This is a genomic window from Vibrio sp. HI00D65, assembly GCF_001635455.1.
GTDB lineage: Bacteria > Pseudomonadota > Gammaproteobacteria > Enterobacterales > Vibrionaceae > Vibrio.
The window spans coordinates 1-57,671 of sequence record NZ_LWEH01000235.1 but is presented as its reverse complement, the minus strand read 5'-3'; the positions used below and the strand labels follow the sequence as shown (position 1 = coordinate 57,671).

51 protein-coding genes and 3 pseudogenes (1 of these 54 running past the window's edge) are annotated in these 57,671 nt (G+C 42.5%); 23 read left to right on the top strand and 31 right to left on the bottom strand.

The window, feature by feature from the left end; genetic code table 11:
* Positions 1 to 249: the 3' portion of an AraC family transcriptional regulator gene (locus A3712_RS16755; protein ID WP_063524358.1), read on the top strand. 573 nt of this gene lie to the left of the window's left edge; 249 of the gene's 822 nt are visible here — the last part of the coding sequence; its start codon lies off the left edge, out of view; its stop codon occupies positions 247 to 249.
* 62 nt (positions 250 to 311) lie between these two features.
* Here the strand turns inward: A3712_RS16755 and A3712_RS16750 are convergent, their stop codons facing one another.
* The 4 genes from A3712_RS16750 to A3712_RS16735 all read right to left on the bottom strand — a co-directional run bounded on the left by A3712_RS16750 (position 312) and on the right by A3712_RS16735 (position 4,853).
* On the bottom strand, positions 312 to 1,832 hold the full coding sequence (locus A3712_RS16750) for an EAL domain-containing protein (RefSeq protein WP_063524357.1): 1,521 nt from the start codon (positions 1,830 to 1,832) through the stop codon (positions 312 to 314).
* Positions 1,833 to 2,145: 313 nt separating this feature from the next.
* Positions 2,146 to 2,640 carry a YcxB family protein gene (locus tag A3712_RS16745; RefSeq protein ID WP_063524356.1) on the bottom strand — a complete coding sequence of 165 codons (495 nt, stop codon included), beginning with the start codon at positions 2,638 to 2,640 and terminating at the stop codon, positions 2,146 to 2,148.
* A 289-nt stretch (positions 2,641 to 2,929) separates the two neighbouring features.
* Positions 2,930 to 4,027 carry a nickel/cobalt transporter gene (locus A3712_RS16740; protein ID WP_063524355.1) on the bottom strand — a complete coding sequence of 366 codons (1,098 nt, stop codon included), beginning with the start codon at positions 4,025 to 4,027 and terminating at the stop codon, positions 2,930 to 2,932.
* Between the two features lie 103 nt (positions 4,028 to 4,130).
* Positions 4,131 to 4,853, bottom strand: coding sequence for a DUF1007 family protein (locus A3712_RS16735; RefSeq protein ID WP_063524354.1), 723 nt, complete (start codon positions 4,851 to 4,853; stop codon positions 4,131 to 4,133).
* A gap of 554 nt (positions 4,854 to 5,407) precedes the next feature.
* Here A3712_RS16735 and A3712_RS16730 point away from each other — a divergent pair.
* Positions 5,408 to 6,388: a sphingomyelin phosphodiesterase gene (locus A3712_RS16730; protein WP_231891834.1), complete on the top strand. Its 981-nt coding sequence runs from the start codon at positions 5,408 to 5,410 to the stop codon at positions 6,386 to 6,388.
* Between the two features lie 249 nt (positions 6,389 to 6,637).
* Positions 6,638 to 7,729 carry a transporter substrate-binding domain-containing protein gene (locus tag A3712_RS16725; RefSeq protein ID WP_063524352.1) on the top strand — a complete coding sequence of 364 codons (1,092 nt, stop codon included), beginning with the start codon at positions 6,638 to 6,640 and terminating at the stop codon, positions 7,727 to 7,729.
* 28 nt (positions 7,730 to 7,757) lie between these two features.
* Here A3712_RS16725 and A3712_RS16720 read toward each other — a convergent pair whose 3' ends face one another.
* The 10 genes and pseudogenes from A3712_RS16720 to A3712_RS16685 form a co-directional block, all read right to left on the bottom strand.
* Positions 7,758 to 7,973, bottom strand: a complete 216-nt coding sequence (locus A3712_RS16720) for a hypothetical protein (protein ID WP_063524351.1) — start codon at positions 7,971 to 7,973, stop codon at positions 7,758 to 7,760.
* Positions 7,974 to 8,178: 205 nt separating this feature from the next.
* Entirely contained in the window at positions 8,179 to 9,525 is a 1,347-nt protein-coding gene (locus A3712_RS16715) for a hypothetical protein (RefSeq protein WP_063524350.1), read from the bottom strand.
* On the bottom strand, positions 9,522 to 10,241 hold the full coding sequence (locus tag A3712_RS16710) for a JmjC domain-containing protein (RefSeq protein WP_197465852.1): 720 nt from the start codon (positions 10,239 to 10,241) through the stop codon (positions 9,522 to 9,524). The genes A3712_RS16715 and A3712_RS16710 overlap by 4 nt, the downstream gene beginning before the upstream one ends.
* Positions 10,242 to 10,315: 74 nt before the next feature.
* The gene (locus A3712_RS16705) at positions 10,316 to 11,161 is read right to left on the bottom strand and encodes an aKG-HExxH-type peptide beta-hydroxylase (protein ID WP_063524348.1); all 846 of its coding nucleotides are present in this window, start codon (positions 11,159 to 11,161) and stop codon (positions 10,316 to 10,318) included.
* A gap of 52 nt (positions 11,162 to 11,213) precedes the next feature.
* Entirely contained in the window at positions 11,214 to 11,351 is a 138-nt protein-coding gene (locus tag A3712_RS27450) for a hypothetical protein (protein ID WP_157618795.1), read from the bottom strand.
* Between the two features lie 376 nt (positions 11,352 to 11,727).
* Positions 11,728 to 12,642: a VirK/YbjX family protein gene (locus A3712_RS16700; RefSeq protein WP_157618794.1), complete on the bottom strand. Its 915-nt coding sequence runs from the start codon at positions 12,640 to 12,642 to the stop codon at positions 11,728 to 11,730.
* Positions 12,643 to 12,914: 272 nt separating this feature from the next.
* Positions 12,915 to 13,055: a hypothetical protein gene (locus tag A3712_RS27880; protein WP_197465851.1), complete on the bottom strand. Its 141-nt coding sequence runs from the start codon at positions 13,053 to 13,055 to the stop codon at positions 12,915 to 12,917.
* Positions 13,056 to 13,094: 39 nt separating this feature from the next.
* Positions 13,095 to 13,370 carry an HU family DNA-binding protein gene (locus A3712_RS16695; RefSeq protein WP_063524347.1) on the bottom strand — a complete coding sequence of 92 codons (276 nt, stop codon included), beginning with the start codon at positions 13,368 to 13,370 and terminating at the stop codon, positions 13,095 to 13,097.
* A gap of 354 nt (positions 13,371 to 13,724) precedes the next feature.
* On the bottom strand, positions 13,725 to 14,423 hold the full coding sequence (locus tag A3712_RS16690) for a VC0807 family protein (RefSeq protein WP_063524346.1): 699 nt from the start codon (positions 14,421 to 14,423) through the stop codon (positions 13,725 to 13,727).
* 155 nt (positions 14,424 to 14,578) lie between these two features.
* A pseudogene (locus A3712_RS16685) lies at positions 14,579 to 15,439 on the bottom strand (oxidoreductase); the annotation flags it as partial.
* A 159-nt stretch (positions 15,440 to 15,598) separates the two neighbouring features.
* Here A3712_RS16685 and A3712_RS16680 point away from each other — a divergent pair.
* Positions 15,599 to 16,315: a DUF1826 domain-containing protein gene (locus A3712_RS16680; RefSeq protein ID WP_063524345.1), complete on the top strand. Its 717-nt coding sequence runs from the start codon at positions 15,599 to 15,601 to the stop codon at positions 16,313 to 16,315.
* Between the two features lie 70 nt (positions 16,316 to 16,385).
* Here A3712_RS16680 and A3712_RS16675 read toward each other — a convergent pair whose 3' ends face one another.
* On the bottom strand, positions 16,386 to 16,745 hold the full coding sequence (locus tag A3712_RS16675) for a VOC family protein (protein ID WP_063524344.1): 360 nt from the start codon (positions 16,743 to 16,745) through the stop codon (positions 16,386 to 16,388).
* A 78-nt stretch (positions 16,746 to 16,823) separates the two neighbouring features.
* A complete protein-coding gene (locus A3712_RS16670; protein ID WP_063524343.1) occupies positions 16,824 to 17,525 on the bottom strand; it encodes a helix-turn-helix transcriptional regulator in 702 nt (233 codons plus the stop codon).
* Between the two features lie 167 nt (positions 17,526 to 17,692).
* On the opposite strand from A3712_RS16670, the gene A3712_RS16665 reads away from it, so the two are divergent.
* From A3712_RS16665 to A3712_RS16650, 4 genes are all read left to right on the top strand, one after another.
* On the top strand, positions 17,693 to 18,127 hold the full coding sequence (locus A3712_RS16665) for a RidA family protein (protein WP_063524342.1): 435 nt from the start codon (positions 17,693 to 17,695) through the stop codon (positions 18,125 to 18,127).
* 66 nt (positions 18,128 to 18,193) lie between these two features.
* Positions 18,194 to 19,063 (top strand): DMT family transporter, encoded by an 870-nt coding sequence (locus A3712_RS16660; protein ID WP_063524341.1) that lies wholly within the window; start codon positions 18,194 to 18,196, stop codon positions 19,061 to 19,063.
* Positions 19,064 to 19,434: 371 nt separating this feature from the next.
* Positions 19,435 to 21,321, top strand: a complete 1,887-nt coding sequence (locus A3712_RS16655) for a methyl-accepting chemotaxis protein (RefSeq protein WP_063524340.1) — start codon at positions 19,435 to 19,437, stop codon at positions 21,319 to 21,321.
* A 270-nt stretch (positions 21,322 to 21,591) separates the two neighbouring features.
* A complete protein-coding gene (locus A3712_RS16650; protein WP_063524339.1) occupies positions 21,592 to 23,736 on the top strand; it encodes a TonB-dependent siderophore receptor in 2,145 nt (714 codons plus the stop codon).
* A gap of 481 nt (positions 23,737 to 24,217) precedes the next feature.
* On the opposite strand, the gene A3712_RS16645 is transcribed toward A3712_RS16650, so the two are convergent.
* Positions 24,218 to 25,069: an alpha/beta fold hydrolase gene (locus A3712_RS16645; RefSeq protein WP_063524338.1), complete on the bottom strand. Its 852-nt coding sequence runs from the start codon at positions 25,067 to 25,069 to the stop codon at positions 24,218 to 24,220.
* Positions 25,070 to 25,170: 101 nt separating this feature from the next.
* On the opposite strand from A3712_RS16645, the gene A3712_RS16640 reads away from it, so the two are divergent.
* Positions 25,171 to 26,064, top strand: a complete 894-nt coding sequence (locus A3712_RS16640; protein ID WP_063524337.1) for a LysR family transcriptional regulator — start codon at positions 25,171 to 25,173, stop codon at positions 26,062 to 26,064.
* Positions 26,065 to 26,091: 27 nt separating this feature from the next.
* On the opposite strand, the gene A3712_RS16635 is transcribed toward A3712_RS16640, so the two are convergent.
* Complete coding sequence (locus tag A3712_RS16635; protein ID WP_063524336.1) at positions 26,092 to 26,493, bottom strand: ACT domain-containing protein; 402 nt, start codon at positions 26,491 to 26,493, stop codon at positions 26,092 to 26,094.
* Between the two features lie 475 nt (positions 26,494 to 26,968).
* Between A3712_RS16635 and A3712_RS16630 the strand changes: the two genes are divergently transcribed.
* The 5 genes from A3712_RS16630 to A3712_RS16610 all read left to right on the top strand — a co-directional run bounded on the left by A3712_RS16630 (position 26,969) and on the right by A3712_RS16610 (position 35,281).
* Complete coding sequence (locus tag A3712_RS16630; protein WP_063524335.1) at positions 26,969 to 28,561, top strand: S8 family peptidase; 1,593 nt, start codon at positions 26,969 to 26,971, stop codon at positions 28,559 to 28,561.
* A 466-nt stretch (positions 28,562 to 29,027) separates the two neighbouring features.
* Positions 29,028 to 29,843 carry a TauD/TfdA dioxygenase family protein gene (locus A3712_RS16625; protein WP_063524334.1) on the top strand — a complete coding sequence of 272 codons (816 nt, stop codon included), beginning with the start codon at positions 29,028 to 29,030 and terminating at the stop codon, positions 29,841 to 29,843.
* A gap of 311 nt (positions 29,844 to 30,154) precedes the next feature.
* Entirely contained in the window at positions 30,155 to 31,933 is a 1,779-nt protein-coding gene (locus tag A3712_RS16620) for an ABC-F family ATP-binding cassette domain-containing protein (protein ID WP_063524333.1), read from the top strand.
* Positions 31,934 to 32,141: 208 nt separating this feature from the next.
* Positions 32,142 to 33,005, top strand: coding sequence for an AraC family transcriptional regulator (locus tag A3712_RS16615; protein ID WP_063524332.1), 864 nt, complete (start codon positions 32,142 to 32,144; stop codon positions 33,003 to 33,005).
* Between the two features lie 227 nt (positions 33,006 to 33,232).
* On the top strand, positions 33,233 to 35,281 hold the full coding sequence (locus A3712_RS16610; protein ID WP_063524331.1) for an ATP-binding response regulator: 2,049 nt from the start codon (positions 33,233 to 33,235) through the stop codon (positions 35,279 to 35,281).
* A 28-nt stretch (positions 35,282 to 35,309) separates the two neighbouring features.
* Here A3712_RS16610 and A3712_RS16605 read toward each other — a convergent pair.
* A pseudogene (locus A3712_RS16605) lies at positions 35,310 to 35,879 on the bottom strand (alpha-hydroxyketone-type quorum-sensing autoinducer synthase); the annotation flags it as partial.
* 244 nt (positions 35,880 to 36,123) lie between these two features.
* Positions 36,124 to 37,512 (bottom strand): aminotransferase-like domain-containing protein, encoded by a 1,389-nt coding sequence (locus tag A3712_RS16600; RefSeq protein ID WP_063524330.1) that lies wholly within the window; start codon positions 37,510 to 37,512, stop codon positions 36,124 to 36,126.
* Positions 37,513 to 37,616: 104 nt separating this feature from the next.
* Between A3712_RS16600 and A3712_RS16595 the strand changes: the two genes are divergently transcribed.
* Both A3712_RS16595 and A3712_RS16590 read left to right on the top strand, forming a co-directional pair.
* A complete protein-coding gene (locus tag A3712_RS16595; RefSeq protein ID WP_063524329.1) occupies positions 37,617 to 38,531 on the top strand; it encodes an EamA family transporter in 915 nt (304 codons plus the stop codon).
* A 273-nt stretch (positions 38,532 to 38,804) separates the two neighbouring features.
* Positions 38,805 to 39,677: an aspartoacylase gene (locus tag A3712_RS16590; RefSeq protein ID WP_063524328.1), complete on the top strand. Its 873-nt coding sequence runs from the start codon at positions 38,805 to 38,807 to the stop codon at positions 39,675 to 39,677.
* 86 nt (positions 39,678 to 39,763) lie between these two features.
* Here the strand turns inward: A3712_RS16590 and A3712_RS16585 are convergent, their stop codons facing one another.
* From A3712_RS16585 to A3712_RS16570, 4 genes are all read right to left on the bottom strand, one after another.
* Entirely contained in the window at positions 39,764 to 40,768 is a 1,005-nt protein-coding gene (locus A3712_RS16585; RefSeq protein ID WP_063524327.1) for a CobW family GTP-binding protein, read from the bottom strand.
* Positions 40,758 to 41,318 (bottom strand): carbonate dehydratase, encoded by a 561-nt coding sequence (locus tag A3712_RS16580; RefSeq protein WP_063524326.1) that lies wholly within the window; start codon positions 41,316 to 41,318, stop codon positions 40,758 to 40,760. The genes A3712_RS16585 and A3712_RS16580 overlap by 11 nt, the downstream gene beginning before the upstream one ends.
* A gap of 36 nt (positions 41,319 to 41,354) precedes the next feature.
* Positions 41,355 to 42,701, bottom strand: coding sequence for a dihydroorotase (locus A3712_RS16575; RefSeq protein WP_063524325.1), 1,347 nt, complete (start codon positions 42,699 to 42,701; stop codon positions 41,355 to 41,357).
* A 68-nt stretch (positions 42,702 to 42,769) separates the two neighbouring features.
* A complete protein-coding gene (locus A3712_RS16570) occupies positions 42,770 to 43,243 on the bottom strand; it encodes a Fur family transcriptional regulator (protein WP_063524324.1) in 474 nt (157 codons plus the stop codon).
* 583 nt (positions 43,244 to 43,826) lie between these two features.
* Between A3712_RS16570 and ihfA the strand changes: the two genes are divergently transcribed.
* A complete protein-coding gene (ihfA, locus tag A3712_RS16565) occupies positions 43,827 to 44,123 on the top strand; it encodes an integration host factor subunit alpha (protein ID WP_004734853.1) in 297 nt (98 codons plus the stop codon).
* Between the two features lie 205 nt (positions 44,124 to 44,328).
* A pseudogene (locus tag A3712_RS26875) lies at positions 44,329 to 44,708 on the top strand (c-type cytochrome).
* Between the two features lie 97 nt (positions 44,709 to 44,805).
* Here A3712_RS26875 and A3712_RS16560 read toward each other — a convergent pair.
* A complete protein-coding gene (locus A3712_RS16560; protein WP_063524323.1) occupies positions 44,806 to 45,585 on the bottom strand; it encodes a RelA/SpoT domain-containing protein in 780 nt (259 codons plus the stop codon).
* A 322-nt stretch (positions 45,586 to 45,907) separates the two neighbouring features.
* On the opposite strand from A3712_RS16560, the gene A3712_RS16555 reads away from it, so the two are divergent.
* The gene (locus A3712_RS16555; RefSeq protein ID WP_063524322.1) at positions 45,908 to 46,561 is read left to right on the top strand and encodes a thiopurine S-methyltransferase; all 654 of its coding nucleotides are present in this window, start codon (positions 45,908 to 45,910) and stop codon (positions 46,559 to 46,561) included.
* Between the two features lie 92 nt (positions 46,562 to 46,653).
* Here A3712_RS16555 and purT read toward each other — a convergent pair whose 3' ends face one another.
* The 5 genes from purT to sbcB form a co-directional block, all read right to left on the bottom strand.
* Entirely contained in the window at positions 46,654 to 47,829 is a 1,176-nt protein-coding gene (purT, locus tag A3712_RS16550) for a formate-dependent phosphoribosylglycinamide formyltransferase (RefSeq protein WP_063524321.1), read from the bottom strand.
* Positions 47,830 to 47,995: 166 nt separating this feature from the next.
* The gene (gene cdd, locus A3712_RS16545) at positions 47,996 to 48,883 is read right to left on the bottom strand and encodes a cytidine deaminase (RefSeq protein ID WP_063524320.1); all 888 of its coding nucleotides are present in this window, start codon (positions 48,881 to 48,883) and stop codon (positions 47,996 to 47,998) included.
* Between the two features lie 276 nt (positions 48,884 to 49,159).
* The gene (locus A3712_RS16540; protein WP_063524319.1) at positions 49,160 to 49,837 is read right to left on the bottom strand and encodes an LrgB family protein; all 678 of its coding nucleotides are present in this window, start codon (positions 49,835 to 49,837) and stop codon (positions 49,160 to 49,162) included.
* A gap of 2 nt (positions 49,838 to 49,839) precedes the next feature.
* Positions 49,840 to 50,211 (bottom strand): CidA/LrgA family protein, encoded by a 372-nt coding sequence (locus A3712_RS16535; protein WP_008217481.1) that lies wholly within the window; start codon positions 50,209 to 50,211, stop codon positions 49,840 to 49,842.
* Between the two features lie 23 nt (positions 50,212 to 50,234).
* Positions 50,235 to 51,659, bottom strand: coding sequence for an exodeoxyribonuclease I (gene sbcB / locus A3712_RS16530; protein ID WP_063524318.1), 1,425 nt, complete (start codon positions 51,657 to 51,659; stop codon positions 50,235 to 50,237).
* Between the two features lie 965 nt (positions 51,660 to 52,624).
* Here sbcB and A3712_RS16525 point away from each other — a divergent pair.
* The 4 genes from A3712_RS16525 to A3712_RS16510 all read left to right on the top strand — a co-directional run bounded on the left by A3712_RS16525 (position 52,625) and on the right by A3712_RS16510 (position 56,791).
* Complete coding sequence (locus A3712_RS16525; RefSeq protein ID WP_063524317.1) at positions 52,625 to 53,059, top strand: DUF4402 domain-containing protein; 435 nt, start codon at positions 52,625 to 52,627, stop codon at positions 53,057 to 53,059.
* Between the two features lie 88 nt (positions 53,060 to 53,147).
* Positions 53,148 to 53,561, top strand: a complete 414-nt coding sequence (locus tag A3712_RS16520; RefSeq protein WP_443083601.1) for a DUF4402 domain-containing protein — start codon at positions 53,148 to 53,150, stop codon at positions 53,559 to 53,561.
* Positions 53,558 to 54,268: a fimbrial biogenesis chaperone gene (locus tag A3712_RS16515; RefSeq protein WP_063524315.1), complete on the top strand. Its 711-nt coding sequence runs from the start codon at positions 53,558 to 53,560 to the stop codon at positions 54,266 to 54,268. Before A3712_RS16520 ends, A3712_RS16515 begins: the two co-directional genes overlap by 4 nt.
* A 54-nt stretch (positions 54,269 to 54,322) precedes the next feature.
* Positions 54,323 to 56,791: a carboxypeptidase-like regulatory domain-containing protein gene (locus tag A3712_RS16510; RefSeq protein ID WP_063524314.1), complete on the top strand. Its 2,469-nt coding sequence runs from the start codon at positions 54,323 to 54,325 to the stop codon at positions 56,789 to 56,791.
* Between the two features lie 70 nt (positions 56,792 to 56,861).
* Here the strand turns inward: A3712_RS16510 and A3712_RS16505 are convergent, their stop codons facing one another.
* Complete coding sequence (locus tag A3712_RS16505; protein ID WP_063524313.1) at positions 56,862 to 57,608, bottom strand: ADP-ribosyltransferase; 747 nt, start codon at positions 57,606 to 57,608, stop codon at positions 56,862 to 56,864.
* Positions 57,609 to 57,671: the final 63 nt, after the last annotated feature.

Sequence of the window (57,671 nt, the reverse complement as noted above, 5' to 3'; positions counted from 1 at the left end):
GCATTGCTTTCAAACGTTTCAGAAAGCACATTGTCAAGAATTATACGTATTGACACTAACTTAAGTTATAGACAATGGAAAACTCAGCTCGTTGTCCATGTCGCCATTGATGAAATGCTAAAGGGTAAAAGTGTTAGCGGGATTTCCTCTGAGCTAGGTTATGACTCCCCATCATCATTTATTCACATGTTTAAGATGATGACAGGAAGAAGCCCGGCGAGATTTATTGAGTTACTTAGTAGAGGTTGATGCATATTTTAGAAGCTGAAAGCAGTAGACAAGTGCTCTTAGCTTGCTTTGTTTACCTAACCTCAACGTCTTATTTGGTTTTTCAAAAACTCTTCAAGTGGAATCGGTTTAGCGAACAAGAAGCCCTGCAAATAATTGACCCCTCGCACTTTTAAATAATCAGCTTGATGCTCTGTTTCGACGCCTTCAGCGATGACATCTAGAGATAAATCGTGCGATAAGGTGATCATGTGTTGAAGTAGGTGGCCTGTGATTGTGTCAACGCCAATGTCTCGGACAAAGGTTTGGTCAATCTTTAAATAGTCAAGGTCTACTTTTTGTAAATTAACCAATGAGGAGTGACCTGTACCAAAATCATCTATTGCTATCTTGCATCCGAGCGCTTTGATCTTTCTGAAAATATCATCGGTTAAATCACAGTAGTTTAGCGCTTCTCTTTCTGTGAGTTCTAGAACTAGAGTAACGTCGTCACTGTCAATAATATCGATAAATTCCTGACACGCCTCCAGTAATTTGCCTTTTGAACAGTGCTGGGGTGAGATGTTTATACCCACATGGAAATCATTAGGTAGCTTGTCTATGAAAGGCTTAATTTGCATAGCAGTGAGCCGTATCAATTGGTGTGTCATAGGTACAATAAGACCAGAGATTTCAGCCTTAGGAATGAAAAGATCTGGTCTCACGATACCTTGTAGTGGGTGTTTCCACCTCAAAAGAATCTCTATGCCTTGTACTGCACGAGTTTTACTATTCACAATCGGTTGAGCGTATGGGACAAACTCTTTTCTTTGCACTGCTCGTTCGATTTCTAGGTACAGATTAGAGGGACGTCTTGATAGCCACATAAGATAAAGGGCAAACAGAGTTTGCAGCAGTATAATGGCTACAATGTATTGTTTATCCTCGGTCCAGAATGCCGTTAGCATACTAGGGTAAGTGAAACCTGTATGTGCGCTATAAGGAAACTGTTCTGATGACACTTGATGCCAAGAGATAAGCTTTTCTGCTGGGTTTGTTTTTACGGTCAACTCTTTACTATTAAGCCACTTATCACCTACTGTAATAAATGACCGCAACTTGGTGTGTGACGTGAGCAATTCTCTTAAGTATAGGCTATCAACGCCGCTTAAAGCAGAATTTTCAGCCGAGGTTGACCTCACTACGATAACCGGATTAGTATAGTCGACCTTACTTCCGTTGAGTAAGAGTAACTGCCCTGAACTAAAGGCTATGGGGTCGTAGGTCGAGTGTCCTTCACCCCAGATAGAGGTGCAGAAGATTACATTGTCTTTCGCTAGATTGGCACTCCGAACGTAAGGTGTGGTTGCTACTATGTGTCTGAGAGCTAGGGCCTCATCTTCACAGCCATTAGAGTTTTGTAATAGCTTTAAAGCAGTCCTGTTGGTCTCCTTACCAAACTCAAGAATCTCATCTACCTTTTGAACAATACTCGTTGCTTTCTGGTTTGCTTGCTGATCCAGTGAACGGCCAAAAAAGAGATACAAAATAGTCAGGGCTAAGACACAAGGAACAAAAGAAAGACATACTAGATATGTTGGGCTATTTTTTTTATTTGCAAACATAGAGAACCTAGTTAAGTAATCATTTTGTATTGAACTGGTAGGGTATGGAATTAGATATCAGTGATTTTAGTATTATGTGGAGAACAACATAGTATTGTCAGTATAAGTTAGTTTTTGCCAAAATCATTGATAATTACATCGGTTTTTGTTCGATATTTATCACTATGATAAAGCGATTGTTCAAGTTTAAGCATCAGGTTTGGTTAAATGGTGAGAGGCGTGTGAGCTCTACTGAAGTAGAGAGTTTAGTATCTGACTTTTAAGGATAGGCTATGTTATGGCCTTGTCAATATGGGGCCAATATACATTGATGTTAGTTAGCTTTTGACGCTTTATGTTGTTCAACCATGAAAGTAATCGCATCGTCACTTAAGCACGACTTACTCACGTATTGGCGCTGCTTCCCAATATGAATGATAAAGCCGAGATCGGTCTGTTCAAGCTCGTCGATCTGGCTCCACTTAATTGTGTTGGTGGTCTTATAGTTTTTGTAAATTACGCCATCTAAGTCACCTTTAAACACTACTTTACTACCAGCGCCAGAGCTGATTCTTTGTCGCCACAACCACCAGGTTCGTTTGCAATACACGCTGAACGCTTCAATGACACTCAATACAATGAAGAACCAGCCAACGTAGCCGCTTGGTAATAGTTCAAATTCAAGTAGAACCCAACCAAAAAGAAGGAACAAAAACGCCTTCAAATACGCTTTAGGGAATTGAGTTGGTACGCTCGTTTGATCATAACACTCAGCGAAGAAAGCTTTGTCGAGGGTGTATTCTGTGGTGAAACCGGAATCTTTAGACATGTATGGCTACTTTAAGGTTCTCTGTAAATGGACTTTCGGTGGGTAGGTGTCCCACGCAGCAATTTAGCAACTTGGTTATTGTATCGCTTTTCACCGCTTTTATTTAAAGATTTTGGCTCTGTTTTGTAAATCGATGATACTGGAAACGGTATTCATACTATTAGCGATGCAACGTTTGAATAAACTTAAAGGGTGTTTGTGCTGCGAAGTAAAAAGACCTCTGGCCTAAGAGGTCTTTTGTCTGTGGAAGTGTTACGTAGTTTCTAGCCGTGTTAGAGCGACCCTATAGTTACATAGTAAACACTGGCGACATACCGCTGTCTGGCCCACTCATTAGCAATAAGCCAATTAAGATAAGTAAGACACCACCAGACAGTTGTAAGTAGTGACCTGCGGCTTTGAGTGACGCACTGTTTTTCTTATTTCCTGCAATCAAATAGCGTTTTACCAAATTCTTGCCAGTTAGTGTCATGATGGCAATCGTTGACGTTGTGAACGCGGTACCAATCGCCATCGCAAAGGCACTGACAACACCCATCCAATATAAGCCAACCATGTTTGCGAAAAGCAGAACCATAATTGCACCTGTACATGGCCTTACGCCAATAGTAACGATGATTCCCGCATATTCACGCAGTGTTGAAGCTTTGTTTATCGCGTGTGCATCGGCAACATGCTGGTGGCCGCATCCACAGTCGGCATGAGAATGATCTGCGTGCGCGTGTTCTGCAGGTTGTAATGCGTTTGACGGGGTCAACATCATTGAGCCAGCAGGTACTGATGAGCGGAGCGCCATTGGTGATTGGACTGAAATTGGCGAAGACGTATCGGCAGCTAATGTGGTGATCATTTTCACTTTCAATTTTGGCTTATGTAATGTGGTGTAGATGTTTTTAAGAGCCTTCCAACAGATCAATGTTCCTACTACCGCGACTAACGCGAAACTCAATGAGACAAACATGTTTGCTTTGTCGTTCACCATTCGCATAGAGGCGCTAAAGCCCCATAGCAAGACGCTTACTAATAGGATCGCGACCAATGCCTGTAAAAACGCAGAGATGACAGTCAGAACTAAGCTGGTTTTTGCTTTTGTTGGGTGAGTGGCTAAGTAGGTCGAAACGATGACCTTGCCGTGTCCCGGACCGAGTGAGTGCAGCATGCCGTAGATAAAGCTGAACCCGATAAGGTAGCTGCCCGCTCCCCAAGGGTTAGACTTTGCCTCGTATAGCAGATCAGCAAGCTCTGAATTAACTTCTCTTTGCCATTGAATGCTGGATATGACTAGTGATGGCCACATAACCCACAGCTGGTATGCACCGATTGCAACAAGTACTAAGGCTGTGACGCCCATAAGGTAGTACTTTGTTTCTAATTGATTTTTCTTCATTTAAAGCACCTTTATTAGAAATCGTTTTCTCGATGGTTCGAGAGACTAAATGCTCAGACGCTTAACTGTCGAAACGCCTAATCGTAAAAATAAACCGCCTTGGTTAAGCTCCAGGAACCGTGGCACAATGAAGTTCGACCGACTGAGTGAACAGCTGACCTAATGTGTTGTCTGGATCGGCATCGGCAGGTAACGACATCGCATAACTCATTTGCTCAGGTGTTGGGTTCGGCTCGATAATTTCTAACTTACATTGTCTTGCGAGCTCTGGAGATAACGTCACGTCTTCACTGGCGATCCACGACATATCGACAAAATAACTTGGATCAAAAATCAGCATACGTAGCGAATCACGTGTTACAGGCTTAGGTTTTGAAAGAGGCAGATCGAATGTCAGTACCATTTTGGATTTATCGCGCTTGAACTTCGCATGTTCAGCAACCTGATATTTTATCGGCTCTTCACCATCGTAGAAGTAGGTGAAGTAATGCTCGTACATCATGTTTTTAATCACTGAAGCCGCTAGGTTCTTGAATGTCTCTTCTTCTTTCTCCGGAGAGACCTCTTCACCATCCAGCATGTACATCGAGGTCATGGCGTCAAAAGACCATTCCATTGAGAATCCGGTGATAACGCCATTCTCGCCCTCAATGTGAGTTTTCATTTCGATCCAAGAGTGGGGATGTGCTTGTAGATTAGGAGCAAAAGTCAGTATTGCTAACCAAAGTGGTAAAGGCTTAACAGAGCATGATCGTATTGAGAAACGATTTAGATATCGTGAAGAGAGGCAGCTGAGTACCTTGGTTAGAATAAATAGCTGTTTCATGGGGCATAATAGTTAATTGACTTAATGTTATATTATAACAATTGGTGGTGCTGTTCACATCAAATTTGTGTCAATCATTAATTCACTCGTAATAATGTACAGCAAGTTTCGGTCATTTATTATGAGCCTACCATACTCAAACTCATTAAATTACTAAATGTAATCGTTATCTCTTTTTGTGTTCAATATTAAACTAGAGTCTGATAATTTTTGGAGTACGACACATAAAAGAGTAGCCTGAAGTTATGACCACCAAATTGATAACTGCGACATCAGTATGTTTGTTGTTTTTCTGTAGCGTTATCCTAGCAGAAACGAACATACGTATTTTGAACAACACTAGTGAGGATCTTAGCTTAATTATATCGGGAAATGAGCAAATTATGACCTCAACCGACGTTAACCACATTAGGCCTTATAGCTATGCTGAGGTTGCTAACCTGAGTCGATATAGTGGGATAGAATCAGGCAAAGACTATTACTTTTTTATATTCCTAGGCTACGAATACCTTACTCCAGTCGTTAGGCTAAAAGGAACTGTATGGGGATCTGACATGTCTTTTTCGCTAGTTGACCCGGAGACGACACATATGGGGGAGTTTGAAAGCGATCGAACGGTTCACGCCAGTTTTAAAGGCAGTTACCAGTATTACTACAAGGCTAGCTACACAGGAGGTTATGACGATATAACATTTGTTGTAGATGAGGATATCCCAGATGAACCTTCTAATACCAATAGTATAAATATAATTACCTATAATGTATGGCTGCTCCCTCATGTTGGGCAGTATATGGATAATAGGGATATACGGATTGCTGAAGCGGTTAAGAACAACGACGTGGTTTTTATGCAGGAGGTGTTCAGGCGAGAAAATGAGCTACGTTTAAATGCGGACATGCAGCGCCACTTTCAGTACGTTAGTGATAAACTCGATGGTGGTGGCAGTAATACCTACGATGGTGGTGTTATTACTTATAGTAAATATCCCATTGTTGAACAGGCACAACATGTCTTTGATAACTGTCGGGGGACCGATTGCGCGGCAGATAAAGGGGTGCTCTACACCAAGATAATAAAAGATAGTCGCCCATATCACTTGTTTAACCTGCATCTAGGGTCTTGGAATTCTCGCGAACATCGGAATATAAGAATGCTGCAAGTCGGTGAAATCTTAGCCTTTGTGGAGCAGTTAGATTTACCGGACAATGAACCTGTTATCTTCGGTGGTGACTTCAATATCGCCAAGCACAAGTTTCCGCTCGATTTTACTCAAATGCTTAGAGTATTGGATTTGCAAGAGCCGCCTTTAAATGGTTCATTGACCTATAGTTACGATCCGCTTGTGAACCAAAACCTATCCGGCAGTGATGAATCAGCCCAAGAACGTTTGGATTATTTGTTGTATTCGAATAATGGCAGCGTGATGGCGAGTTCCAGCAAAATTGAAGTGTTACGCAATTTTGACGATGACATGTGGGGTGTCTGGGATTTATCTGACCACCTAGCGGTAAGTGCACGTTTTGAAGTGCCCTAGGCTAGTGTTTCTTCTATCTTAGCGGTCTGAAAGGATCATCGATACAAAATCAGTTTGTGTATTAGGGCGAGCTCCAATGTTTTGCAGAATAAATAGGGTTCTCTATAGTTAAAGTAGCAACTATAAATGCTAGGGCAGCATTGAATTCATCATAAACTCTTTTTCACTTCTGAAGATTCTAAGGTGTGTTCGTTAAGCGAACCTTTGCACTCGATTCAATTCATTGCTGTCCATTCTGGAGGGCTGCTGATGCAAAATTTCTTCAAATTGGCACTTAGATTTTGTGCCGTTTTCTCGCTCTTACTTCTCCCTTTCTTTAGCTCAATGACTTCATCAGCACCACTTAAAGTTGGAGTTTACCCTTGTCCTCCTTTTGTTATTGGTTCGATGAATAATGAGTGGGATGGCCTCAGTATTGAGCTGTGGGAAAAGATCGCCAAAGATATGGATGTTGAGTTTACGATAGAAAACCGTCCACTCGATGAGTTGCTCAATGCCATCGAATCAGAACAGATAGACATAGGAGTGTCCTGTATTTCAATCACTCCAGAGCGAGAGATTTTTGCTGATTTTTCCCATTCGTTTTACGAAACTCACCTTGCTATCGCAGTGAAAGAGAAAGGCTATATTGAAACTTTACACTCGATATTCTTCAACCCAGCTTTGTGGTTAATCATTGGCGTGGTCGTGTTTATTGCAGGAGTCATCGGTGCATTTTTCTATATGCTCGAACACGGTGAAAACCAGAAGCTCTATTCGATGAAAAGCCGAACTGGACGCTGGCTAGAGAGTTTTATTCTCGGTTTACTTTTCATTACTCGAGGTCCATTTAATTACTTTGAATTTAAGAGTTTAACGGGGCGGATTGCTACCGTGTTTATTGGCGTATTCAGTATGCTTTTCATTGCCAGTATTACTGCTGTGTTAGCGAGTAAACTTACGCTCAGCCAAGGATCTTCTCAGATCAAAGGTATTAATGACCTAGCGAATGTCAAAGTAGGTGCCAAGGTCGCGACTACTTCCTCTCTGCTATTGACTAGCTTTGGTATCAGACATGAGAACTATGTCGATATGCCAAGGCTTTTGGGCGCTTTAGAAGAAGGAGAAGTTGACGCCATTGTAGCCGACGATGTAGTGCTTAAATACATGATTGGGAATGGCAGAATGAGTGGCCAATTTGAAGGTTTAGAGGTGTTACCGTATCAGCTAGAGAAACAGAATTACGGTTTTATCATGACGGAAAACAACCCTTTCGAAGAAGAGATTAACCGCGCTCTGTTGCAAATTCGGGAGTCTCGCATGTGGCGTAAAATTTTGGTCGAGTATTTTGCAGACAACTAACCGAGACAGCGATATATATCGGAAGGTATTAGCTGTTAGTCTGCTCTGATTCCAGCGTTGAGGTTTTGCGTTTTTTGAAATTTTTAACGCCTGTCCAAATTACATAAGCGGCTACAAAAACGATCAACGCAGAGCGGAGTAGGATAGGCGCGTCGTGTTCTAACTGCTCAACATGGGGCGCGATACTGGCGAACAATCGACTGGTAAAAAGCATCCCCATTACTAACATAACAACTTTATTCATCTAACTCGCCACTCAACTAGACACGTAACACAGAGCACATTTTCTTTCGGTTTGCTTATTAAAACGATCAAGAACGACTCTGCTCGAAATAAAAGCATGCGCTTCTCAAACGGCATCGTCAACGCGATATCAGCCTATAGCCGGTAAGCTAAAATTCCGTTTTTGGAAGTGCTCTACTTTAATGTTATCCGTTACGAGGCTTAATTTATTGACGAACCTGGAGAATCAAACGAGTCTTTGAGTCAGATTCAATCTTCTCTTCCAATTCGGCTTTATTCTTTTTATCCAAAAAGGCGTCCCATTCATCAAGCAATAGCGTCTCTTGCGTATGGTTGAGTAACCAATCTAGGCATTTCTTGGTGTACTCTCCGTCGGAAATATCCTCTTTATTTAGCTCCGACTCCCAAGGCCAACATACGCGGTACGAGGGATTGAAATACAGAGCACCGGAACTTCGTTGATAGTCTTTAAGGTAAGTGGTTTTTCCAGAACCGTTCGAACCAATAACAGATAGATAGCCGTTACGATAGCTCTGAAGCTCATTTGTACTCACTGGTTTATTGGTTTGATTATCTCTGAGTTCAATAGTATGCGTATCTATTTTAAATGGTGCTTTAATGTCATTAAATTTTGTGAGTAGCCTAAGCTGCCCTTTTATATTAGGTAGCAGGATAATTATCGATACTAATTCGTTTGCCGAAGCAAGCAGATGGTAGATACGAGTCAGGTTTACCACAATCCCTAGTTTAATCGCTGCATCTATTTGAGCTGAAAACAGCAAAAGCACGACCAAAGAAGTGGTGGGTAAGAGCGAGAATAAAGAAGTGACCAGCATCGCAGCGTATTTACAGCGAGCCTCTTTCATTCGAGATGAAAGATACCCCTCGGTTCTCAGACGTGTATCACTCTGAAAACTGTCACGATTAATAGACGAGCCATGATGATAGTTTTCATGGATGGCCGATAATTTCTTGGTAAGGATTGAGCCTTGAGTATTTCGAGTCTCCGATAGCCACTGCATTCTTTTGGATATGTAGACCTTGTAGGCAGCAATAAAGAGCGCGCTGATCAGGATTGAAAGAGCAAACCGAAAATCTAAAACCACGCTAATCACTAACAAGCTCAAGCTGAAATTTAGTAGTGCAGAGATAGAATGAAATGAATAACCAATAAAGCTAATGATGGTCTCTTTACCTTGAGAGACCAGAATACCTTTGATGTTATCGGTGTCGGTTTTGTTGGTACACGAACCGTAGATCCTTGTGGCAGCAGACCAAAAGTCATCCAGTGCAGAGCATAACCACGCCTCCCGAGATATGTCACTGAAATATGACACACAGTAAGGCAGCAACATACACGTCAAGTAAACAACTGCCCAAAGTTTGAAATCAACGCTGTCGAAGCCAACACTGTTGACTTCGTAGATGATTTGAACGGATGCGTAAACAGAGATTGCGATAGATAGCTGGTGTATGCCCGCAAAAGAGATTGCCAACCAAGCGTGCTTATTGAACAGGCTTAGCGCAGTAGACCTTACTGATTCAAACTTCATATAGGGAATATCCGCTTAGTGCTGTAATTTCGAAAGGCGTGTGCTTTGTTCTTTCTGTATTTAAGGAAACTAGCGTGTAACGACTCGATCTCCTCCTTAAGCGCTATAGGGTCTTCCGCACTAACATTATCCAGCCTTGTCTGGTGTGCAGGTAAGCACGCCCACTTTAAGAAGTCCGATAGCGTAGGCGTAACAATACTGTAAGTCACATGGAACGATTTATGTGATTCCGAAACGGGGTTGTGAGCAACGCCTTTAGGAACAAAGAGGAGATCACCTTCGTTGAGTACGATATCGTCTTGGCTCTCGCCAAATCGCCAGCGCTTCTGACCAGCCAGTTGTTTGACCAACACATGGTGGTCGTCTTTATGGTATCCAAATCCGCTGACTGAACCGTAAGAAACATATAAGTTAGCTGACGATTCACAATGAAGAAGCTCGCTAAGTTGCCGAGTCGTCGATGAAAAGTAGCCTTTGAACTCATCAATAGAGTCCATAGCAAACGTACCTCCAACAAGAAACTGGTCGTGTAGCTTATCGTTTCTTATATAGTGATTGGTTTTCCCATGTTTATTCATGCCTTTGGTGGAGACTAATTCAGTTTGTTCGGTCCCATTGCGGAAAAACCTAGCCCTGTCACTAGTCATTCTTGCACCGGACAACAATGTCTCTATATGGTCGGTTATGGGGTAGCTGTCTCCGTCTAGTGACCGCATCAGCTGGGTCTTGTTAGAAAGCCGATTGTTGACCAATAGGGCACCGATGAAGGCTTGCTCCTTCTCAGAAAAACTCATATTTTCTCCAGTTTTGCATAACACACTTCTAATATCTCTTTCCCTCTTGGTTTCAATAAATGGGATCCTAAACAAGATTGGATCGATGATAGTGTTTGCGCTAATAGTTGTTCTGTTGGCGGGTGAGCACAATATTCTTCTGGTACGACTGATAACTCTTGTCGAAATAAGAGTAACTCGGTTCCTACAACTGCACTATGATATGACTTATCGAGAGGGCGAGATTTATTTAAGACTGCAGAACGAGTCCAGTTCTCTTCCTTATACATATTTTCATACGAATAAAGGCCTCTAATCAGTTCTTCAATAAATAAGAGGTTATGTGTTAATTCATGAACGAGGAACTCGACTCGGTTATTTATACACCAATGTGCTTTAGGGTTTACCCAAATAACACCCGGCATACCAGAGGTGCTTCCGCCACTTGCTTGATCTGAGCGCATAAAAAATAAGACATTAATCGCCAACTCGAAAACTTCATGGAGGTCAGGTGATAACTTTTTTAGATAGTCTAGAGAGACTAGATAGTCGGCCATCTCTTCTGAACTTACATTATATGTTGAGTTAGATATAATATCTGACTGAGATAAGTCGTCGAGTTTTGACAAGTTATAACCTGTAGATAAATCACTGCATAGGTCTGGCTCATTTACCTTAAGTATCTGATTATCTTTTGTAATGTTATCCAGAGCTATCGGTATGAATTGCGATATTGTTTGTATATACGAATCTTTAAGGCGTTGCTTAGCATTTTCTTGATTTAAGCCGTTGATGTCATTTTTTCTTGAATGGAGATCTAGAAAATTCTTTTTTACCGTGTTTGAACCAAGTGAAAAATACATATTATCCTCCTATAACCTGCTAGCTAATATAAAGCTAGCAGGTTAGTTTTAGTTACTCTTGGTCTTCAAAAGCGATCATGTTTCGACGATCATTACTGTTGTTTGAACCACCCCAATCTAATTCACATAAGTTTAGTTCTTCGCTTTCTGGACCATTAAAATCAGCCATGACGTTTTCAAAATTAATCATTTTATAATCTCCGTTATTGGTTTTAATTAATGAGCCTATTTTGGGCTCGGTTCTATTAATTGTATAAATAAGATCGTCTTGCAATATGAATTGTCCTAAGATTTATATATATGCAACGTGATGCTCAAAAGTTGTGATTTTGTTAGTATAATGTTATCAATATAGTTCTGGTTGGTGGTTGAAAAACATCACGTTGAACTTGCTTCTTATCTTGTTTTTCTCTCTAGATTGAAGATGCAGGGCTTTGAAACTGCGTGAATTAGTGAAGAGGGGGGATTATGGGGACGTGTTAAAAAGCCCCGTGAATACGAGGCTTTTTTGTGTCACATGTTACTTATTTGCGGATGTTAAGAAGGTGTGGCGAGTTTACACTCTCTCAACTTGTTTTCGCTAAATCTACGTTTAACGTGATAGGAGCCTGTAGGTAAGGGTTAATAGCGGCTCTGAGATTTTCTTCATATTGGTCTAACCAAGCGTAACGTTGGCGATATAGTTTTCGTTTTTGGCGTTTAAGCGGCTCAAGATCTTTTCTTGTTGCGCGCAAAGGCAATACGTAAAAGCACTTGCTGTGTTGCTCTCCGTTATGCTCTTCCCAAAGCTCATCATATTTTAGAGTGATATCTTTACTCTTCTTTCCATAGCGGAATGAATTATATACATGACTGGCTTCGTTGACTGCGTAAATGTGTGTGATCCCCAAGTCCGCAGCAATCAGTCTTAGTGTTTCGACGATGAATGACTTAGGTCTTAAGCCGTAAAAGGCTTTGGTGAACGCTCGGCTGAACCCGTTGTCATTTGCGCCACCTTGAACACCACCGATGTAGATATCATTGTTAAAGACAGAGAATGAAAGGGTGTACATCTTATTCAATTGTGAATCAGTCAGAGACAGCGTTAACTCGCCTTCTTTTCTTGAATTGCGCTCAAAGCTGAGGTTCAGTAAGTAAGCTTGTCCACCAATTTCTAGCTCTAAAAGGTTGATTTTTTCGTTGTAAATATTGTGTCGAGCTGGAGTGTTGAACGTATTTTCAAACCAATCGTAATGCTTTGATAAAATTTCAATTTTCTGCTTTTTGCTAAAGCCATTGCATAGGTAGGGTGTGACAAACTTAGATAGGAAATTCGGTTGCTTTTTAAATAAGAGTTTTCTCTCATCAGAGTTGAAATTCTCATTCATTCTTTTCGTATCTGAGTAATAAAACAATGCTCGAATTGTAAACTTAGCGATCGCTTTGTACTTGCCCTTGTTTTTATGGACATTAGCGTCAATTCCCATACGAACTACATTCATAATCACCTCAAAAGAAGAAGCATCCCCCGAACACATTGCGTTGGGTTTTACGTTCTTTACACTCATAAACATCAAGGCTGCGATGATAATGAAAAGTGAAATTTAGGTATGTATGGGTATGTATGACAATGTAATGGGAGCAATTACTTAGTGTGTGGATTTTGTACAGTTCTAAACAGCTAGTTGACTGGTACTCGATGGTTAAACAAAAATGCCATTGCAAGGATACAGTGGCATTGTTTATCTATCGCTTGTTATCAACGCAGGGCTAATTAAAGCTCTAACAGCTTGGCCAGTTCACGCTCTTCTAGAAGCTCTTCAATACGTTGTCGAGTCTTAGGTGCTTGCTCTTCTGTTGATTTACCTGCTTTTTTAACGGGACTTCTTTTGGCTTTTTCCTTTGGCGTAGTCATCGTCATTTTCCTGATCGTTCTGCGTTTTAAGGCGCTAGTTTAAAGGTTACACGCCTCTTTTAACGCTTTACCCGCTTTGAATGCTGGTGTCTTAGATGCGGCGATTTGAATTTCTTCACCAGTGCGTGGGTTACGACCTGTGCGAGCGGCACGAGTGTTTACTTTGAAGCCACCAAATCCAAGGATCGCTACTTCATCACCGTTAGCAAGTGTTGTTGAAATACCTTCTACAAGTGCATTTAGCGCGTTACCCGCTTGTTCTTTTGAAATGTCTGCAGATGTAGCGATGTGTTCAACTAATTGAGATTTGTTCATATTCTTGATTCCTTAGTGAGTAGGGCTGGTGTCTACCTTTGGCACCTAGCTTGAGTGATCTTATCAACACTAAGTACGATATTGTCAGTAATTGTGTAGAGCTTTGTTAAGTAACGAACAAGATCGTTTAGAAAATCACCAACTTTCTTTCTGGTGCAAGTTTATGATTTTTGGGTTTTAAATACGAATAGTAAAAGAGCGATCACGAATTTTAGAGTTTGAGGGATTGGGTGAGTCTTTATCGTGCCAATTATCTGCAACCTGAGTTATTCGTTTTACTTGGTGATAGATAAAGCAAAGCCCAGCGAAAAGGCTGAGCTTTGGGATAGGTTGTTCGAGCGGACTTGAGCGATATTATTTATTGGTGACGAAAATCTGCTCGGTCTTTAGTGAGGTCATGTCGCGAACTTGGCGCCAGATATAGTAAAAAATACCTAACATCATTAGTAAGCTTGGAATCGCAATCGCAGGGTAGCTATACAGAGTCAATTTACCGAGTTCTTCATTGAACGCAGCAGTACCAGCAGGGCTGGTAACAATCCAAGTCGCCAGGAAATAGTTCATCGCAGAAGAGAATGCGAACGTGCTAGCGAACATGTAGTTTGATGTCATTAGGCAACGATCAAATTTAGCTTGGTTTCCAAATTGCTTTAAACGCTCTTCAATTAAAGCAATGTTCAGCAATGCAGGCGTGAAAATCACTTTTTGGATGAATGGGTAGCGAGTAAAGGTAGAACCGAGTACCGCTAGACCAATTAAGCCAGGGATTAAGGCTTCTTTTAGAGCCAACCAACGCGTGTCTAGCTCGAAGAAACCAATGCCACCAGTTAGTAACACGCTGACAAAGCCAAGTGCTGCGATGAAGTTAAACTTCCTGTTGCGGATTAGTTCCATACCACCGTAAGCAATAGGGAAGGCGAGTGCGACAAGCAGTGCTAAGCCAGTTCCGAGGTGCTCTTCTCCGCTGAACTTCATAAGGATGAATGACGGAAGAAGGACGTTAAATACGACTTCAAAAAGAGGACTCGATTTTTTGTTTTCAGTGTTACTCATAATCTCTAAATACATTGTGTTATGGATTTATTCTCAGGGATTGTTGTTTACCTCGCCTGAGATGTAAAGCCTAAAGGGGTCATGCTATGTAACGACATGTGACACCGACGACATCTTTTAAGGTGTTTTGCACGTATTGCAGGCTAATAAATGCATTATGCGCGACGCTTTTTAAAGGCGTGCCAGCCATCGGTTAGAAGGGTTTTGACCACGACTCCGAGTGCGCTAAGTTTTGGATCTGCGTCTTTTCCCGCGGTAATTCGCCCCATTTGATGTTCATACCAAACCAACCCGACCATTGCCATTCTGTCCAGTGCTAGTTTTTCTGTTGTGGGTACGTCTAATGGCATTCCGTGAGCTGGGTCTGCCATTAACTTATTCGGGAAGTCAGGGTCTACTGCCATTGTTCGAGCAATCCCAACGAAGTCAGTGGCTGATGTCTGCAGAGCGTCATTCATTGCCGGTGCTGTTCTAAAGCCACCAGTTACCACCAGAGGTGTGCTAACTAACTCTCTCACCTTGACCATATAATCTAAGAAATACGCTTCACGCTTTAATTTTACAGGTTCACTTTTGTTCTTGGAACCCATCATCGACGGGCTCTCACAAGTACCTCCGGATATCTCAATAAGGTCGATACACTCACGGCTCAGTGCTTGAACCACTTGCGACGATTCTTCTTCGGTAAAGCCGCCTTTCATGAAATCTGCGCTGTTAAGTTTGATTCCGACGGGGAAACTTTTTCCAACTTCTTTACGAATCGCACGGTACAGATCGATCACAAAGCGAAGTCTGTTCTCCAGTGAACCTCCCCATTTATCGTCACGCTGGTTGTGTCTTGAAGATAAAAATTGGCTGACAAGGTAGCCATGTGCACCGTGTATTTGCACTCCAGCAAAGCCGGATTGCTTTGCTAGTTTGGCGCTGAAGGCAAACTTTGTACTGATGTCATGGATTTCAGAATCGTTTAGCGCTCGTGATGTATTGAAGCCTTTCTCTAATCCACTCACTAAATTCGGTAGGGGGATTCATCGTATACTGGTACTTATGGAACCATGATCTCCTGAGTTGTTTGAATGCGTGTTGTTATGTTATAACATTTCCTTGGTTTGTTGTTTAAGTAAACAGCAATATTGCTTCTAGAGAATACGAGCGCGCAGCAAGGAGATGAGATAATGAATGCCGTTTTAGCTGAACCTTTGGCAACGAGTAGTAATCAATCGTCAAGTATTGATGGAACGCTATCTCATAAAGGACTGAAGGGCCGAAATCCATCTTGTAGTGCAGCTTCATCCCCGACAGTGTTGGCTGACATTTACCAAGATGATATTAATGTCGCGATATGGCAGCGTAACTTTGATGAGAGTTTTGTGTCTGAAATCAATGAGTTTATTGCGGCTAACCCTAATTTTAGTAAGTCTGTTAGCGTGTCACCTGGAAATGCTTTCGACAAATTGGAATTCGCTACAGACGGAACGGCTTCAAAAGCCCTGCTAGAAAATATGGCTGAGCTGGTGGACATGTTCTGTTGCTTGTTTGAGCTTGAAGAAGTTGGTCTCCGCTTGGCTGTACTTAATAAGGCAATGTGTCCTCGCTTTCATTTTGACCAAGTACCTTGCCGATTAGTGACAACCTATCATGGTATTGCGACTCAATGGTTAGAGAATGATGCGGTTGACCGTTCTAAACTCGGTCGTGGAAGTAATGGCCAGCCAGATGCAGCATCTGGCCTATACAATGATGAATCTGACATCCAACAAATGGCCGCTGGTGATGTGGCTTTATTGAAAGGAGAGCGTTGGAGCGGTAATGAAAACAGAGGCATTGTCCACCGTTCGCCTGTGACTTCATCTGAAGAAGCTCGATTGTTACTGACGATAGACTTCGGTTAGTTCTTTTTGGCTGATGAGCCTAGATGAGATGAGATGAGCAAGCAACGGCAGTGTCGCTTGCTCTTTTCATTTAGGCGAAGATTCGAATGCGGTGGCCGTCTGGGTCAATCGCGACAAAGTTGATACCAAACACGGACTCTTCTGGTGATTGTTCGAACTGGATTTCTTTTGCTTTCCATTCTTTATAGAGGTTTTCTAGAGCTTGTTTATCTGTCAATGCTATCGATAGCTCAGTGCCGCCACCAGTTACTTTGCTTGTTGGCGTAAGAGTGTCAGATTGCTTGAGGGTGATCTTCACGTTGCTTGCAAAAGTTATGGCAGCAAACGTTGGTGATAGCAGTGTTGGTTCACAATCAAAGGCTTTGGAATAAAAATCCATGCTGCGGTGAATGTCAGTGACATAAAGGACAAATGAATCGATAGTAAACATAGCTGATCCTAGTTAGGTTATCTGGTGTGTTGCTTCTTTGGACCACAGGAATATATCTCTAACTAGTGACAGTTTTTGTCAGTAGCGAATCACTTTGTCTGAAATCCCTTCCATGCTTTGCCAATCTTTGAGTAAGCCATTCCGCGACTTCGGATACTTTTCTTTCAGTGTGGCCCATTTGCTAATTCTATCGATCCTGAAATTCCGATAGGCACTGCGTGTTTCACACCAAGCGACCAATACATAACAGTTTTCAAATACGCCGATTAGCATAGGCCATACGACCCTAGAACTGACTTTTGCCTCGGCGTCTGTGTAGTGAATTTGCGCTTTATTCTGTTGCTTAATCGCTAACTTTATCTCCGACAGTTCGAAACCTAAATCTGCAACCCCAATAATTGAAGCAACACGAATGATATCTTCACTGTGTTTAGCTTGATGGTCTGAAGGGAGCACGGCCGAGATCTTGGCAATCGCATTTCTAGCCGACTCACTGAATTCTCCATTAGCTTGCTTAGCGACCCATTCGGCACCGAGTCGCAACGCTTCTAGTTCTTCTGAGGAGAACATCATAGGCGGCAGAGTAAAGGTAGGTTTAAGTAGGTACCCCACACCAGCTTCGCCATCGATTTCCGCGCCTTGTGCTTGTAGCGTCGAAATATCACGATAGATGGTACGTGTACTGACATTCAGTTCTTGAGCAAGGTGATCGGCAGGCACCGGATATTTGTGACAGCGCAATAATTGAAGCAAATCAAAGAGGCGTTGGCTTCGAGACATAAGAAAACTCTATGGACATAACGACTTATAAGATTAATCGAATGATAGGGTGAACGCTAGGTTGCCTCCATAGATAACTGATTTAATGAAAATTGTTTGTTGACTTAAAGTTAAGTTGAAGTTTTACACTCCCTAACGTTAAAAACACAGCTTAATAGGTCAACAGAATGTCACGTAAAAGATTGAAATTTTATAATCCTGAAAAACTTTTTAACCCAACTCCTTTTGGTTTTTGTCGTACGGTGAAGACCTCCGCGAACGGAGAGTTTGTTTTTATTTCAGGCCAAAGCGGTGGTGAAGGGCTAGAACATGAATTGGTCGAAGACTTTCGTCGTCAAGTCCAGGTTGTATTATCTAACCTTGATATTGCTTTGAAGGCTCATGAGATGGATTTTAGCGATGTCGTGAAGATTATCGTTCTAATCGTTGAGCATGATTCAGATAAACTGCATATCTGGAGTGAAGAAATGCTCAAACGTTGGTCTGAAGAGCGCTTACCCGCGAGTACACTGATTCCAGTTCCTAGACTTGCGTTACATGACATGCTAATTGAAGTCGATGCTGTGGCCTTTAAATCTGAAATGTCGAGTAGTAATAAATAAGGCAACCTTTTTAGCACATCTCATTTTTACTTTTCATCAGATTAATTCCTCTGGGCAATATTAAACATGCTAAAAAATTATTTAACGTTAATCGCTATTGGGCTAATTTGGGGTTCCCAATTTGTTTTTCAAGAAATCTCACTTCAAGGGTTCTCTCCAGTCTGGGTTGGGACACTTCGAGCAGTGCTAGGTGCAATGACACTTATTGTTATATGTAACCTTATAAGAGTTAAAAGCATTAGCAATCAGTGGGGGCTTTTTGCTCTTATAGGGCTATTAGAAGCTGCGATCCCTTTTGTTCTTGTTCCTTGGGCACAGCAGAACTTATCCAGTTCAATTGCGGCGATACTTATGGGCACACTACCTTTTTATGCGTTATTGCTAGCACCTGTTTTTATAAAAGATGCAAGAATAACTAAGGGAAACGCTGTAAGTGTCATCGTCGGCTTTAGTGGGTTATTGGTCTTATTCTCCCCAGAGCTATTATTGAATACTGGTGATATCAATTTAATAAGTGCCACTGCCATTATGGTTGCAGCGGTGTGCTTCGCTATTGCACTTCTATTACTTAATCGAGTGAAAGATGAGCATCCATTGATTGTTGCACGAAATGTACTTTGTATGGCGAGCATTCAACTGATGTTAATTGCGGTTTTGACTTCGCCAATCGTCAGCGTTAAGCCTAGCGCTTCATCAGTGTTTTCTTTGGTTTACTTAGGGGTGATGTGTGCAGGTGTTGTTTATTATCTTTATATGATGAGCATACAAAACGCCGGGCCAGTATTTACTTCAATGACGAACTATCTTGTACCCGCTGTGGGTGTGTTCATCGGAGTATTACTTGCGAATGAGTCTGTTCACCCCACAACATGGTTAGCGTTGGTTATCATTTTATCTGCACTGTTTATCAATCAAAAGCTAGCCAAAAACCATTAGCGGCTGTTTAGCAATATGGAGATTCATTTCTTTGAAAGTGAACAATAAATGGCATAGGTCACGTCTCTTTATAGATAGGAATTAAAGGCCTCGTAACGACGAGGCCTTTTGGGTTGGCTTGTGATTGATAACGAATCAACACGCGCGGCATTTATTCTCGACATAATAACGAGGAAGTAGAATAGAACCTTATCGAATGATGTTCGACCTTTTGGTTTTATCTGGATCTATCTTTCAGCTCACATATACCTTAAATACAATATTTTAGGGCATTTTATAATTTATTTTAATGTGTAAAATATATCAGCTTGCTTTCAGCGCGGGAACGGTCCTGTTTCCAGCGCTATTTATACAAAAATTATAGGTTTCCTATGTTAAAGAAACTCTCACTTAAGAATAAGCTGGCGATTTCTGCCAGTCTGGCCATCATCCTGGGGGGGATTTTGGTTGAAGCACTTTCATTTCGTGCTTCATTGCAGCGTTTGGATACAGAAGTTGAACAGCGTTTAGAAGGTGCATCGGCTTCATACAATCAATACGTATCGGATTGGATCTTATCCAAAGAGCGTGCGCTTACTTCTCTGTCTCAAGAGTCTCAAAAGGAGAGTTTGGTTACTCACCTTAAACAGGTTCGCGATTCTGGCTCTTTTGATAATGTCTTCTTAGCGTATCCTGATGGCTCACAAGAAAATGCCAATGGGGTAGTGTTACCACCGGGTAATGATGATCCTCGTTTGTGGGGCTGGTATACCAATGCGGTTGCTAATCCAAGTAAGGTTTTCATGGACAACCCTACGGTTGCGGCGGCAACGGGAGCGAATGTAGTGTCACTAGGCACCGCAATGCAACTGCATGGGCAGCAGGTAGTATTGGGCGCGGATGTTGAAATAACGGATATTCTAAATAGTCTTGAGCAAGTGATTCTTCCAGGGGAAGGTTACATGTTTATCGCGACAAATAAGGGTACTGTTTACACACATGCAGACACTAAGCTACTTAACAAAGATATCAGTTCACTTGGTTTGAATTTTCCAGATGTGCAAAAGGCGTTGGTGAGCGGTAAGGACATCTCCATTGAGTTGAACGGTACCGACTATGTACTGTATGCGCGTGCAATTGATGGAACCAATCTAATTACGATTAGCGTGGTGAATCATGACTCTTTAGTGGCGCCACTCTTTGATGCTGTTATCGGTCAAGTGTTGGTGACATTGCTAGTGGTAGTGGTTTGTACGGTACTATTTAATTTACTTTGTACCATTTTATTCCGTCCACTAAATCATGTGTCTCAAGCTTTAGCGCAAATTGCGAACGGCAGTGGTGATTTAACTCAACGCATTCATGTTGATAATCAAGATGAAGTAGGCGAGCTAGCTCAGAACTTCAATACGTTTGTTGGTAGCTTACAGCAGCTAATCGGTCATATCCGTAGCCAATCGGAGCAGTTGAATAGCCAATCTGAACAGAGTGCACAGCGTGCAAACCTTTCGGTGAATGAGCTGAACCATCAACAGCAAGAAATCACTATGGTTGCAACGGCTGTCACTGAAATGGCGAGTGCAACGCAAGAGATTGCATCGCATGCAGAGCAAACGGCAAAAGCAGCGCAAGACTCAGCGGAGAGCACCAACAGTGGTCATGCATTGGTTGTTGACACCAAAGGTTCTATCAATAACTTAGCGAATGAAGTAAACGAAGCGGGTAGTGTGATTAGCGATCTGAATAAACACGCTCAAGAAATCTCGACTGTATTAGCCACCATTCAAGGTATTGCGGAGCAAACGAATTTGCTTGCTTTGAATGCTGCAATTGAGGCTGCTCGTGCTGGTGAACAAGGTCGTGGCTTTGCCGTCGTAGCTGATGAAGTTCGTGTGCTTTCTCAACGCACTCACTCTTCAACGGAAGAGATCAAGTCAACGATCGATGTTCTACAGCGCACAACAGCACAAGCCGTTGAACTGATGGAAACGAGCTCTAAGCTAGCGCTACATTCAGTAGAAGATGCGGACCGAGCTTCTCTCGCGCTAGAAGAGATTAACACGTCTGTTGCCTTGATTAGCGATATGGCGACTCAAATTGCGACTGCAGCAGAAGAGCAAACCCATGTAACGGGTGAGATCACTCAGAACATTACGACCATTAAAGATGTGACTGACCACTTGGTGGTTGGTGCTCAGGACAGTTTAAATGAGTCGAATGAACTTAAAAGCCAAGCAGCTGGCTTAAGTGACAAAGTGGCGACTTTTAAGCTTGCTTAGGCGTCTAATGCACTGATGCCTGATCAGCCTGTCTGCGTTAAGCAATAAGCCAAAGCGACGTGCATTGCGTCGCTTTTTTGTATGGGAAATGAGCTATCGATTATGTAAATTGGGGTTTGGAGCAAGCTATATGTTGAGGCCACACACAGCGGCCTAACCAATCTTTTCTTGCTAATGATAAAAACGTAAATAGTGTAAATGTAATGCTAATGATAATTCATCTCATTTATAATAGTTGACCTATACATTTCAACTTTTCTAGAGGCTATTTTGAGTACTCCATCTTCACTTTTTAAGTTATCGCCACTTCCATTGGCTATTTCTGCTGTAATTTCAATTCCTGCGTTTGCAGAGACTGTTGATTCCCCAAATGAGGATATCGAACGTGTTGTTGTTCTCGGCAGTCAGTTTAATCATTACAGGGCAGATGAAGCATTTGGTGCAATGCGAAGTGACATCAGCTTACTTGACACGCCACAATCAGTCGCCGTGATCCCTAGTTCAATGACTGATGAACAATTGGCACATAATCTGGGCGATATTCTTGAAAATGATTCGAGCGTTACCGCTGGGGGACAAAAGTGGGGCTTTCAATACTTTAAAATTCGCGGGTTCGATTTAAGTGCAAGCTCTGGATATCTTGTCAATGGCCATCAACACTTTTCATATTACCAACACCCTACAGAGATTTTAGAGCGAGTAGAAGTACTCAAAGGTCCATCAAGTATGCTTTATGGTCAATCTGGTCCTGGCGGTTTGGTTAACATGGTTACGAAGAAACCAACATATGAAAACATGGCCAAAGTGGGTTTTGACGTGAATAGTAATGGTTCTACTCGCTATAGCGTAGATGCAGGCGGTAGCTTGAACGATGATGAGACAATTCGTTACCGTACTGTACTTGCAAAGCAGGACTCTGTTTCTGCTAGAAAGTACAAGCAAAACGGCAAACACAATGAAGGCGATAAATTTGTTGGCTATTTGAACGTAGAGTTTGATGTTACTGAAGACCTACTATTGTCTCTTGCTTATAGTCAAACCAATGATAAATCAGGCATAGACGGTGGACGTCTCGATGATGAAGGAAATCTTATTGGTAATCGAGAAACTATTTGGGATATGCCATGGGCGCAAACAGATAAAGAAGTGACTAACATTAGTGCTGATTTGATATATCAAATTAATACTGATTGGAAAGTTAAACTTGGGTATAACGAGCAACAATATGAACGAAACTATGTAGCCTCTCAACCAAATCAATGCAATAAAAATAACTGCTACGATGACATGGAAGATGGATATTTTATTAAACCATTTGATCGTTATGACGATTGGAATTTCCAAACGGGATATGTCGACCTAACTGGGCGAGCCTACGGTTTGGGACTAGAGCACCAGCTGCTTTTAGGTGCCAATATTCTTGACTACGATTACGCGCAAACACGTTATACATACAATGATGCAAACGGTAACAACTTCATCGAAGTAAAGCCTGGGGACAATGTAGTTAAACCGGATTTTTATAACAATAGCACACGGTCGACAAGCGATAGTTCATACAAACACTTTGGGTTCTACGTACAGGACTTGATGACTATCAACAATTACTGGAAAGTTTTAGCTGGTGTCCGATACGACGAGCAGCATAAAGAGGGCTATGGCAACAACAGCTATGCGGTTTCTCCCAAAACTGGTTTGATTTTTAACCCTACATTGGATAGCAGTATCTACCTGAACTATTCGAAAAGTTTCATGCCACAGGGAGCGGTTAATAATCAAAGTGATGCTAATGACGGCCTTAACTTAAAACCTGAATACGGTGAGCAATACGAGTTGGGAGCAAAATGGTCATTATTTGACGAGCAATTATTAATAACTGGCGCTGTCTTTGATATTGAAGTTTCAAACATAAAAGTGACAGAAGAGCTCGTTGATAACCCTAGTTTTGATCAAATCACGACTCAGTCTGGTATACAAAAACACCGAGGCTTTGAACTGGGTACACAAGGCAAAGCTACAGAAAAACTTTTCTTATCTGGCTCTATGATGTATCTGGATGCTGAGTATAAAAGACCTGCAGACGATAGCCTGAATGGGAAGCGACCTGCTGATACACCAGAGTGGTCTGCGAATGTATGGAGTCGTTATGAAGTTAATGACCAACTAGCATTGAATCTTGGTGCTGTGTATGAAGGTAAACGCTTTGCTGATAACCAAAATACAGTATCTAAAGATGGATACATCCGTTTTGACTCGGGTGCTTCTTACAGTATGGATATTGCTGAGACCGATGTTGAATTGCGCTTAAATATTAAGAACCTATTTGATACTGAATACTTTGGCGGCGGCGGTAAAACGAGTACTACGGTTGCCGATGGCCGAGAGTTCACGTTAGGTGTCAATGCGACATTCTAAATAACCTTAACTTATTAGTATCTTTTATCCATATAGATTGTAGCCCTAAATGTTTGAGGGCTACAATCCATTCTTTGAGTGCATTACCTCCCAAAAGAAGTGAATATGAGCTTTGTTTTTTTGGGGCTGAAGGGAGGACAAAATCTGAGTAAGCACCAGACTTTAGTTATTATTCGCCGCGGAGCAAAGTTGTATGCCCGGGTCTGAATAGAGATGGTACATTTCACCTCCAAATTTTCCATATGGCCTCTCCTTTCATGCCAAAGCATTTAATGTGTAGCCAGCTTGAATTATGGTTACGTTGTCATTGCTTGGCGCTTAGGGAACAGACGAGAATCACTCTTTTTATCGAGCTCTTCAATAGCTTTTAAGTTTACGTATGAAATGAGGTGCGAACTAGGCACCTCAATAGTATTTTTAGTCTTGCTAATTTACAGATTTTTTGTGGTAGTCTGATTTGCTGGTAAAGCAGTCTTTTTGTTTAACCCAGCAAGTGAGCACAAATAATATCAATAAACTCCTCTTGAGACTCAAGCATAGGGGTATGAGATACACCTTTAAGTGCCACTAGCTCAAGTGAGCGAAATGTCTCTTTTAAAGGCAACCACGTATACAAAGGCGCAATGCTAAAATCAAGCTCACCAATGGCGACAGTGACATCCAATTGGTTAGCATTAGGCAGCGTCGCGAGATTTATCTTACCAAAGGCATCTCCCCATAGTGAATCAAGTAGTGCCGTATTAGTTGTGACTTGCTCCCAAAGGGGGAGCTCATCAAAACTAGGATCTGCCCAACGCATCGGCCCTAATCTACGGCACAAGTGCGCGAACTTTCTGTGAGGTTCTTTGTCTATGTCCTGTTCAAGTATTCCAAGGCTCTGATCCAAAAGCTTCTTTCGCTCATTTGAGGCATTGTTATCCCAGTATATAAATTGCTCAGTTCTCATTGCCTCTGATAGATTTGGCGGAGCGCCGACAACCATGACTTTTTTAATCTGGATATTGGTCAAACTAGCGAAATGAAGTGCCATGTACGCATGCCCGGAATGCCCCAGAATACTTGTTTTACGAATATTGAAAAAATCACAGATAGCTTCAATATCCTTGGAAATGATGTCCAGAGTGATGGTGTCGTTCTGCTTATCGTTTACGGTTTGAGCAAAGCCTCGATGATCTAGATACAGACAAGTAAAGTGCTCATGTAGCCTTGTTGGAATCACTCTTTTGTAATAATCGACACTGCCAATAATCAATAATTTCGGGCCTTTACCATGCTGCTCTACTTTGAGTTGGTATCCATCGCGCTCAAAAATTTTCGATTTGTTTGTTGTCATAATTTGTTATCCTTAGCGAATTTTCTGTACCTTATCGTGATAAATAATCCTGAAAAATAGGCTAATATGAGATTCAGTATTAGCGGTTTTGGGATAATGAATTGGAAAGGATCGATAACGCTTGGTTGAACTCATTTATTTGTGTCTTTGAACAGAGCAGCTTTGTAAAAGCATCTGAACGCTTGCTAATTCCTAGCTCAACGGTAAGTAGACATGTTCAACAGCTTGAAGCTGAGCTTGGCAATAAATTGTTCTACCGGACAACCAGAAAGGTGACGCCAACTTCGGCTGGTGAAATGCTTTACCACGAAATCCGAGAGCCTCTTCGTCAATTGAGCCAAACATTGCAAAACGTCAGCATTTCAACAGAGTCAATGAAAGGCAGTATTCGCGTGAGCTCACCAGACATCCCTTTCATTGGTGATGTTCTCGCTGATTTTGCTCTTAGCTACCCCAATGTTTCTCTGTTTTGCGAACACAGTACGTCGATAGAAAGCGCGTTAAACAGCGACCCTGATATCGTTATCAGTTTTGAGCGAGGCTCGCTTGATGATCGTGACTGGGTTTCACGGCCATTGTGTCAATGGGAGAGTTCGGTTTTAGCTTCGCCATCTTGTCTGGCGGAATATGGCTCACCGACCACAGTTGAGGAGCTGTCCGCCATGCCTTGTATTTCAAGTTACAAAGCTTTTGCTGGTAACCCCTGGATATTTAGTGGGCCAGAGGGCTTGAAGAGTGTGGCTATTAAGTCAGACATCAATGTTGATGGTGGGTTTATCGCTAAAGCTATAGCTGTCAAAGGGTTAGGTTTTGTAGCGTTACCAAGAGAATTCTGTCGAGATGAGTTGAACCGGGGCTCGTTAGTCGAACAACGGTTAGACCTTGAATTAGCCCCACTAACGATTTACATCCACTATCGGTCAATGAGCTATCACACGCATCTCACCAAGCTCTTGGTCAGCTTTATACGTAAACGAGCGAACTCATCTACTTAGAGCACTTATGTTACTAGTTAGCTTCTGCTAGTTCGCTTCTGAGAATTCTCGAAGTGCGCTCATAGCTTGATCAGCTTTGTGCTTCTGGACGAAGATATGATCGTGATAATAACCTGCAATCACATTGGCACTGATGCCGTACGAGCCAAGTTTAGTTGCGAAGGCGGCTGTCAGACCTACGGCTTCTAGGCTCGAGTGTACCGATAAAGTGATCATGCTAAACACACCGTCGAAACTTAACTGCGTTTGAGTCGCCACTTCTTTTGTTAGTACTAAAGTTAATCCTTCTTTTTCTCGAAAGGTCGCGATCGGATTGAGGTGGACATAGTCGGCTAGTCCTCCCTCTACCGTACAAAAAATATAATCACCTTCAATAAGCTCAGGTGACATGGAATTTAACAGAATGTCTAAATCGGTAATGGCGGTCATTGTTTTCCCTACGTAATCGCGTTGGTTTATGGTGTTGGGTAATGTAGCCAAGATAGAGATAAGCTGTCGGCGAGTACAATTAATAATATTTATTCACTATAAGTACGACTAATCGCATTTGGTTTTGATGCTGCATTTTTTAGTTTTTTTGGGATTTTTGGTGTGTAATGTGTCAATAGTGGAGATCATTCCTCTTACATAAACCATTTTTATCCAACCATTCGACTTTTGTTAAAATTAGAGCTTTTGATCAAATTATATAAAGTGCAATTGCATAAGCTTTTCAAATTAGTTTGTTCCCACTCGAACTTCTTAGTGTGATGAATATAAATTAATAAGCAATCCTACTGGTACTGTCTTAGGTTGAATTTGTAACACTGTTGCTTCACGTATTGAGCGTATAACGCTGGCTGTCTGTATTTTCGTGTTTGCCGTAGGTAACAACCAACAAACCTAAAATATCAAGGAACAATCTATGTTAAAGAAAGTATTAAGTTGTTGTATTGCAGCCACGTTTGGTATTTCTTCCACATCCAGTTTGGCTCAAGATTCGGCTTTAAATTCGACTGAAAACTTACAACAACCTATTGCTCCACTGATGATGGCTTCATCAGATGATGCGATCACCGATCGCTATATTGTTGTATTGAAACAACCGCAGATGCTAATGAATGATGCTGCTGGATTACAGCAGTTCACTCAACAAACGGTAGGCCAGATGGCAAATTCGTTTTCAATCAAAACAGACGATGTTTTTGATAGTTCCATTATTGGCTTTGTGGCAAATCTAGACGCACTTCAATTAAAGAACCTCAGACGTGATTCTCGCGTTGAATATATTGAACAAGACCAAATACTCAGTATCGATCCTGTTGTTTCAAATGAAGCTGTTCAAAGTAACGCGATTTGGGGGCTGGACCGAATAGACCAGAGAAGTCTTCCTTTAGACCGAAACTATAATGCCAATTTTGATGGCTCTGGCGTAACGGCTTACGTGATTGATACGGGCGTTAATAACAATCATGAGGAATTCGGCGGTCGCTCGGTTTCTGGCTATGATTTCGTGGATAACGATGCTGATTCGAGTGACTGTAATGGGCACGGTACCCACGTTGCAGGAACGATTGGCGGCAGCCAGTACGGTGTGGCTAAAAACGTTAACATTGTTGGGGTAAGAGTACTTAGCTGTTCGGGTTCAGGAACCACATCTGGCGTGATATCTGGCGTGGATTGGGTAGCGCAAAATGCATCAGGGCCTTCAGTCGCCAATATGAGTTTAGGTGGCGGTCGATCAACTGCATTGGATAGCGCGGTGCAAGGCGCAATTCAATCCGGAGTGAGCTTTATGTTGGCAGCGGGTAACTCAAATGCCGATGCGTGTAATACATCCCCGGCTCGTTTAGCAAGTGGTGTGACGGTTGGCTCAACAACCAGCTCTGATTCGCGTTCAAGTTTCTCTAACTGGGGCAGCTGTGTTGATCTATTCGCGCCGGGATCTCAAATTAAGTCTGCTTGGTATGATGGCGGCTATAAAACGATTAGCGGAACTTCCATGGCGACGCCACATGTTGCCGGCGTTGCTGCCTTGTACTTACAAGAAAATAACGGCTTAACACCGCTTCAACTCGCAGGGTTACTGAACTCAAGAGCCTCGGAGAATAAGGTTTCTGACACAAGAGGAACCACCAATAAACTGCTGTATAGTTTGACTGATAGTGGTTGTGAACCGGATTGCGGTGGTCCAACACCTGGACCAGATCCAGATGGAAAACTAGTTTCTGGCGTGCCGGTTAATGGATTGAGTGGCAGCCGAGGACAAAAGGACTACTTCTACATGGACTTAGAACAGGGTCAACAGCTGACAGTGGTCACCATTGGTGGCACAGGGGATGCGGATCTGTATCTTCGTTTCGGGGATAAACCAACGCTTAGTACTTGGGACTGCCGACCTTACCGATCCGGCAACAGCGAAACTTGTACGGTGAATGTCACCCAAAGCGGCAGATACCACGTTATGTTGAATGCATACTCGGCTTACAGTGGTTTGACGCTCCAGGCAAATTTTTAATTTTAGGTTTGAATGATGGTTTCAGAAAGTGACTCACTAGTTTATTAAGTTCAGAAGCCATATAGCCAAAGCCCACCTTGTTGTGGGCTTTGTTTTTGGTTGTAGCTGGCAACACAAAGATATGACGTTGCTTTCTTGGGTTGATAAGTAGGAATTGACGCTATTTAGACGAACTTTCGGTTACGTCTCAGAAAAGCTTGAAGTGTGTATGCTAGATTTAATAGTGATACACAACTGGAGATATCGATGATCTGGCTTTCGGTGAAAGTACTACAGATTGGACTTGTCTGCGGATACAGGAAGTATCAACAACCAAAAAGAGAGCCAGTGTAGGGCCTCTTTTTTTGTTTTTCGAATAAACTGGTTTTATTTTGCGTGCTAAGGAAAGAAAAATCGGTTCTGTCCGGTTTAATAACGAGTAGCTACATGACTCCCTATTAATATCTCTTAACCGATAAGCGAAAGTATGTTGAAAATTGAACCTATTACCCCTCACATTGGCGCTCGTATTGATGGATTAAATCTTTCGGATTGCAGTGAGAGTGAACTCGATGATTTGTACCAGGCACTTGTTACTTATCAAGTCATTTTCTTGGGTGAACAAAGCCTCTCGCCTGAACAACACTTAGCGCTTGCAAAGCGTTTCGGAGAGCTCGAACCCGTTCATCCTTTCTTTCCGCGTGTAGAACAAGTCCCGCAAGTCAGTGTGATAGAAACTACTCGAGGTAATGCGCCAATGGAGAGTTATTGGCATACCGACTTAACCTGGCGGGAGCTACCATCTAAAGCCTCTCTATTACATGCTCAATATGTACCGGATGTCGGTGGCGACACGATTTGGTGTTCGATGACCGCAGTGTTCGATTCATTAGATGAAAGCATGAAAGACAAGCTAAGAGGCTTATCGGCAACGCATTCGTTAGTCGCGTTTGAGGGTATTGAATCGGACCAAATTGAGCTAAATTGGCATAAGTCACTGCTGAAAACCGCGCAAGAAAACCCGCCAGTAGAGCATCCGTTAGTACAAGTTCATCCAGAAACGGGCAAAGAGACGCTATATATAAACGAGCAATTTACCCGTTACATCAATGAACTCAAACGTGAAGAGAGTGATTCACTACTTCGCCAGCTTTTTGAAATTGCACGTCGACCTGAGTATCAAGTGCGTTTCAAATGGAGCAAGGGCTCAATGGCGATATGGGACAACAGAGTCACTCAGCATTATGCTGTGATTGATTACGGTGATACGCCAAGAAAAATGCACCGAGTAACAGTGACCTAAGGTTGTAAATCAAGTATAAGTCGAAGCGCCTAAATATTTTGACTCATCGATTAATGTGATTTATTTTTAGCGCTTATGTTCAACTCAAGACAAATATAAGGAGGATTTTTATGAAAGTGTGTGAATTTAACTTCGCGCATATTTTTTGGTACGACCAAAACTCAAGTTTTAAAAATATCGTGCTGCGATAACCAAAACTTGAGCGAAGCATTTCAATATAACCTTCAATAGAGTTTCTTCACTCTAGTTTACTTGGTTGTTGTCAGCGAATGACAACAGCGCTTTGTTGCGCTTGAAACTTGAGTAAACAAATGACTACATTAATATCTACATCATCCATTTCTTACGACCTAACATCATGCCGGTTATTTGATGGGCTTTCCTTTACCATTAAGAGAGGTGACCGCATTGGCCTTATTGGCAGTAATGGCTGTGGCAAAAGCACCTTATTACGTCTGTTAAACAAAGATTTACCTGACTGTGTAGGGAATGTTTCGTTCGCCTCGAATGCCGTAGTTGCCTTAATTGAGCAACACTTACCTAAGCGACTTTTAAGTCTCTCAATGCTCGATGCTGTGACCGATAACCTTCCTTTAAACATGCATCAAACAGAGCAATGGCGAGCGCAAATTACTCTTTCTAATTTAGGATTTGATGAAAGCTATTGGAACCAGCTGGTAGGCACTTTAAGTGGCGGTCAATACGCGCGAGTGTTAGTCGCGAGAGCATTGATTCTTGAGCCAGATGTCCTATTGCTAGATGAACCAAGCAACCACTTAGATCTACCGACGTTACTTTGGTTAGAGCAGTTTCTGAAAGATTGGAGAGGTACGTTTGTCATGGTTTCGCATGATCAACGATTACTTGACCACGTCACCGATTCTACTTGGGTGCTACGTGACAAAAGGGTACTTACCTTTAGCCAAAAGTGCACCAAAGCTCGAAAAGCATTGGAAGATAAAGACCGAACGGATGCGGAAAGGCAACAAGCAGAAAAGAAAGAGATCGACCGCATCGAAAAGAGCGCTCATCGTTTAGCGATTTGGGGGCGTGACTTTGACAATGAAGGTCTGTCTCGAAAAGCAAAAAGCATGGAAAAGCGCGCCGAAGGGTTACGCTCGACCATGACACATTTGGATTCTGTAGAACCATGGACATTAAGTTTGTCCGGTGAACCCATGAAGGCCAATCGAATACTTGAATTGTCAGAGGTGCCAATTACCGCCGCTGACGACCAAGCGCCACTGTTTGAAGTGCTGTTCCAGCAGATAAAGAGTGGTGACCGTGTTGCTGTGCTAGGCAAAAATGGGGCGGGTAAGTCGTCTCTTCTGAAAGTATTGTGGGCGAATTATCAGGCTTCTCAACTTGGAGATAATGGTTATTTTCACCCAAATGCCGAAGTCGGGTATTACGACCAAAGCCTGCACCAATTAAGTGATGACCATTCACTAATAGATTCACTTTACTCATTTTATCCAGTTTCGCAGGAAGCTAGAAAAATGGCTTTGATTAGCGCAGGTTTTTCCTATGAAAGACATGAGCAAAAGATCGCAGAGCTTAGCGGTGGAGAGCGTTCTCGACTGCTGTTCGTTGGGCTATCGCTAGCGAAGTATCACTTCCTGTTGTTGGATGAGCCCACTAACCACCTTGATATTGAAGGTAAGGAAGAGCTGGCGAATTGCTTAACTCAATTCGACGGGGGGCTACTGTTGGTCAGCCATGATCGAGAGTTGATCGAAAAATCATGCAATCGATTCTGGTATATCAATGACGGTCAACTTGTGGAAATGACTTACTTAGATGCGGTGTATGAAGCGATGTCTGTCATCCATCAAGGCAAAAACGCGGAATCTTGCTCTGCTTCGATTCAGTCTAACTCTATAGTCTGTGTCGATTCTGGTTCTGAGCTGCCTAAAACAGATGATCAGCAGTCGCAAACTGATGAAGAGGGTCTTTTAGAAAGGCTATTAGAGCTCGAAGAATTACTCAGTAAGGATCAAGCTCGTAAAGCAAAGCATCAGAAGCCTAATCTGCAAGTGAAATGGCAGCAAGAAATAATTCGGATTAATGCTATGTTGGAACTGAACTAGCCCAGTTTGTAATGCAGTAGGCATCACAACGCTCAATATCTGTTGTTAAGTAGGCTTCGGCTCTTTAGTGCTGCATTGGCTAAAGAGCCTTTTGTTACGACTTAATATAGAATTAAAAACAACAGTTAAGTCAGTCTCGCAATCTCAATCAGGCGAACTTAACGCCTCGTCGGTATTATCTTTCCGAATTCTTTATTGGGTAACAAAAATGAATGTAGTGAAACATCACGAGCGACGAATACGAAATGTGTGTGACTTCATTGATAGACATTTGGATGAGTCATTAACTTTGGATCAGCTGAGCTCAGTGGCGGCGAGTTCAAAGTACCACTTTCACCGTATCTTCAAGTCGTTTATGGGGATTAGCACTATTCAGTATGTGTCGTTTGCTCGGTTAAAGCGCGCTTCTTTTCGTTTAGCTTTTGAGCCCGAGTACAGTGTCACCGATATTGCATTGGAGGCTCACTTTGAGAGTCTTGAAGCATTCTCTCGAGCATTTTCGAGGCACTTTAAGCAGACACCCTCTCAATTTAGAAAACAACCCAACTGGTCATATTGGCGTTCAAAGTATGAGTTTAACTTACCAAAGAGTGGAGAAGAGATAATGGATGTGAAAATCGTCGATTTTTGCGAAACAGAGGTTGCACTGATTGAGCATAAAGGGAGCCCAAAGCTGGTTTACAATACTGCTGCTAAATTTATTGATTGGAGGAAGTCGACGGGTTTCTCTCCGGTAAAAACCAGTGACACATTTGGTGTGGCTTATTCTGACCCTTCAGATACCCCTGAAGATGAATATCGCTTTGATATTTGCGGAAGCCATAACGGGGATGTCCCAGAAAATATCTTTGGTGTTAAGAAGAGGATCATTCCGGGCGGTCGTTGTGCTGTCGCTGTTCATAAGGGCAACCATGATTTAATCGCTGACACGGTAAGCTACTTATATCGTGAGTGGTTACCCAAGAGTGGCGAATCTTTGAGAGATTTTCCGTGCTTTTTCCAATACGTGAATCTAGTCCATCATGTGGATGAATGTGATTTGCTCACTAATATTTACTTGCCGATAACCTAGCTTTATGTGTCACAGATAACAAGAAATGAAATCACTATTAGGCCTCGTATTAACGAGGCCTTCATGTATTTGGCTGCAGGGTTAAAACAGATTAAATGCAAAAGCGCGTATATATTTGATTCAAACCTCATTGCTTGGAGGTGATGTGTAATATAATCGCTAAGTTATAATAAAAACAAAATAATAAGAATGGTAAATGTCAGAGTTTAGGGAATAAAGAATTTCGTATGGGCGCTATTCGTAAAGTTTATCAATATGCTGAACCGAATTTAACCTTCTTAGGTTGGATGGGCTTAGTCGGTTTCCCTGTTTACTATGTAGTTTGGGAGTATCTGTTCCCGCAACCTTATGAAAATCTGCCTCTCCGGCTGTTATGCTCGGTGTTGTTCTTCGGCATCATTTTCCGTAAACACGTACCGTTTGAATGGCGAAAGTATCTGCCTGCGTATTATCAAGTCGCGATTACACTCTGTCTTCCATCTTTCTTCTTCTATATGTTGCTGATGAACAATTGGTCCAATATTTGGGTCATGTCTTTCATGTCTGCAATATTCCTTCATATTTCTTTGGTTCATGTCACTAAGGTGATGTTTGCGCAAACCTTTGTCGGAATAGGGATTGCGACGTTTTGTGCTTGGGTGGTTCAAGGCTTTTACCTTGAGATAACCATGAATTGGACGCATGTGCCAATTTTCTTATTTATCTATCTATTCGGTAACTTATTTTATTTCCGTAATCAGGTGGAATACGAGAATAAGGTATCTATAGCGAAATCTTTTGGCGCTGGTATTGCACACGAAATGAGAAACCCTCTTAGTGGCTTGTTAACTTCTATTGATGTTATTCAATCGATACTACCAAACCCTAAAAGTGGTGACATTAAAGAGCCATATGCACTGAGCGCTGAAGAGTTAAAGCAGCTACGTGACTTGGGCGACGAGGCCTTGGAAATTATCCACTCAGGTAACGAGACCATCGATTTATTGTTGACGTCAATTGATGAGAACTGTTTATCCCGTTCAACCTTTAAAAAGCACTCTGCACAATCGGTGATCGAATATTCAATTGATAACTTTAACTATAAGCGTGCGTCAGATAAATCAGCAATATCTTTGGATGTACAAAGTGACTTTGATTTTTTAGGAAGCGACACTTTGTTGAAGTATGTGATGTACAACCTGTATAAAAATGCGTTCCATCACCGAAGTCCGGAAGATTTTCATATTCATGTCACCCTGAGTAGCGATGATGTTACTAATCAAATTGTAGTGACGGACAACGGGGCTGGTATCTCTAGTGAGGCAATACGTCACATTTTCCAAGATTTCTATACGACAGGTAAAACAGGAAACTACGGGTTAGGCTTATCATTTTGTCAGAAGGTGATGCGTTCGTTTGGTGGTGAGATTAAATGTCAATCAGAAGTCGGAGAGTGGACGCAGTTTACAATGACGTTTCCTTCTTTGACGTCAAATTCAGTCAATCAGATTAAGTGTGAATTAAGAAACTTAAAGTCGGCATTGATGGTGAGTGAGCAAACTGTCCTGAATAAGAAAGTGACGGAAATGTCTCAACTTATGGGATTTGAACTTACGATTTTGGATGTGGCATCAGCACTTAATAAAACAGAGTATCAGTTCGATTTTGATTTAGTATTCGTCGACTTGGAAAGTATCATTTTGAGGGCAAGCAGCCTTGATGAGCTTGAGTATTTATTATCGCTCACAGAAGCGCGAATTGTGTACTTATATGAACATTATCCTATTCAACAAGTGAGGGATATTTCATTTGAACCAATTTGGATAGAAACTCAAGTCTTGCTACTGAACACTAAAGCAGCGATTGACCATTTACTGTTTGACTCCAATTACGAGACTCCACCGGTGGCCGTTAAGCCGATTGAAAATGCAAATAAGCGCACCGTTATGGTAGTCGACGATAACGAGTCTCTACGTCGTCTTACTGCGATGTTGCTGGAAAAGCAAGGCTTTGATGTGGTACAGAAAGAAGACGGTCAGCAGGCATTAGACGCTCTAGACTCAGAGACCATTGACTTGGTTTTAATGGATATTGAAATGCCTATTATGGACGGTGTCGAAGCTTCTCGACTCATTAGAAGCGCGAATAAGCCTTATTCTTGGGTGCCGATCATTGCTCATACAGGGGACAGCTCGCCCATAACTCTGCAGAAGATGGAGTCATCAGGAATGTCTGATCTTATTGTAAAACCGGCAGACAAGAACCGATTACTCAAAAAGATTACTCATTGGATATAGTGGGTTTGCACGCGAGTGTATTTGAGATTTGAAGTGGGGCAATTGTGCCAATGGTGCTATAGGCCGAATCTACAACAATGACGCCAGAGCCATAGCGCTCAAGCTGCTTGCGCAGATGGTTCATATTGTTATGCATGAACGGATGCGCGCTCGCACCTGCGGCTCGAATACCTTCCCATAAAGACATGTGGGCAAAGAAATCAATATACACAGGAGCTTGTGGTGGACAGATAGTTTGCAGTAAGCCTATGTTCGCCGCCCAACCAGACTGAGAGAGCAAGCAGCTTTCCATTCCTACATAGCTCGCTAGCTCATTTTCAAAGGCGGGTTTTGAATCCTCGTCTTGCAAAAAGATAGCTGACATGACGATGTTGTCATCATGTTCAGCAATCGCTTGCTGGTGGGCTTGTTGAATCTGTTTGTTGTGTGGCAGCGCGAGGTAATCATTGCTTTGCATCACAACTGAATTGCGCCTAGGACGTCTACCCAGAACTAAGTGTGTTTGGCTTTCGTTCTGGGTAATGAGATCTTCAATGTAATGGTTTAAGCGTTCTTCAATAAAGGAAGGTAGTGGTTTATTTTTGGTTTTATCACTCATAATTATTCTCTTCATATACGGGATAACGCCAGCGCTGACGGGTGTATATTGAAGACAAAAAATGAGGTGTCATTAGCTAAGTTGCATAAATGGGCACAACCTTGCAAACTCAACATTTGAGGGTTTTAAGGTGAGTGGATTTCCTTACGGTAACGGGCTTTAGCCACGTTCAAATCAGAAAAATAAACGCCTTTTTATAACAAATCGCGATGAAAAAATTAAAGATCAAAGCGTGGGCCAAAAGCTATTTGCTGACACATTGTCGGATAAGTTCAATCAAGTCATCCAGCTGTTGTTTGGCCTCTCCCTCTAGCGCATAACCAAAGTTGATGCGTAAGCAGTTGCTGTAGAGATCAAGAGTGCTGAACAGATGCCCAAGCCGAATATCAATCTTTTTCTCAGAAACCGCTTGAGCAAATGAGATATGGTTGAGGTTAGGGATCTGTAGCCAAAGTACCATGCCACCTTGTGGGCTGCTTATTTTGACGTCATCAGGAAGGTTTTGAGTTAAATAACTTAGGTATTGCTGGCGTAAAGAGAGAATTTGAGCACATCTTCTTCGAACGTGCTTTGCGTATTGACCAGATTCAATAAAGTCAGCGACAGCTAGCTGAGTAGGAAGGGCAACGCCGTAGCTTGCAGAAGAAAACTGCGCTTTGTACTCATCAATATACTTTCCTGGCAAGCACCACCCTAAACGATAGCTTGGTGATAAACTCTTCGAGACAGAACCACACCATAAAACATAACCACCTTTGTCATAGTATTTGGCAGGCAGTGGTGTGTGCGAAGAATAAGAGAGTTCTAAATACACATCATCTTCAATGATCGGCACTCGATATTCATTCGCCAATGCCGCCAATTTCTGTTTTTGGCTGGCCGACATATTGATCCCTTGTGGGTTCATATGCGAGGTACAGAAGATAGCGGCATCGACGCGTTTGCTTTTGAGATGTGTTTCTAACTGTTGTAGGTCTACACCGTCATCTAGAGATGGGATCTCGATGATCTTACGCGACATCTTGCCAAGTAATTCGAGTATTCCGTTGAAACATGGTGAGCTAATGGCAATGGTATCGCCTTCTTTGGTGCACGATTCAAGAGCGGCTTTTATTGCCGACATACAGCCAGCCGTGACCACCAGTTCGCCTGGTGAAAAATGCACATCAAGCTTTGCAAAGTGAGTGGACAATGCTTGTCGTAATATCGGCTCGCCTTGAGTATCAGGGTAATGGTTGAGCCTGTTACCCATGCGTTTTATAGAGCGACGGAAGCTGCGTTCTAGTTCAACGACCGATTGCTCATCATTGGTGGTGCTAGAGACTCCTAAAGGCCCATTGATTGAGTTGTGAGTCGATGAGGTTTGTCTCACTCTGGAAACTTTACTCTCAAACTGTGCCCATTCAGGTGTTGAGTGAGCTGGCTTATGAGGAGAAACAAAATACCCGGCTTGTGGTCGAGAGTGAATCCAGCCCTGTGACTCTAGCTCTTGGTAGCAACTTACTACGGTCGACATGCTAACGGCTTGTTGCTTAGCTAATTGACGAAGCGAAGGCATCCGCCCACCTTCGGGTCTTTTTCCACTTTCAATCTCATTAATAAACTGATTCGCAAGTTTTCGGTAAATGCTCATGGTAACGGTTGTGGTTAACTGTACTGGTTTTTGTTTAAAAAATTGTATCTGTACCCGTTTTTTTGTTCAAGGGATACTTTTTTAAAACAAAAGAGGGGGACAGTATGAAAAGAAATGATTTGTTGTTAGCGGTGTTGGTGATGGCAATTTGGGGATTCAATTTCTCGATGATCAAAATGGGCGTAACCAATGTTCATCCTTTGTTGGTAACGGCCGCGCGTTTCTCGCTAGCGGTGATTCCAGTGATATTTTTTGTGGCGAGACCAAATGTCGCTTGGCGCTATTTAGTGGGTTACGGCTTCGTGTTTGGTGTGGGTATTTGGGGGATGGCTTCATGGTCAATAACAGCAGGGATCTCATCTGGGCTTTCCTCAGTATTGCTTTCAAGCAATGTGCTTATTGGAATGGCTGTTGGGGTATGGGTTTTCAAAGAAAGTGCGTCGGTTCGTAAGTTAATTGGTGCGATGTTAGCCCTGTGTGCACTTGCAGTTTTAGTCTCAGCGGCGAAAGGGAATGTCACCGTTAATGGCGTTATCTTGATTATGATTGCAGCGTGCAGTTGGACCTTAATGGGCGTCATTGTTAAGGCTTCCAAAACTAGACAGGCGTTTGCGTTTAATGTGTGGGGAATGCTGTTTGCACCAGCGCCGTTGGTGTTGTTTGCTGTGATGTTACACGGAGATAAAATCATTTGGCAGGGGATTGAACAATGGGATTGGAACACAACGATTGCGGTGCTGTTTCAGGCTTATCCAACCACGCTATTTGGCTATTGGGTGTGGAACAAGTTGTTAATCCAATATCCATTAAGCACTACTGCACCGTTAACCTTGCTGGTGCCAGTCTTCGCGCTGATCAGCGGATACTTTATGTATGACGAAGTGTTGTCACTCGCTCAAGTAGTGGCATCGGTGTTGTTCTTAATCGGGATTGGTTTGATCGTTAAACCTGCAAAAGCGCGGAGTAGCGGTACATCCGGTGACAGAGAAGTGGAAAGGAAACTCGTTAAGCAATCATGATGTCGTTTTCATTAACGAAGAGGGGTTTGAAGTCACCTTTATAGTCGTTATACCCCGATGACCATGTATGAATTAAAGCCTCGCAAGCGCGGGGCTTTCTTATGATGAGATGAAAACATGAAATATGGTCGTTATCTAAGGTTCTCGATTTTCTTTCGAATTATCAGGTGTTTTCTTGTTCTCTCTTTTAGAGAATGATTTGTCTTATTGTTATGTTATATTGTAACAATGATACAGGGTAACTTGCACCTTCGATACTTGGAAATCAATTACATGGAAAACATAAAACAAGTCTTACTGGTCGCCGGAACTCACGGTAACGAACTCTCTGGAATTTATCTACATAAACTCATTAAAGAGCGCTTCTATGCCGCTGATCGTTCGACATTTTCTACCGATTCAGTTATCGCAAACCCAAAAGCGGTAGATCAGAACGTAAGGTACCTAGACACGGATTTAAATCGTGAGTTTTCTCAGCTCAACAATGACGACACGCTAGGTTTAGCCGAGCATACCGTAGCTCGCCAGTTTGCAGAGCGATACGCAAGCAAAGAGCAGCAACTCATTATCGACCTACACAACACAACCAGCAATATGGGCGCGACACTGATCTTGCTTTCCAACGATGCTTTCTATCAAAAAATGGGCGCGTATGTGAAACAGCGAATGCCGGAAGCGAATATTCTATTTGAAGATAGGAAACCATGGGAAGAGCAGCCTTACCTTTGTACTACGGGGAAGTGCGGTGTAATGATTGAAGTGGGTGCTCAGGCACATGGTTCGCTTAAATTCGACACGCTTAAACTGATGAAGCAGATGCTGACCATGGTGCTTGATTATGTTGAGAAGCATAACCTCAATCAGCTGCAAGCATTAGAAGACTACAATGCGTTTTTCTATGTTGAAGAAGTTAATGTTCCCCTTGGCCCAGACGGCATGCGTGTTGCTACGGTGCATCCTGCGATATGTGGTCGGGATTTCGAGGTCGTTAAGCAAGGACAGCCGATATTGGCGACGTTCTTTGGCTATGATATTTATTGGGAACGAGAACAAGACATATACCCGCACTTTATCAACGAGAGTGCTTACGCTCAAGCTAACATTGCGATGGCGTTAGCAGAGAAACGATTGGTGTCGGTAAACTAACGTAGCGATGTTTACTCCAATGTCTAAAAAGCCCTATGAATGTTCTATTTGATAGGGCTTTAGTTTTAATTATCGATGGAGCGAACTTAGTTAACAAGACAATCTAGAAGTTGGCTTTCCAGCTCACTCTCTATGTCCTGACCAATTACTTCAATTCTGGTTTCACTGCACTCATCGAGTTCTGATTCGGTCAAACCATCCTCTGTTAAGTTGTAGCCAAAGATACCATTTGGAGTAATGAACACCGCCTTCATACGTTCAACTTTCAAGCCGACTAGAAAGTGTCGTAAACGCTGGTGGTCAAACAGTTTATCAGCTGCAAATCGCCATCCAATACTCTCAAAGCCTTCGCCTTGGTTGGTCGCTTTGAGCATGCCGCTTTCTGGCATCGGGAGTTCAGACGCGAGTGGCCTATCTTGTTTGTGATGATGGTGCCCATGAGCTTGATGATGGTAAAAGCTGGTGTCTCCATCAAACTCATCGAAAGGGATCTTACCGTGATGGGCAAATATGAGCTTAGTTTTATTGTGACAAACCTGTGCGACGTACTCGGCAAGCTTTTCTGCATCCCCCTTGTTATAAAGGTCTACTTTATTGCCGACGACCGTATCCGCAATGGTAATTTGTTGGTTGAAAGTATCGTGGTCAGAATAACGAGTATCAGACAGTTTGCGAGCATCTACCAAGGTGATGTTCTTTTGCAGTGATAGCACTTTACGATAATGTTCAGAAGATAATACTTCTAACACTTCTTTTGGGTGGCCAAGCCCAGTAGGCTCAATCAGTAAGCGGTCTGGCTTCGCCTCAGAAAGCAACTGATTGAGTGCTATCTGCATCGGTAAACCTGCTGCACAGCACATGCAGCCACCGGGTACTTCGCGAATAAAAACTTGCTGTTGTTTGGTTTGATTGCCTTCGAATAAACTTCCATCAACGCCAATTTCACCAAACTCATTCACCAAAATAGCCCAATTCTCATCGGCTGGTTTGTGCTTCATTAAGTTAAGAATCGCAGAGGTTTTTCCTACTCCGAGAAACCCAGTAATAATGTTGGTCGGAATCCCAAGCAAGGGGGATTTATTAGAGTTCATTAGCAATCCTTCTATAGCCTTGAACAAGAGTATGGTTGGCAGAGACAACCGATTCTGAAAAAGCCGAGTATTCTGGTGGTACTTTTGAAATGCTGTTTAGATCAAAGCCTGAACCTATGTTGGTCATCGGTGGTACATGAAAATTCTCAGGAAGGTCGAGTCCGTCCACCACGCAGTTATGACGAATCACGCAACCTTTACCAATGACGGCATTGAAAACGACAGAGTTGAAGCCGATAAAGACATCGTCACTGACTTCACAAGGCCCATGGATAATGGAGCGGTGAGCGATAGAGGAGCGTTCTCCTATGCTTACCGCAGCACCGGCCTTCGAATGGATAACCACACCATCTTGAATATTGGTATCGCGCTTAATCACGATAGCTTCCATATCGCCGTGTTCATTAACCTCGTCGGCACGTATCACGGCATAAGGACCAATGAACACGTTATCTTCAATGATGACCTTGCCACAAATAATGGCTGTTGGATCAATGAAGGCGGTTTCCGATACGTTTGGCATATGACCGTTAGGGTTTCTTCTTAACATATTGATTTCTTTTTATTGATGGTAATAACTGCTCAACTAGCGCTTGAATGACAGCCTCATTGCTGGAGAGTGATTTGTATCTTGGAGCAAGCTCGAATCTCCATTGCTATAAACCTTGGTGCCATTTACCCAAGTATGTTTGATCTGGGAAGAGAACTCGTGACCAGTGAATGGAGACCAAGCACATTGATAAAGGTTGTTTTCCTCATCAACTAATGTTGATGCTTTTGGGTCGACGAGTACTAAGTCTGCGAAGTAGCCTTCACGAATATAACCGCGCTCTTGTATCGCATACCGAATGGATGGGTTATGTGCTGTTTTTTCTACGACTTGTTCTACGGTCATGGTTCCGGCATGTACGTGGTCAAACAGAGTCAAGAGGGCGTGTTGCACAAGGGGTAAACCGGCAGGCGCTTGCTCATAAGGAACTTGTTTTTCTTCCCATGTGTGAGGAGCATGGTCTGTGGCGATGATGTCTATTTGATTGGTGTTAAGGGCGGCAAGTAGTGCTTCTCGATCGCTTGGAAATTTGATGGCTGGGTTGCATTTGATTTGGTTCTCTAATTTTGGGTAATCTTCATTACTGAACCAAAGGTGATGAACACACGCTTCAGCGGTTATGCGCTTGCCTTCGATTGGCCCTTTATCAAATAGTGCCAACTCTTTCTCTGTAGTGATATGCAATACATGAAGCTGGCTATTGTGCTTTTTTGCGAGCTCAACAGCAAAAGAAGAAGAGGCATAGCAGGCTCTGTCATCTCTTAGGATAGGGTGGTCTTCAATCGTGAAAACTGCTTTCTCTTTTCTTAATTGCTCTTGGTTTTTAGCGATAACAGGCCCGCTTTCACAATGGGTGACAATCAGGACGGGAGAATCACGGAATATGGCATCGAGTGCTTGAGGCTCTTCAACCAACAGGTTACCCGTTGAAGCACCCATAAATACCTTTACGCCACAGTGTTTGGTCGGGTCGAGCTGCTTGATTTGCTCTAGGTTATCTTCAGTTGCACCTAGGTAAAAAGAGTAGTTAGCCAGTGAACTCTGTGCTGCGATATCAAATTTTTTCTCTAAGGCCTCAATGGTCGTAGTAGCAGGGGTTACGTTTGGCATTTCCATGTAGCTAGTAATACCACCGGCGACAGCGGCACGTGACTCTGTTGCGATTGAGCCTTTGTGGGTTAACCCGGGCTCGCGAAAATGGACTTGATCATCAATCATCCCCGGTATGAGATAGCAACCTTGCGCGTCAATCACCTCACATTCTGAACTTGGCTTTATATTGCTCGCAACTTTTTCAATTCGTTGGTTGACAATCAATACATCTATCTCGGTAACGGTGCCTTCATTGACCACGTAGGCATTTTTAATGAGCGTTGCAGGCATAGCGTTTTATTCTTTCCTTGTTAATTAGGCTAATACGTTTGGAATCTAGTGATTAGATGTAGGTATTCTTAGCAGGGCGTATTTACTTCGGACTTAGCACACTCATCACAAACACAGCTGATCTCTAACTGAGGGCTTGTGACGGTGAATCCTTGTTGTTTCGCGTGAGATTTAAGATCGCGAATAATAGAAGGGTTGATGGTTTGTTCACTTATCTTGTCGCACTTAGAACAAATCAAAAATTGTGGGATGCCATGTTCGTGCTCACAAAGGATGTGGTCACAAAGTATGTATTTATTTGATACCTTAATCTTGTGTGCTAGGTGGTGTTGTTCTAAAAAATCCAAGACTCTGTAGACCGACATCGCTTGAACATGTTGATCAAAATGCTCTTTGCAATAGTCGACTAACTCGTAGGCAGACAGCGCTTTATCGGCATGTGCCAACGCACGCAGTATCAGCAGCCTTTTGGCGGTAAACTGTTTTCCTTTGTCTCTACACCCTTGTTTGACGTGCTTAATGATCGCTTCAATATCTTTCATTCTAAGTACTAAATTCCCTCTCGTTTGATATGTTATAACATATCAATTGCGCGCTGTGAAATGTACTTTGCTGCAGAGCGTCGCTAAAGAGGGAGATTGACGAAATTATAATAAAGATGAATCGCAGTAAAAGTCAGTACACAATCAGTGATAGCATTGACCGATTCGAATGCAATTCTGAAATGATACAAATCTCATATTTAATAATGATTATTTCATAACCTCTGTTGAGATGGATATCAAATCAAGTGGCTGATTTTATTGGGGAACAGAGAAAAATCTCAAAAATCATCATATAGACTGGTAAAGTTTTAAATTCCAATTTATTAATGGTGAATGGAATATAGTTCTATTTTATAGCTGTTAAGTAGATGTTTTTTAGCCATATATGTGAAATTAAGAGCGAGTTATCTTTTTGATTTGAAAGAATAATCTGACAGTTGAGATAAAAAAGTTGGCGAAAATCAGAAGCTTGGCATACACTTTCCTTGTAAACGACCTTATCTCATTGATTGAATAGGGTAAATGCTTTGGCGCTACTGGCGATAGTAGCAATGATTAACATAGCTTTGAGGAAAGTTTTATGGCACTCACGAAGGCCGATTTGGCTGAGAACCTGTTTGAGACACTCGGATACAGCAAGCGGGATGCCAAGGAAACGGTTGAAGTGTTTTTCGAAGAAGTTCGTAAAGCGCTTGAAAATGGCGAACAGGTAAAACTGTCTGGTTTTGGTAACTTTGATCTTCGCGAGAAAAACGAGCGACCTGGTCGTAACCCGAAAACTGGTGAAGACATTCCAATTTCTGCTCGACGTGTTGTTACTTTTAGACCGGGACAAAAACTAAAGGCCCGTGTCGAAAATATTAAAATCGAGAAGTAGCCAAGCAATAGACCACGCATAGCGTGGTCTTTTTGTTTATATCACAGTATTTATTCTTGCCACTTGTTTTCAATCTTTTTATCTTCTCGCATCTCGCATCTCGCATCTCGCATCTCGCATCTCGCATAATCTCTAATCATCGTTCAGTTCTCCTGAACGATAGTTAATTCTAATTGAATTTAGATACACCGCTCTATTTGCTGTAATGTCACTCTCCGCATGTACTGACGAAAACACTGCAACGGTGGAAAAGCTTTCGCCAAAACTGACTATACAAAGTGACAAAACAGTACCTTACATACCAAACTTGACGGCAGGAGAAAGCTCGCTGACAACCTATGTAGCCGGTGTCATGGTGATAAGGTCATCCCTTTAGTGCAGTCTTACCCGAATATTAAGGGGCAGATATCCAGCTACATCCTTAAACAATTGCGTGATTTTAAAAGTGATGTACGTCAGGATTTATACATGCAGTCAGTCGTGAAGTCTCTATCTGATAAGGATTTACAGGATGTCGCGGCTTTCTATAGTACCTTAAAGCCATTGGACTTGTATGAACGCTCTCAGGAGTACTATCACGAATAGCGTTCGCTTATGATTGATAAGAGATACGTTGAAATTAAAAAGGGCTGCGAGTGCAGCCCTTGTTCGTTTTTGTTTTGTAGTGGCGGTAAGTTTGATGTTATGCCGCTTTAATATGGGTCGTAATGTATGGTTGCCATGCTTGTTGGTACAGCTCTAAAGATTGGCGTCTTAGGCTGTTAATTTGCGCAGCTTCGATGTCGTTGATTGGGCGCTTTTCAGCAATCGCATGACGCTCAATACCTTGAATGATCTCGTATAGCTCATGTTCAGGGCCACTTTTCACATCTGCTATCGCTTTTAAGTGAAGTTGAACCTCGGCGATCATGTTAGTTTTTGGTAAGCGAACCAGTAAGTTAAGGTCACGGTAGCCAGAATCAGCGGGTGACTTAAACTTGTTTTTCACTTTTACCACGTCCGCTTCTCGGCTCAGTGCTTCGTACACTTCAACTAGGCTCTCTACATCATTAGCGATGATTGTTGCGCGAGCTAGGTCGGTAATTCTTGTGTTGTCACCATCCAGTTCTAATTCAATTTTCTCTTGAGCGCGAGCTTGAGATTTAACACCAGCAAACAGTGCATCTGAATTAGTGAGAAGAGCAGTACTTTTACAGATTGTCTCTAGCTCTGCTTGAGCTTGGTGAGCTTTGCTGTAAAGGATGTCGAAGTCGGTATAAGGCTGAGTTGGACGCGAGTCGAATGCCTTGATGCCATATAGGCCGCTTAGGCTGTGGCGGAATACGTTTGATGAAACTTGGTTTTGCGAAGGCGCTGTGCGCGATTGATCAGTTGAACTCGTTGAAACAGGTGCTGCTGCGAATGCAGGCGCTCGGCTCAATACTAGAAGCATTAGGGCCGTCGTACGGAGAAATACACTCATTCAAACTCCAAAATACAAGGTTACAAAACGGGTAGTTAAAAGGGGTAACCAGTAACGCATAAGAGTAAAAAAGCTTAACTAAACTCACTACATATTAAATGGGGCTAGCTAAGACAGAAACCAACTTTAACGTTTAATATTGCTTTAAAATGTGAACATATAGACAAATAATCCAAGCGTTTGTTCCGCAATTTTAAGAACTTTGAACCTAGCCAGTTTCTGGTTGTATTCGAAACCATTTTGCCACTTTAAGCCAAGCTAAGGTTGCTCTTACTTCTCTATACTGTACCCTTGCATTATGACTGTTTAACATGAACGAAAGATGAATAATCCTGAATTTTGGCACAATAAATGGGCAGCCAACCAAATTGGTTTCCACCTTGAAGATGTAAACCCACTTTTGGTTGAGTTTTGGAAAGCAACTGAGCCTAGCTATGAGAAGAGTGTCTTTGTTCCTCTATGTGGCAAGAGTGAAGATCTGATATGGCTTGCGTCTAATCATGAAGACGTTCAAGGTGTGGAATTGAGCCAGATTGCGGTTCGAGCTTTTTTCTCTGAGCATTTTTACACACCAACCGTAACTCAAATTAACGGCCAGCATGAGCTTTATCAATTTGATGAGTTGAGTGTTTACACTGGGGATTACTTCACTGCGCCAATTCAGCCTGTCGATATTATCTATGACCGTGCTTCTCTAGTCGCTTTGCCTGCAGAAATGCGTGTGCGATATGTAGAGCGCTTAAAGCAACTGCTTAAGCCAGGCGGCAAGATCCTACTTGTAACGCTAGACTACGACCAAGATGAAATGGCAGGCCCTCCGTTTAGCGTACCTAAACTAGAAATCGATCAGTTGTTTGCGGGTTACAAGATTACATTGTTGAACCAAGATATTGCAGACGACGAGCACCCTAAGATTGCTAAGAAAGGGTTGTCTCGATTCAGTGAGGAAGTGTATTTGATTGAATCGGAAGTCTAGGTTCAGTTTACTTTCTAAGTGATAACACGAATCAAAAGACGGGCGCATGGCCCGTCTTTTTGCTCGTTAAGATTCATGATCTAAGAAGCTGATTAGTAAATCACTTTTACCTTCGACGCGCTGTTGATTGCATCTTCAATCGCGGTTTCTGTGCTTTTACGTCGTGTTAGTGCAACACCAAGGCGACGACGACCATCGATGTCTGGCTTACCAAACAGACGAACTTGTGTTTGTGGTACCTCTAGCGCTTCTGCTAGGCCTTCAAAACGGATGTTCGTTGATGTGCCTTGCCCAAGGATTACTGCAGACGCACAAGGGCCATACTGAGTAATTGATTTGATAGGCATACCTGTAAATGCGCGTACGTGAAGTGCGAATTCTGACGAGTCTTGAGACATCAATGTCACCAAACCAGTATCGTGTGGGCGAGGGGATACTTCGTTGAAGGTCACATGGTCGCCTTTAACGAACAACTCAACACCAAAGATACCATGACCACCTAGAGCATTAACCACTTGCTCTGCCGTGTACTGTGCCGCTTTTAGAGCGTTGTCTGACATAACTTGTGGCTGCCATGATTCACGGTAGTCGCCGTTTTCTTGGCGGTGGCCGATAGGTGCACAGAAATGAACACCGTCGATTGCACGAACAGTGAGAAGAGTGATCTCATAATCAAAGTCGATGAAGCCTTCAACGATTACACGCCCAGCGCCAGTACGACCACCTTCTTGTGCATATTCCCACGACTTTTGGATGTCTTCTTCGGTTTTTATAACGCTCTGCCCTTTGCCTGAAGAGCTCATTACTGGTTTAACAACGCAAGGCATACCGACAAATTCAACTGCGGCAGCGAAGTCTTCAAAGGTGTCTGCAAAGCGGTAAGGGGATGTGCTTAGCTTCAGTTCTTCTGCCGCCAGACGACGAATACCTTCACGGTTCATCGTTAGCTTAGTTGCGTTAGCTGTTGGAACGACATTCAAGCCTTGTGCTTCAAGCTCTACCAACTTGCTGGTGGCAATAGCTTCAATTTCTGGTACCACGTAATCTGGTTTTTCTAGTTCAATGGTGGCTTGAAGTGCATCGCCATCTAACATGTCTAGTACATGGCTGCGATGCGCAACTTGCATAGCAGGTGCATCTGCATAACGGTCACAAGCAATAACTTCCAAACCTAAACGTTGGCACTCGATAGCCACTTCTTTGCCAAGTTCACCTGAACCTAGTAGAAGTACACGAGTAGCATTTTCACGAGTAGCAGTACCAAACATAGAAATTCCTTCCGATCTTTTGAACGATTGATTGAAAACGGGGTGATCATACTTATTTAGATGACAAAAGCAAACGTTTGCTTTGGTTGTGGTGTTAATTACAAGCATAAAAAAACAGCCCTATAAAAATGGGCTGATTATTTAAAAGTTTGTTAATTAGATGTACTTAGATTGCTAAGTAAGTCACTGGAATGTCGGGATTAATCGCTTCTAATGTAGATTGTGTATCCGCTAGGTGGCTGATGCTACCTTCAGCGATTTCAACCAATGCTGCGCTTTCAATTTGTTCAAAGTCGAAGCCTGCAAGTTTTAGTTGAATTAACGCAACTTGTAGCGGCGGAAGGCTAGGGTTGAATGCTGCGTTTTCAGCGTAAGCACCCGTAAAGATCTTACCAGTTGTTAGCTGTAGTGACACACCACTTAAATTTTTAGTGTATGGCGCATGGCTGCGGTTAAGCGCTGCTAATGCTTCAACTACAATAGGAGTCGTCTCTTCCGTCGTGTACTTATGGTCGAGTTCAGACATTAAGCCTGTTGTTACGCCAAGATCAGAAGGTCCAAATGAATCAGGTAGGTATTCTTGTAGCGACATTTCATCACGCTGCGGAAGCTGAACTTTAAGCTCTTTCGCTGTAGTCAACTCATTCATAAATTGACGACAGTGACCACAAGGGCTGAAGTTAATTGTGATGTCTGAAATGCCGCGCTCACCTTTCATCCAAGCGTGGCTGATTGCCGATTGTTCAGCGTGTACGGTTTGGCCAAGTTGTGCACCAGCGATTTCAAGGTTTGCACCAAAGTACAAAGTACCAGACAAACCACGCACGATTGCACCAACGTAAAAGTCAGATAACGGTGCGTATGAATACGCAGCAGCAAAAGGAAGTAGTGCGATACGTAGTTCGTCATCCGCTAAACCACTTGCTTGAAGTAGGCTAGAGAACTGTTCTGGAGACAATGTCGCGTCAAAGTTGTCTGCTAATACGATGTCACTTAAAAGCGCTTTCATTGATGATGGAGCACTTTCCAGCGCCAGGGTAATACGACTGTTCATGTTGAATCCTTAATTGACCTTAGGCTTTAAGTTTATGCAATGCTCAGGAATTTTCTGTGACAATGATCGCTATTGTAGTGTTGTTGTTACATTGGTTTGCATAATTAGAGTGAGGTCACACTTGAAATCGATTGCAAGGACCATTTTTACAGCTGATATCGCACTTATTGTTCATAATAGTCGGTTTTTAGCTGGATAAATGGCAATAAAAAGCCCAAGCAAACACTGATATCGACAGGGCTAGGCTTGGGCTTAATCGGGTTGTTGGCGTATAGGCTAGGAATAGAACCAGACCACCATACTAAACACGCTAGGTGCGATTATTGAGGTGATAACGCCACAAAGCACTAACGCCAGTGAACTGAAAGCCGCATCTTCTTGGTTCTTTTCAGCGCAAGTTGCCGTACCTAACGCGTGAGAAACCGTGCCCATGGTTAAGCCTCTAGCAATAGGGCTCTTAATGCCGATTAGATTGTAGATAGGGTAAGCAAAAATTGCCCCAAATAGTCCAACGATAAGAACCAGTATTGCAGCAATCGCCGCTTCACCACCAAGATGGCTTGATACTTCCATCGCAATAGGGGTGGTGACTGATTTGCCCAATAGACTCGCAATCAAACTTAGGTCGGCTTTGAAAGCGACGGCAATCATTGCTGCTGTCGTCATCGACATCACACTACCCAGCGTGCATGCAAAGGTAATGATTCGCCAGTTAGCTCGAATTTGAGGTAGCTGCTCATATAACGGATAAGCTAGGGCAACAACCGCTGGCTGAAGCATGTACGTAATCCAAGTGTTGTCTGCGTAGTAAGTCTCGAAAGGGACTTTAAAGAACATCAGGATTGGAATAATGATGCCAATGCTAATTAGCAGCGGGTTACATAGAGGGGAATTTACTTTCTGACTTACCCAACGAGCAAACAGAAATACTATAATAGTTAATAGAATCCACATGGTTATTTACCTCTCGCTAGCAAGCGGTCTAAGAACCATGATAAAGAGACTAATACGATGAGCGTGCCACCCACTGCACTCGCCATAATCGGCAGTGCGTTAGCGATCAGCATGTCAAAGTGTTCCATAAGCCCGACACTGATCGGGACAAACAGTAAAATCATCAAACGAATAATTAGGCTGGCACCAGGCTGTACCCAGTGTGCCGGCACAATACCAATCACCATGGCAGTGAACAGAATTAACATGCCAAAAATACTGCCTGGGATTGAGGTGTCTAAGTATTGTTGTAACGCGTTGCCTGCAGTGAGAGCACCTATGATTAAGGTGAAGGAGATTAAGCAATAAACGAGTTTGATCAATCTTTCTTTCAAGGTTTACACCTCTCGATAATGGGTTAACTAGCTAGCTTTTCTACGTATTGATACACCGCTTTTAAGATAGCCATTTTCTTCTCGTCACTTTCATGTTCGTGTGCGAGGTTCTCTAGATTGAGCATATACTCTTCTAAGCGACCTTCGTAGAACTCACGACAATGGTTTGCCCACTTAAGTTGCTCGGATTCATCTAGCGTCCATGGGAAGTTACGTGCTCGGTAACGGAACAACAAAGGCTTAATGCGCTCGTCACTGAAGGTGATGTCTAACGCTGCTAAGTTATTTGGGTCAGTCTCACGGATGATGTTCATCGCGGTTTTATCCGCCGGTGAGAAGAAGCCATCGTATAGTTGGGTATCTACATCGTCGCTCTTTTCGTACTCACGTTCCTGTGAATATAAGCTAATCAATTTTTCACGAATTTCTGGGTGTTCGCGTAGGATCGCCAGATTCTTCAAACACTGCTGACGATCAATACCAATGGTTTCAGCATTTTCAGCGGTTAACGTTTTGGCTGGCGCTAGAATAGGGCACTTGTTGAGTTGAACCAGCTTAATTGGCACTGGCAGCTCGTCTTCATTTAGGTCGCTGTGCTTGGTGTAAAGCCTCTCTCTGAGCTCATCAGTATCAAGTTCGAGTAGCGGGCTTGGGTCTTTTGCTAGGTCGACAACAATCACCGCGTTTTGATTGGTAGGGTGCCACGCCATAGGAACAATCCAGCTTGTGTAATTGCAGTCACGACCAAACATGCCTGACACATGCATCAATGGTGTCATGTTTACGATGTCAACTAATTCGTTCAACTTACGTTTGTGACGCATGTTGTAGAGATAATCAAACATCTTAGGTTGTGCGGCTTTCAGCTTTTTCGCGAGTTCAATTGTTGCAATAACATCGGCCATCGCGTCATGCGCGTTTTCGTGTTCAATGCCATTTGCCACAGATAGGTGTTCCAGTTTGAAGCTCGGGAAACCTTCTTCATTCTCTGGCCAAACAATGCCGTCTGGGCGCAGCGCGTGTACGGCACGCATCACATCTAACAAATCCCAACGAGAATTACCGTTCTGCCAGCTCCATGCGTATGGATCAATGAAGTTACGGTAACAGGTGTATCGCGTTACTTCGTCATCGAATCGAATACTGTTGTAACCAAGGCTTGTGGTGTTTGGCTTTGCAAGTTCAGCATGGATCTTAGCGATGAACTCTGGTTCCGGTAGGCCTTGAGACACGGCTTTTTGTGGAGTAATTCGAGTAATAAGCGCAGCTTCAGGTGCAGGTAGATAATCAGCAGGAGGTTGGCAGTAGATGACCAATGGCTCACCAATAATATTAAAATCTTGGTCTGTACGAACGCCGGCGAACTGACTTGGACGATCTTTCGCTGGGCTCACGCCCCATGTCTCGTAATCGAAAAAGAAGTAGGTTGGCTGATTATCTGAACTCATTGAATTTCCTGAACAGTCTACGGGTAACTGTGTACTGTGGCTGAAGGTTAGTTTTGTTCAGTATCTGATAGTATGCGGTACGCGTGCAACCCAGATCACAAATAAATTGCAGGAAAGTGCTGCATTCCTATTCAATTAGACTGAAATCGGGGACTGGGTATCTTAGATTGGTTATTTGTTGGCAAGATGGATCAACCAAGTGGTGCGGTTAAAGCACTCGAAGCGTGCACAATTTGGAGGTTCGAGTCAACCATAGACAGCCAAAGGGTTCTGAGTCTATGGAGGGTTTGTTACTGCTTGTATCTGCCGTACATCAATCTTTCAGTATATGCGCCTTGCTGTATTTGAAGCTCTTGAGAAATGGAACCGAATAGGACATTAGAGCAAATCACAGAATCAGTCATTAATTTCAAATTATTCTCCTTTTTAGATAGTATTTAATAGTCTTAATCACCGTAATAAATAATGATGATAGATAATTTAATATGTCTTATTTTTAATACACCATCAATAGTGAGGTAAAATAATTGAACCTCTGGTCAGTTATTATTTCAATTTTATTATAAGGTTGAGCTTTCTCTAGATTGTTTCAAATTTGAGAATTTATTACAATATGATGAACTATATATGCCGTTTTTTCGTCTTACTTCAAATTTATCTCGTATTGTATTTTTTGTTATATTCTAAAAATTAAGTGTGCTTGATTAAATAAATGGATTAATTGACTGATTAGGATGTAAAACAAGTTTTATATATTTTTGTATGAAATTATCTAATATCATTGTCGTTTTTAGTGTTATTTGTATCAATTTGCGTGATCTTATTCTCACTGCGTCCCATTTCTTTATAAATAAGTGTCAATATATATGTTTTACAAATAGGATTGTTGTTACTTAATTGTTAACTCTGGTTGACTATTAGGTAACCCTAATAATAAAGCCGATTTTATATAAAGGATTAAAGAAATGAATAAAGTCTTTAAGGTTGTTGCTGTCTCTGCACTTTCTATCTCTTCAGCAAACGTTTTTGCTGTGAGTGACACTTTTGATGCAACACTAGAAGTAAAACAAGCGATTACAATGACAAAAACGAGTGATTTAGATTTCGGTATCATCACTTCAGATAACACAATAGATATTGTTGTTGCTCAAGGTGATGCAGGAGCTGCGGCGTTTACACTTTCAGGCGAATCTGGTGATACGGTGACGGTAAGTATTTCTGATACTAACTTAGTTAACGGTGTAAATACGATCGCTGCTGAGTTTGATTTTAACAACGCTATAACTCTAACTGGTGGTACTGCTGATCTTAATATTGGTGGTACGGCTCGTACTTCAAGTGCAACACTGGTAGCTGGTACTTATACTGCAAACGTTGCAGTTGATGTTACTTACCAATAATTAAGTAAAACTAGTATAATATTGTGGCTGTGATAGAGCAGCCGCTTTTACTATGAACTCTCTATTTGAATGCGTAGTTAAATACGTGATGTATATCGGACTGACTCTATATTCAAGCCCGTTCTATGCTCTGGAAATAATTCCTGAAAATATGGAAGTGAAATTTCCTGGTATGTATATCTCTGGTTCTGGACAAAATGCCGATGCTAATCCAGCCAATGATCAGATTTACGTGGTTCGTTTTTATGTTGAAGGTGAGCCGGGAAAAAAGATCGTGGTTTCGCTCCCTTCTAATCAATATCTCAACCATTCTCAAAAATCGAAACGTCTTCGTATAAAGAAATTCTATTTTGGCTGTGGCTTATCTAAGAGAGGCCGAGCGAAAATTAAAGGGAATGGGAGAAGCAAACTTCTGTGTATTGGTGCAAAAGTGAAAATTGGCGCTAATCATCCTGCTGGCCTTTATACCAGTACTATCCCTTTTGAGGTCAATTATAAATGAAGTTATTTATCTCATGCTTTTTCGGCTTACTTTTCACTGCACAAGCCTACGCTCAACTCCTTATCGCACCGACTCGCTTTGTCCTAGATGCTGATACCTCAGTCACGGAGAAAATTGTGGTGGAAAACAATTCAAATGAACCGATTCGACTAGAGATAAAACCCATCTACCGATCAGTAAAGGCGAGTGGGCTGGTGCGTACCGATGCCAAAATTGCTGAGTCTGAAAACATCGCTGATTGGATTAAAGTGTCACCACCGATTATTCGTGAACTCAAACCCAACCAAAGACGCACCGTTCGCCTGCGTATGAACGCCTTACCTGCGGACATGCCTGACGGTGAATATCGTGCTTATCTATGGTTCTCTCCGATAGCGAAAGCGCCCGAAGCCTCACCGCCAGACCTGTCCAGAAAGGTACGATCTAACAATGGTTCAGCGTTCCAGCTTAACTTCCACATCAACAGTTATGTGCCGGTTTACGTACAAAAAGGTGAAGAGGTCCAAGATGTTAAGTTTGAATGTGATGAACAGAACCTCAAGATCACCAATGATGGTAAGTTTCAGTTCAGCGCCAAACTGAATGTCGACGAACACAGCGAAAAGGTGGTGTTGCTGCGTAATGCTGAATTAACCAAATCGCTTCCAAAAGGCTCAAAGATTTCACTAGTTCAAAACGACGAGTCTTTGCACGAATGTGTTCTATAACTTGAGCTGTATGTTGTCCGTGCTTATGCGCTCGTTTGAGTGACGATAAGATACATGTTCCAGCACCTGTTATGTCGACTTATCTTGCTTTGCTCTTTGCTACCATTTGTCGCTTATTCGCAGTCAGAACAGGAAAGCGAGGCGAGTGAACTCTATCCTGCTCATATAGAGGTGCGAGTAGGGCAAGCCGGTGATAGCTTTTATCGTGTCATGATGGATGACTACGAAGAGCCGTTCATATCGATATCCAATGCGGCTTTTTCGCTATTAGAGATGAACGGGCAGTGCGATGACGTGGGTTATTGTGAAATCTACCTGCCGCAAGATGTGGCTAGAGAGTCTCCTCCCTATATTGTCGATACCGAGCAAGCCGCCTGTTATCGCGATGAAAACAATAATCGCGATGACAATAATATCCAATCAATTAAGTTTGAAGTGATTGAGTCTGAAACCTATATCCACTGGTACAGTCTACAAGCGTGTATCCCTGCCAAAGTCCGATGGGACATTGATGACTATCGGCTAACCGTGTCGCCAGAATTCAGCTCCTTGACCGAGTTGGAAGCGGGGATCTCAAAGATCAAAAATGAATCCCGTAAGAAAGCGGAGGAGTTAAAAAGAGCCTCTAACGTGCCAGCGGTCGAGCCCCTTGCTGGGGTGGGTTTAGCGACACGAGTAGCAACGTCTGTATATCACGATAGTGAAGAGGGCGGTGATGTCTATGCCATTTCCGATACTATTCTAAGTACCAAACATTCCTTATCCCGATTATCTATCGATTCGAGAGAAGACCAGCCAATCGTCTATTACAACATCACGGTTGAGACGAACGACGGTGAGGGCTCGCTTGAACTAGGGCATGTATTGTTGGATGGCAGCGTGTTTACGATTAACCAAACTCTTGAAGACGGGCTCTATTATACCAACCGAAACCGCCAGCCAGAGTTCGGCAACTTACAATTGGAACGTACAACTCAACCCAATATCAGCATTGATGTGTTGGTTAATGGCATCTACCAAAGGACTTATCGTTCTGATGAGTTTGGACGTTTTGTTATTGAAGAAGACAACATTTCTCCCGGTGACACCATTAAGTTTCGCTACTACTTATCAAAAGGGGTGTGGCAGGAAGAAGAGATCACCGTTGCTGGGTTAGAAGATGCTTTTTTGCCGAGCAATGAGTGGGGCGTTGAGGTGGTAGGCAATGAGGGTGCGGATCGAGCGGGCGCTGTGTCTCTAGAATATGGCCTCGCGGATTACTTTACCGTTGGTAGTGCTTTCAGACGGCAGCATGGCAATGACTTACTCGGTTTTCAGGGCAGATATTTACCGATACATTGGTTTGCTGGACATATTGGTTGGTTACCCGATTTTAATCGGTTCCCCATGGAGTTTGATATCTTGTTAGGTGGCGAACAGTCTGCATCAATTGAGCTTAATAAGACCGATGAATTGGCTTTAGAGTCGATGGAGTATGATGTTTTCAAATACAACTTGTCTCTTGCCAATCTCACCGCCTTTTTAACGGTAAGAAACGATGACGACGAGTTAAGTGTGGAGCCAAAAGTGAACGCCAAAGTGTCGAGTAATCTGTTCCTTTCCTACGCTGGCGATTATCAATATACGAAAGATACTTACCAAGACAGTTACTTGCATACTGTTGAACTCGCTAAAAGCGGTTTTGCTGACACATCATGGAATATATCTGGAACAGTGAACGGATCTGGGCATCATGAACGCACAGAGCTTTCATGGAGAAATGCCTGTAAAGAGTGCGTGCTTGACCCTCTAAAGATGTTTCAAGAGCTGACCACCAGCGTTTCCGCACGTTATCAGAAACAAGCGGTCTCAGTCACTGCCTCTCTAGAAGCTCGTGTGAATCCGTACCTTTTGTTTAAACTGGAAGGGACAGGAGACAGATATAGCGTGGAAATGACCACGGAATTTGGCGCAAAAACCTACTTTGATGAAGAAATCGGCGAGTTTGTTGAATGGAATCGATACAACCACTCTAAACTGACGGGCATTGTGTATGACCATCATAAACAACCCATAGCCGGAGTCAGCTTACAGGTTCTCGATCAACGTGCTGTCAGTGATTCGAAGGGAAGGTTTGAGTTCGCGAGTGTGCCAGCTAGAGAAAAGCTACCTATTTATGTCGATGAAAGGGCATTAGACCTCAATTTAACCCCAATTCAGAACCCAGTGTTTGTGAATACTAAGCAAGTGGGACAGACTCACGCTCCTATTGAAATGGTGGTGTCGTTTGGTGTGGATGGCACAGTGGAGGGAGATATAGAGAGCAATGCTTACCTGCATTTTAAACATATTCAGAAAGGCACCGAATATTCTAGTGAAATAGAAAGCGATGGCTTTTACATGGTTGAGGGCTTGATTGCTGGAAAATACATTATCACCCTAGAAATGGGTGATAATCGATTCGTAAAAGGTGTCGATTTAGATGGTGATTTTTGGATCAGCGACCTAACATTCCAGCTGATCGACTTTCATAAGGTTTATTAATGCCAGTTCAGGCCGAGAGTTAACGCTCTCAGCCTTTACCTTAATACTTAACGCGTAATAGTTAAACTCTCTAGTAGATACAGGCTTCAGTCACAGTGAGGTTTTCTCCTGAATGGAGATCTTTTATAGGGCGTTTGCCGACTTGTTCTGCCGAGACTTCACGATAGATCACTTGATTGCCCTCTGGTGTGGTGTTGATAGCCGTGACCTCAAACAGAGAGTTTCTATTGATGAGTACTTCTAGTTCATCATCACGTACCGTAGGTATCACCATCCCATGTTGACCAAGGGTAAGTTCAAAGCGAGAAAGTTGCCCATTATGAAAATTATATGACAACGTTTTCGAGATAGACGTTGATAAGTAGGAATTAGGACTGACGATATCTCCAACTTTTACGGCCTCTCCGTAGACGGAGAGTAAGCTCTCCCCACGAAATACTGTCCCTTTGTATTTGATGCCATGTTCGAACGCAGAGTCTATTTCATTAATTAATGTTTCTGTCTCCGAGTCCATCCTCCCTTGCGCTAAGCCTTTTCTTATCGGCTGATAGGCATCATCTTGATACCTTTCTAGCGCGTCAACCTCACTAGAATTTAGGTGTTGGTTCTGCATTCCTGCTTGTTGGTAAAGCTGCGAACGAATCTTAGCGAAGTCTCCATAATTCGATTCGAATCCTGGGTCGGACATATCTTCAAGAGCGGCTTCAATACTATCAGGACTGTAATATTGGGCGTTATATTTGAGGGCGGCAAGTGAGGTAACTGGTATTGCAGTAAGGCAAAGGGCAAGCAAATAGTGAATATGTGAGGAACTCATTTTAGTAATAATAATCGTTGTTTTAATATCTTTTCATTATACATAGTATGCACTTGGTTTAAT

What these genes read in the sequence shown, in the direction of transcription:
- A3712_RS16750 (WP_063524357.1), bottom strand. Translation starts at nt 1,832, where the DNA reads ATGTTTGCAAATAAAAAAAATAGCCCAACATATCTAGTATGTCTTTCT.
- A3712_RS16745 (WP_063524356.1), bottom strand. Translation starts at nt 2,640, where the DNA reads ATGTCTAAAGATTCCGGTTTCACCACAGAATACACCCTCGACAAAGCT.
- A3712_RS16740 (WP_063524355.1), bottom strand. Translation starts at nt 4,027, where the DNA reads ATGAAGAAAAATCAATTAGAAACAAAGTACTACCTTATGGGCGTCACA.
- A3712_RS16735 (WP_063524354.1), bottom strand. Translation starts at nt 4,853, where the DNA reads ATGAAACAGCTATTTATTCTAACCAAGGTACTCAGCTGCCTCTCTTCA.
- A3712_RS16730 (WP_231891834.1), top strand. Translation starts at nt 5,408, where the DNA reads ATGTCTTTTTCGCTAGTTGACCCGGAGACGACACATATGGGGGAGTTT.
- A3712_RS16725 (WP_063524352.1), top strand. Translation starts at nt 6,638, where the DNA reads ATGCAAAATTTCTTCAAATTGGCACTTAGATTTTGTGCCGTTTTCTCG.
- A3712_RS16720 (WP_063524351.1), bottom strand. Translation starts at nt 7,973, where the DNA reads ATGAATAAAGTTGTTATGTTAGTAATGGGGATGCTTTTTACCAGTCGA.
- A3712_RS16715 (WP_063524350.1), bottom strand. Translation starts at nt 9,525, where the DNA reads ATGAAGTTTGAATCAGTAAGGTCTACTGCGCTAAGCCTGTTCAATAAG.
- A3712_RS16710 (WP_197465852.1), bottom strand. Translation starts at nt 10,241, where the DNA reads ATGCGGTCACTAGACGGAGACAGCTACCCCATAACCGACCATATAGAG.
- A3712_RS16705 (WP_063524348.1), bottom strand. Translation starts at nt 11,161, where the DNA reads ATGTATTTTTCACTTGGTTCAAACACGGTAAAAAAGAATTTTCTAGAT.
- A3712_RS27450 (WP_157618795.1), bottom strand. Translation starts at nt 11,351, where the DNA reads ATGATTAATTTTGAAAACGTCATGGCTGATTTTAATGGTCCAGAAAGC.
- A3712_RS16700 (WP_157618794.1), bottom strand. Translation starts at nt 12,642, where the DNA reads ATGAATGTAGTTCGTATGGGAATTGACGCTAATGTCCATAAAAACAAG.
- A3712_RS27880 (WP_197465851.1), bottom strand. Translation starts at nt 13,055, where the DNA reads ATGACTACGCCAAAGGAAAAAGCCAAAAGAAGTCCCGTTAAAAAAGCA.
- A3712_RS16695 (WP_063524347.1), bottom strand. Translation starts at nt 13,370, where the DNA reads ATGAACAAATCTCAATTAGTTGAACACATCGCTACATCTGCAGACATT.
- A3712_RS16690 (WP_063524346.1), bottom strand. Translation starts at nt 14,423, where the DNA reads ATGAGTAACACTGAAAACAAAAAATCGAGTCCTCTTTTTGAAGTCGTA.
- A3712_RS16680 (WP_063524345.1), top strand. Translation starts at nt 15,599, where the DNA reads ATGAATGCCGTTTTAGCTGAACCTTTGGCAACGAGTAGTAATCAATCG.
- A3712_RS16675 (WP_063524344.1), bottom strand. Translation starts at nt 16,745, where the DNA reads ATGTTTACTATCGATTCATTTGTCCTTTATGTCACTGACATTCACCGC.
- A3712_RS16670 (WP_063524343.1), bottom strand. Translation starts at nt 17,525, where the DNA reads ATGTCTCGAAGCCAACGCCTCTTTGATTTGCTTCAATTATTGCGCTGT.
- A3712_RS16665 (WP_063524342.1), top strand. Translation starts at nt 17,693, where the DNA reads ATGTCACGTAAAAGATTGAAATTTTATAATCCTGAAAAACTTTTTAAC.
- A3712_RS16660 (WP_063524341.1), top strand. Translation starts at nt 18,194, where the DNA reads ATGCTAAAAAATTATTTAACGTTAATCGCTATTGGGCTAATTTGGGGT.
- A3712_RS16655 (WP_063524340.1), top strand. Translation starts at nt 19,435, where the DNA reads ATGTTAAAGAAACTCTCACTTAAGAATAAGCTGGCGATTTCTGCCAGT.
- A3712_RS16645 (WP_063524338.1), bottom strand. Translation starts at nt 25,069, where the DNA reads ATGACAACAAACAAATCGAAAATTTTTGAGCGCGATGGATACCAACTC.
- A3712_RS16635 (WP_063524336.1), bottom strand. Translation starts at nt 26,493, where the DNA reads ATGACCGCCATTACCGATTTAGACATTCTGTTAAATTCCATGTCACCT.
- A3712_RS16630 (WP_063524335.1), top strand. Translation starts at nt 26,969, where the DNA reads ATGTTAAAGAAAGTATTAAGTTGTTGTATTGCAGCCACGTTTGGTATT.
- A3712_RS16625 (WP_063524334.1), top strand. Translation starts at nt 29,028, where the DNA reads ATGTTGAAAATTGAACCTATTACCCCTCACATTGGCGCTCGTATTGAT.
- A3712_RS16620 (WP_063524333.1), top strand. Translation starts at nt 30,155, where the DNA reads ATGACTACATTAATATCTACATCATCCATTTCTTACGACCTAACATCA.
- A3712_RS16615 (WP_063524332.1), top strand. Translation starts at nt 32,142, where the DNA reads ATGAATGTAGTGAAACATCACGAGCGACGAATACGAAATGTGTGTGAC.
- A3712_RS16610 (WP_063524331.1), top strand. Translation starts at nt 33,233, where the DNA reads ATGGGCGCTATTCGTAAAGTTTATCAATATGCTGAACCGAATTTAACC.
- A3712_RS16600 (WP_063524330.1), bottom strand. Translation starts at nt 37,512, where the DNA reads ATGAGCATTTACCGAAAACTTGCGAATCAGTTTATTAATGAGATTGAA.
- A3712_RS16595 (WP_063524329.1), top strand. Translation starts at nt 37,617, where the DNA reads ATGAAAAGAAATGATTTGTTGTTAGCGGTGTTGGTGATGGCAATTTGG.
- A3712_RS16590 (WP_063524328.1), top strand. Translation starts at nt 38,805, where the DNA reads ATGGAAAACATAAAACAAGTCTTACTGGTCGCCGGAACTCACGGTAAC.
- A3712_RS16585 (WP_063524327.1), bottom strand. Translation starts at nt 40,768, where the DNA reads ATGAACTCTAATAAATCCCCCTTGCTTGGGATTCCGACCAACATTATT.
- A3712_RS16580 (WP_063524326.1), bottom strand. Translation starts at nt 41,318, where the DNA reads ATGTTAAGAAGAAACCCTAACGGTCATATGCCAAACGTATCGGAAACC.
- A3712_RS16575 (WP_063524325.1), bottom strand. Translation starts at nt 42,701, where the DNA reads ATGCCTGCAACGCTCATTAAAAATGCCTACGTGGTCAATGAAGGCACC.
- A3712_RS16570 (WP_063524324.1), bottom strand. Translation starts at nt 43,243, where the DNA reads ATGAAAGATATTGAAGCGATCATTAAGCACGTCAAACAAGGGTGTAGA.
- ihfA (WP_004734853.1), top strand. Translation starts at nt 43,827, where the DNA reads ATGGCACTCACGAAGGCCGATTTGGCTGAGAACCTGTTTGAGACACTC.
- A3712_RS16560 (WP_063524323.1), bottom strand. Translation starts at nt 45,585, where the DNA reads ATGAGTGTATTTCTCCGTACGACGGCCCTAATGCTTCTAGTATTGAGC.
- A3712_RS16555 (WP_063524322.1), top strand. Translation starts at nt 45,908, where the DNA reads ATGAATAATCCTGAATTTTGGCACAATAAATGGGCAGCCAACCAAATT.
- purT (WP_063524321.1), bottom strand. Translation starts at nt 47,829, where the DNA reads ATGTTTGGTACTGCTACTCGTGAAAATGCTACTCGTGTACTTCTACTA.
- cdd (WP_063524320.1), bottom strand. Translation starts at nt 48,883, where the DNA reads ATGAACAGTCGTATTACCCTGGCGCTGGAAAGTGCTCCATCATCAATG.
- A3712_RS16540 (WP_063524319.1), bottom strand. Translation starts at nt 49,837, where the DNA reads ATGTGGATTCTATTAACTATTATAGTATTTCTGTTTGCTCGTTGGGTA.
- sbcB (WP_063524318.1), bottom strand. Translation starts at nt 51,659, where the DNA reads ATGAGTTCAGATAATCAGCCAACCTACTTCTTTTTCGATTACGAGACA.
- A3712_RS16525 (WP_063524317.1), top strand. Translation starts at nt 52,625, where the DNA reads ATGAATAAAGTCTTTAAGGTTGTTGCTGTCTCTGCACTTTCTATCTCT.
- A3712_RS16520 (WP_443083601.1), top strand. Translation starts at nt 53,148, where the DNA reads ATGTATATCGGACTGACTCTATATTCAAGCCCGTTCTATGCTCTGGAA.
- A3712_RS16515 (WP_063524315.1), top strand. Translation starts at nt 53,558, where the DNA reads ATGAAGTTATTTATCTCATGCTTTTTCGGCTTACTTTTCACTGCACAA.
- A3712_RS16510 (WP_063524314.1), top strand. Translation starts at nt 54,323, where the DNA reads ATGTTCCAGCACCTGTTATGTCGACTTATCTTGCTTTGCTCTTTGCTA.
- A3712_RS16505 (WP_063524313.1), bottom strand. Translation starts at nt 57,608, where the DNA reads ATGAGTTCCTCACATATTCACTATTTGCTTGCCCTTTGCCTTACTGCA.